Source organism: Paenibacillus ferrarius, from assembly GCF_002027705.1.
Taxonomy (GTDB): Bacteria; Bacillota; Bacilli; order Paenibacillales; family NBRC-103111; genus Paenibacillus_E; species Paenibacillus_E ferrarius.
In genome coordinates, this window is record NZ_MBTG01000039.1 from 1 (window position 1) to 51,061 (window position 51,061).

Sequence of the window (51,061 nt, forward strand, 5' to 3'; positions counted from 1 at the left end):
GTGGAGGCCGAGATGCTCTAGTAACGGGTCTGTGCCCTTTGGGAACTACTACTCGGTACTTCCGTGCTTTTCGTCATGCGTGATCCTACGAATGGGCCAACATACGCCCCTAGTTAAAAAGCGTTGCTTCCTTCAACTTTCTGACACTCCAGCGGAGCACAATAAACAATGACTAGGATAAACTAAGCAGCTTGTTGCTGCTCCATGTCCGATTTGAATTCTTCTTGCCGTTTTACCATACCGATGATTATACGTGCTAATTTACCGATTAATTTAAAAATAGAGCGGTGCTTTTTCATCTTCATGACCTGTACATTGTGGATATGCCACTGCTGAAAACTCGGATGATTGTTGACAAGTGTGAGTACCGCTAAATACAAATATTTTCGCAATTGGGGCCTTCCACGCTTTGAAAGGGTCACTTTACCTTGATGCTTGCCTGAACTCTGATTCACGAGGTTCATTCCGGCTTGCGAGAGGATTTGTTGACCGTGCGCATACTTGCTTAGGTCCCCGCACCCTGCCAACAATGCCGAGATCATCAACGTGCTCAAACCCTTCAAGCTCCGTAGTAAGGGGACCTCCGGTAGTGGTTCAAGCAGCCTTTCCAGCTCTTGTTCGAACTCTCGCAGTCGTTCAGCCAAGCGCTCATAGTCCTCAAGAAGCCTTTTCAGATCATTCCGCGCTTCCACGTACCCTACTTTACTGCCGACGGAATTGCGGGCTGCTGCGATGAGTCTGGCAGCGATCTCCATGCCTGTTCTGCCCCCAGCTCGCTTCATTCCGCCTTTTTCCCTCCATAAAGATACCATCTCCAGCGGCGTTAATAGTCCTACATCTGCAGGTAACGGAAAGATCTTGAGTGAGGCCAGGGAACGGACGGTTGTCCAATCCTCAAAAACACGGCAGTACTCGGGAAAGTGGATGTCAAGTAAGCGGAAGATGCGGTTTTTTAGACTTGTTTGCTGTTTCACCCAGTATTCGCGGTCATTCATGACCATACGTATACGCTGGTAAACGTCCCCATGCTGATGATAAGGAAAGTAAAATCCCCGGCTGACCGCATCTGCGATAACCAAAGCATCTTTGAAATCGTTTTTGGACTGACTGTTGTCTCGATTCTCTTTGTTTCTATATGTGGTTAAGGGATTGACCAGAACGACTTCATAGTTGTTTTGCGTTAGCCAGTCAGTAAGATTAAACCAGTAGTGCCCCGTTGGTTCGAGTCCAATGAGGAACGAAGTGAGATTTTTTTGGACTAGTAAGTTTTGAATCCAGCGAAATAATTTTTCGAAACCCTCCCTTCCGTTTTCAAACGAAATAGGTCGTCCGATTTCGATCCCACGGAAATTGACAGCCCGAGCAACGTGTTTTTCTTTGGCAATATCTACACCAACGATAAGATGATTCGTGGTAATTCGTTCGATCCGTTGATTTTCCGAATGTCTTTGTTTAAACTTCATAGTGAGCACTCTCCTGTTATTAGATCATGTTAGTCACTGGCCGGTGATATGATCTTAATGTACAGAGGGTGCTTGTTTTTTGCAAAACCAAAATATTAGCATCTACAGGAATGCTCACCCCCGCGATATGGGCACTTTTGGCTAGAATAGCGGACTGTAGTTCCCTTATCTCCGCGCGAGCAGCCCGGGCAACGGCAGCGTTCACTCCAGAACATATAAATTCTTATTTTTGAACAAAAAAAGGGCATTACTCGACATAACTTGTCAATTAATGCCCTTCCCTCAACTTTTATCTACGTTGCGCCCAGCTTCGTTGACTAAGTAAACGTTGTAAGATAATAAACATAAACAATAAAACGCCAATCACAATCTTCGTCCACCAGGAACTTAAAGTTCCTTCAAAGCTAATAATCGTTTGAATGACACCTTGAATCATAACACCGAAGAAAGTTCCTACAATGTATCCAACGCCTCCTGTGAGAAGTGTGCCACCAATGACAACCGCTGCGATCGCATCCAATTCCATCCCCATTGCGTGCAAGCCATAGCCGGAAAGCATATAAAAGGTAAAGACCACACCCGCTAGTGCTGAGCAGAAACCACTGAAAGCATAGATTAACATTTTGGTACGTCCGACGGGTAATCCCATCAATAAGGAAGATTGCTCACTTCCACCTAATGCATACGTATTTCTGCCAAAACGCGTATAATGTGCAATATAAAAGCCTAAAAACACAACCAATAAGGCGATAATGACACTAATGGAAGCAAAGTTACCACCAGGTAATCTTATCTTCGTTTGAGCCACACTTGTATAGAAGGCATTATCGATCGTAATTGTATTAATGCTAATGATGTAACACAATCCCCTAGCAAGGAACATTCCTGATAATGTCACGATGAAGGGTTCAATCTTGAAATAATGAATGATGGCCCCCATTCCCCAACCAAATAAAGCTCCAATTAACAATACCATTGGTATGACAAGGCCAGGCGGCCAACCGGCTTGGACTAAACTAGCTGAGATCATCGTGGTTAAAGCAATGACTGAGCCGACCGATAAATCAATGCCTCCAGATACGATAACAAATGTCATTCCAACGGCAGTTATTAATAAAAAAGCATTATCAATCAGTAGGTTCATCAGCACTTGTAAGGAAAAGAATCCTGTATAACGAAAAGAACCGATAGCGAACATGAGAATGAATAATCCAATGGTCACTAGAATGGGAATATGCTGTTTCTTAAGCATGCTGTTTGACCTCCCTCTCCGCAGGATAATGGCGCGTTTTCCAACGGAAGGCTATTGATTTCCGGAAAGACTCCGATTGAATTAAACAAACAATTAGAACTACGAAAGCTTTCACAACCAGTGTTATTTCTGGCGGTACACCAATCATATAAATCGTCGTAGTCAGCGTTTGAATGATCAACGCCCCAACCAATGTTCCTGCTAAGTAAAAGCGTCCGCCTGTTAGTGCTGTTCCGCCAATAACTACAGCTAGGATCGCATCTAATTCGTACCATAATCCAGCATTATTCCCATCCGCGCTTGATACATTCGAGCTTAGAATCAGACCCGCGATTGCGGCGCATATGCTGCAGAACATGTATACGAAGAACATAACTGTTTTCGATTTCACGCCAGCAAGCTTACTTGCCGTTGGTTTACACCCAACGGATTCAATGAATAAACCGAGTGCAGTTTTTCTAGTTAAGAGATATGCAATGAGGAATACGATAGCCACGATGAATATGGAGAAAGGAAGAGTCAGCAAGGAACCTGCGCCAATGAACTTATAGTGCGGGTTAGAAATGGTAATTATTTGTCCACTCGTAATTAATTGAGAAACACCACGCCCAGAAACCATTAAGATTAGCGTCGCGATAATCGGCTGCATGCCAATATTGGCAACAAGGAAACCATTCCACACACCTAGAACAAGGGAAATTAACAACGCTGTCCCTACTGAAATAATGACATTCACTAAGCTGCCATCCCCGTTGCTAATCATAAGGCACGCTATCGCTCCCGAAATAGCAACGACTGAACCTACGGAAAGATCCACCCCTTTCGTAGCAGCGATTACTAAGGTCATACCAATGGATACAATCATTAGCGGAGATCCAAAGTTTAAGATATCAATTAGACTGCCGTAAAGATGACCGTCCCTCATTTTTATCGCAAAGAAGTCAGGAGAGTAGATAAAGTTAAATACTAATAATGCGCCTAAAAAAATTAGTGGCCAAAACAAATGATGCTTCACCATGTCTATCAACCTCCCGCAATTGCCTTCATGACATTTTTCTGGCTAATCTCGTCGCCAACCATCTCTTTCACCTTGTGACGATCGCGCAGCACGACGATTTTATGACTGACACGTAAAACTTCCTCTAGTTCAGAAGAAATAAATAGAACTGACATCCCTTTTTGCGCTAGAGACAACACTAATTTCTGAATTTCAGCTTTGGCGCCAATATCAATTCCTCGAGTCGGTTCATCTAAAATCAATAAACTAGGATCCGTGAGCAACCAGCGAGCTAGCAAAACCTTTTGTTGATTCCCGCCGCTTAAGTTCTTAATTAGATGTTCTGGGTTAGGTGGATTAATGTTTAATGCGCGAATATATTCATCTGCCATTTCGTCTTGACGTTTTCTTGAGATGGTTTTAAACCACCCTTGCGACGCCTGAAGGGCTAAAATGATATTTTCCCGAACAGTTAAATCATCGATAATACCTTCCAATTTACGATTTTCGGAACAAAATGCGATGCCTTGATCAATCGCTTGTCTTGGTGAATGAATCGCATCACTTGAACCAGCAATTGTCATTTCACCAGAATCGGCCTTATCTGCAGCAAAAAATAATCTAGCTAATTCGGTTCTTCCAGAACCTAATAAACCCGCTAAACCCACAATTTCTCCTTTATGAATCGTGAGATCTACAGGCTCAATGGAACCTTTCTTCCCAAAATCAGTTGCTTGAATTAAAACTTCATTATGCACTTGAGCAGCTGCATCACCTTTAGGCAATTCTTCTAGCAGCTCAAGGTCTTTCCCAATCATCTTGGAAACCAGCTCTATACGAGGAAGCTCTGCAGCTAAATATTCCCCAATAAATTCTCCATTTCGGAGTATGGTTATTCGATCTGAAATGTCGTAAACCTGATCCAAGAAATGAGTGACAAAAAGGATCGCAAGCCCTTCATTTTTCAATCTGGTCATGACAGCAAATAGTTGTACAACCTCGCCCCTATCTAAACTGGAGGTTGGTTCGTCTAGAATTAACACTTTGGCCGAAATACTTAAAGCTCTGGCAATCGCTACAAGCTGTTGAACAGCTACAGAATACACATGCAAGGGTTGCGTAACGTCGATTTCAAGATTCATTCTCTTCTTCAGTAATTGCCCAGCATCTTCATTCATTTTTTTCCATAAAATGCGACCGAAACGACGTGGTTCACGTCCAATATAAATATTTTCAGCTACGGACAAGTTTGAACAGAGGTTAACCTCTTGGTAAACCGTACTAATACCTGCATTTTGCGCATCAAGCGGGCTAAGAATTCGAACTGGCTGTTTATCCATCTCAACGACACCTTGATCGATGGAGTGAACACCTGTAAGTACTTTAATTAGTGTAGATTTCCCCGCCCCATTTTCACCCATTAATGCATGAACTTCGCCAGGGAACAATCTGAAATTAACATTCGTTAACGCCTTAACACCCGGAAACTGCTTATGAATTCCAGTCATCTGCAATACTGGACCATCCTGTTTCATAGAGCCACTCCTCTCCTATATGAACGAGAGCTGCTCCATGCAAACAAGATGGAGCAGCTCTGCCCTTTTATTTATGCTAAATAGGTTGTAGACAATCTCTTAGTACTGACGGTTCGGCAATTCACGTTTCGCATCTTCGGAAGTAAATACGCCTTCTTTTGTAACGATTCGTTTCGGCAGTTCTTTACCGCTCAGTACATCTTTAGCTGCTTGCATCAATTGCCCACCAAGGAGTGGGTTACATTCTACGATGAAGTTAATTTTCCCTTCGCTTGCCGCTACGAAGCCGTCTTTCACACCATCAACTGAGATAATGATGATATCTTTACCTGGTTTAAGACCTGCTTCTTCAATCGCTTGAATTGCGCCAAGTGCCATATCATCGTTATGTGCGTAGAGAACATTAATGTTCTTATTGGCTTTCAAGAATGCCTGCATAACCTCTTTACCTTTGGCACGTGTAAAATCACCCGTTTGTGAAGCAATGATTTTAAGGTTTGGATTTGATTTAATAATTTCACCAAATCCAGCTTTACGATCATTTGCAGGAGCAGATCCTGTAGTTCCTTGAAGCTCTACGATATTAACTGTTTCTTTCGCATCTTTATATTTGTCAACCAGCCATTTTCCTGCGCTGCGGCCTTCTTCCACGAAATCCGAACCAATGAATGTTTTGTAAAGGGAAGTATCCTTCGAATCTACAGCTCTATCTGTTAAGATAACAGGAATGCCAGCATCTTTCGCTTCTTTCAATACTGTGTCCCAACCGGATTCAACAACCGGTGAGAACGCGATCACATCAACTTTTTGTTGAATATATGTTCGAATAGATTTAATTTGATTTTCTTGTTTTTGTTGTGCATCGGAGAATTTCAATTCAATTCCAGCTTCTTTAGCAGAATCTTGAACGGATTTCGTATTCGCTGAACGCCATCCACTCTCAGCACCTACTTGAGCAAAGCCCATTGTGATTTTCTTGTCAGCTTTAGCTGTAGCTGCTGCTGCTGCGCTTGGGCTTACAGTCGCTGCCGCACTAGTGCTGCTCGCTGTCTTACTATCTCCTGAATTACCACACGCTGCTGTGAACATCATCATTGCTGAAGTTACTAAAACTACCCCTAGAGACTTTTTCATTTATTTTTCCTCCCTTATTTCACCTGTTTGTTTCGGTGTAGCTAAATTATAGGATACGAATTGTGGGAGGGTATACGGAGTTTCATTGACACTTCTTATAAATTATTATTCATTTTTTGATCAACCCGATTTAAAACTTAAATTTTCTATGCCAAAAGTGTAGTTTTTTGTTTCATGATTGCGTTTTCAAAACGATTGATTCATAATTTATAATAAGAATTTGACAAATCGGAACCAATGAAAGGTTATTTTACTATGGGCTTATATCGGAAAATAACTTCTAGCCTTCGAGCCAAACTTTTAACGATGTTTGTTATATTCACATGTCTTCCATTAATTGTTGTTGGTCTCATTTCATATAATAAATCTTACAATACCGTATTTAATAACAGCAAAGCCGCGACGATGATGCTTGCTACACAACTCGCGACAGACATGGATAATGTATTCACAGATACAAAGAAACTCCTCGAACTCGAGAAAAACCCAAATGTTTTGCACTTTTTATTTTCACAAACAGATTCGAATTTAGATGCGCGAGAAATTTTACAAACCATGTCCTCTTATAGACAGACATATCAATATGATAGTGTGCTGAACATAACGATGATTAATCTGTATGGCCGGGGGATTAGTGAGAGGAAGGGTGTGTTTCAACTTAATAAAAACGCATTGCGTAATCCGCATTTTGAATATCTGATTCAGAATCCTGAGGCTGTTTTGAATATACCGCCAGATGATTCTGCTTCATTAGATCCATTGGACGGATTCCTATACAAAAATCATAATATTATCTCGATTGTTTCCACAGTCAAACAGCGGGTTACCCACGAAGTCATCGGATTCATTATTATCGATGTTGATGACAGTATCGTGAAACAGTTTTGTGACAACGTCATTATAGGAACAAGCGGCTTTTTCTATGTCGCAGACAACAAAGGAAATGCCATTTTCTTACCATCTAAAGCCGCTCACAATACGAAATGGACTCAGAATAAAACGATTTCGTCTATTATCGAAAACAAAAACAAAGAATATGTTGATTCTTCTGAAGGTAAACCTGAATTTATTGTGACATCCCCTTCCATGTCTACGGGTTGGAATATCGTTGGTGTGGTACCCCTGCAAGAAATCGTTGAGGAAGCCAATTCCATTCGTCAGCTCATCATCATTAGCGTTATGCTCAGCATCATTTTTGCTATAACCTTGCATTTCTTTGTCTCTAATCGCTTGACTCGACCGGTTCGAATACTCAAAAATAAAATGCAACTCGCTGCATCTGGCTTTCTTGAAGCTAAAGTCGTTCTGGCTGGTACGGATGAAATTTCAGATTTGGGAAACAGCTTCAATATTATGCTCGGGAAAATTCGGATGTTGCTTGACAAAAGTATTAATGAACAGCAAGAAATCAAAAAATCGGAGCTCAGAGCTTTACAGGCACAAATTAACCCGCATTTTTTATACAATACATTGGATTCCATTCTATGGCTGGCGCAATCTGAAAAAAAAGATCAAGTCGTCCAGATGGTCATGGCTTTATCCAAACTGTTTCGTATTAGCTTAAGCAAAGGAAAGGATTCGATCACATTTGAGAAAGAAATTGAGCATCTTCAGAGCTATTTAACCATTCAACAGATGCGATATCGCGATATTTTAGATTATGAAATTGCCATTGATTCAAGCCTATATTCCTTACTTATCCTCAAAATGACATTACAGCCGATTGTTGAAAATGCCCTTTATCATGGGCTTAAGAACAAGCGTGGCAAAGGATTAATTCGAATTACCGCAAGGATTGAGGATGAAGATAATTTTCTTATTGTGATAGAGGATAATGGTAAGGGCATTTCTGAAGATCGGCTTGGGCAGCTGCGCAAAGATTTAATGGAACCACATACGCCCAAGGAAACTGGGAATGAAGTATCCGGAGGGTTCGGATTGCATAATGTTCATCGACGGATTCGCTTATATTATGGGGAATCTTACGGCGTACAGATAGACAGCATTGAAAGTGAAGGAACCATTGTTAGCATTCGAATACCGTGTGATTGGGGATGATGTTGCGTGAAAAAAATACTGCTTGTCGATGATGAAATATTAATTAGGGAAATCATTCGTGATAGTATTGATTGGGAAAAGGAAGGGTTTATTTACAGTGGCGATGCTTCAGATGGAGAGGTCGCACTTCCTATTATTGAAAGAGTCCAGCCGGACATCTTAATTACGGATATTTTAATGCCTTTCATGAACGGTCTTGAGCTGAGCAGCATTATGAGCAAGCAGTTTCCGGATATGAAGATTATTATTATTAGCGGCCATGCCGAGTTTGAGTATGCAAGATCAGCTATGCAAATTGGTGTGCAAGAATACTGCTTAAAACCAATTAGTCCTGCTGAGCTCCTGAAGGTGCTCCATAAAGTCAGCGCTGAAATTGACAAAGAACGAGAAATAAAAATGCAACTCCAACTGCTTAAAGCGAAAGAACATGAAAGTAGTACAATTTCACAAGACAAGCTATTGAATGATCTATGCAGTGGTTTCATGACCACTTCAGAAGTGATGCATCATAGTGCCTCCATTCAATTGAACATTATAGCTCATTATTACATAGTTACCGTGCTAGATTTACGTGAAGCAGAAGCAGACAAGCATGAAGAGATGAATGTTATGCATGACAATGAGCGCTTACTTTTGGACAAATGCAAAATACTAAAGGAGAACTATAAACAGTTGATGTTTCAGCGCAGCCGCTCTGAAAGTGTTTGGATTATTAAAGGCGATACCTTAGAGAATTTAAAGCTCGAATTACAACTATTTCAGGATTTGCAAAAAGCAATCTCAGAAGAAGCCCATTCACTCCCTATCTCTATTGGCATTGGTAGTGTACAAGATCGTCTTCAAAAAGTACATATATCCTTTCTTGATGCCATGGAAGATGTTCATTGGAGAAGGTTATCCCGTCAAAATCGGAATGTGCTAAGTGAGATGAAGACAGCAACCTTAGATCCCACTCTTTTTTTAGATCGTGGTGCTTTTATGGATTTCTTGAAAATTGGGTCACACAACAAATTAAGTTCATTTGTCGCAGATTATGCCGCTGCGTTAGTCGATATCAATTGGCATACCTCTTCAATCGGTTTCTACATTTTAAATGATGTGACCATCGAAGCTTTTCGTTCGAATAAAGATATGTATCGCCACCTTACAGAGCCTGAAAAGGCGCTTCAACAATTCCAGCAAATGATAGGTAATATCCGTACTTGGGAGGAAACCTGTTCTTATTTAACCCATTTAATTGAACAGTTTTGGACATGGCGTTCTCGTATTTACGATAAATATAGCGATATGATTGCAAAAGTTAAAGAATACATCCAATTGAATTTTGAAAAAGATAACTTCTCTTTGCAAGATTCAGCCGAGTATGTAAATTTGAGTCCAAACTACTTGAGCCGAGTATTCAGTCAGGAAACAAGCCAAACCTTTATTGAATATTTAACACAAGTCCGTATTCGAAAAGCGATGGATCTGCTTAAGAGTACATCAGCAAAATCTTATGAAATCGCTTTTTTGGTGGGCTATAATGACCCCCATTATTTTTCAAATTTATTTAAACGATTAACAGGAATGACACCAAAAGAATTTAGAAAAAATGGGACTGCCGATGAAGCCCTCGATATCCTGAAGGGGGATTCTCTTCATGAGAATGATTAAATGGCTGACGATCGGCTGTATGATGTTGCTCATTTTATCTGGATGTAAGGGATCAACGCCGTCCACACCGGAATTATCTTTTTCTGCGTCAAGCACGCCAAAATCAACGATGTCCAACACAAAACATTCCGATCAACTCATTTTTGGTATCATTTATCCGATGACACACCCTTTCTATGAGATGATTACCGATTCCATAGAAAAAGCAAGCAAACCTTATTCCATTCAATTAATTGTCAAAGCCCCTGATGAAATTAATCTGGAACAGCAAATGAGAATGATGGAAACCCTGATTACACAGAAGGTAAATGGAATTGCCATTGATCCAATCGATCCGGTTGCTTTGGTACCTTTAATTAATAAAGCCGTACAATCTGGTATTCCCGTTATTTGTTTCGATTCCGATGTTCCTGACAGTAAACGATATACCTTCATAGGAAGTGATCCGCTGAAAGAAGGTACTCTCATGGGACAAATTATTGAAAGAAATCTGAAAGGTAGAGGAATGATCATGATTGAGGGGAGCTTATCCAAATCACCTCAAATCATCCACCGACTTGAGGGATTACTGCAATATCTAAAAAAAAATACGGAAATACAAGTTCTCGAAATGAGATATCATGATGGGGATAACGAAAAAGCAATTGCGGACCTAGAATCAATGATCAATGAGCATCCTCATTTTGACGCACTTGTCCCTTTGGATATTGTTTCCAGTTCGAATGCAATTCTCGTTTGGAAATCCCAAGGATTAAAGCGTTATGCCATAACATTCGGTATGACTCCTGATGTCAAAGAAGCCTTATTAAATGGTCAAATAAACTCCGTGATTTCTGAAAATGAACATCTATGGGGAGAGGAAATAATTAATCAATTACTCGCAGCTTCTAAACATGCACCTGCCTCTACATGGGTCGACACTGGTTTTCAAGAAATTAAACAAAGTGAAATGGTTGATGAATATTAACCTGTACAACTTAAAAAAACGAAGAACCCGCCTGTTTTGTTGAATCAACAGGCTGGTTCTTCGGTTACCGCGGCCACTGTACCGTTGGCGAACACCCTAAGACTTTTCTTAGGGCAACCAGCCGCCCATCCCGGAACCTGACAACCTGCTTCGCCTGCTCCGCAACCTGCCGATCAAGCGTAATCACAATAATCGTCCAGCGTTGCTGATTCAACCGCCCGAAAATATCCATAATCTCCACACCGGTCTTCGATATCCCACGCTCCCGTCGGCTCATCGCCTGGAATACGAACGGCTCTCGCTGCTTTCGTGACATTCTGCGATAAATAGCGACAGATTTGCCCTGTACAGCATCCACCACATCATCCGCCTCACTGCCGAGGATGTCGATCAACGTAATTTCATTCCCCTCTTTGTCCGTTCCAATGGGATCATGCAGAGACACATCTTTCCGCGTTTTCTTCAGCGAACACAGATGCATCAGGATCTCGTTCTCGTTACACCGAGCCGCGAAAGTGGCGAGCTTCGTTCCTTTGTTCGGCGAGAACGATTCGATCGCTTTGATCAATCCGATCGTTCCGATGGAGATCAAATCCTCCAAATCTTCCCCTGTGTTGTCGAATTTTTCCGACAAACTCAAGGGTCTGCCGGTTACAATAATTTTTAATTAAATTACCACATTAATTCGCCGGTTCAAGTACCCATTGGGCACTCCAATCCGTTTGTCCAATTGTACTTACCTCTGCATAGCCTAACTGATGCTGAACATTGATATATTGATTTGTTTGCCAGCGATTATTAATCTTTTTATATCCGCTGTCCGTATCGACGAGCTTCCACTGTGCGCTCCACCAATCCGGTTGTCCTAAAGAACCATATTGTAACCAACCTTTTAAATCCTGAATATGCAAATAAGCGCCGGTACTTCTATTCTTTATTCTCACATAGCCATTATCCGAATTTTCAAGTGCCCATAGCGCGCTTGTCCAACCCGGTTGTCCTAGAGGGCCTATTTCAACTTTACCGGTATTATTTTGGATATTTAAATAATTGCCAGTTAATCTGTTTTTAATCTTGTAATCCATAAGCGGAACCATTTCATTGACCACGTAATGACCCCATTGCAAATTAGCGTTATTGATTTTCAGTCGAATCCCCTTCATCCCTGTACCTGAACTAAAAGATACCGACTTTGATTCAAGTGTCGAATTGTTTGCAGTATAAGTCATGTTTCCAGATGAAGCAACTGTCGTCCAGTTCGTGTTTCCATCTGCTGATACTTGTACGTCAAAATTCGTGATCCCTTGACCTTTGCAATATTTACAATAGATTGTAACACCATAGAATTTTTGCGGAATTGCATAGTTCATCGTGAAGTACTGTGGGAAAACCGGATTGTCAACGCTTGCAAATGCAGTGTCCATGTTACCATCGATAGCATTATGTGGCAGCAGCTCTTCTTCTTGATCAACATTCGTTGAATAAGCAGACACACTTTGAATTGCGGAATTGTAATGAAGCTTGATGTACTGCATATCGCTAACAGGAATACTGAAGGTACCATCACCATTATTTGTAAAGCTTGCAGAACCGGTCGAAATCCAATTATGATCGGCATCATAGTAACCAATGTCGGCACTGTCAGGTAAGAGATAGGATATTTTAAATGTGCCTCCCCCATTTAAGCCCATGAGCATAAGATCATTTGTGTTTTTGATTGCAAATCCCATACCAGAATTAGAAGTATTAAAATTAATGTTTAGAGTGCCAATTGATTTGCTTTCATTGCTGCTTTGATTAGTATCGGCCGTATGGAAATAGGCAATGTTCACTCTGTTCTGATAAGTTGTCAGATAGGGTTCTTTAGCTAATTGCTTATTCATATTCGATATAGAAGCAGCGCTGGCGTTCCAACTGTGGTCCAAATTAACCATTGTGTCTCTATTGGCGGCATCACTGTCATTAGCCTCCCAAACAAGTTGATAAGTATCATAATGAATGGCGCCGGCTTGATAGGCGTTCATGGTTAAGGTTGGAGCATTGGAATAAGGGGTGTTCTCGGAAATTGATAGATACTTAAGATGCCTGTTAATTTTCCAATATATATCGCTAATATTGTTCGTATAAGGATCCATGCCCCAGAAATCAATATTTGGCGCATTGGCTAGTAAATAATTCGTGATACTATCGGTTACACACCAAAAATTCATACGTGTGTAGATCGAATAATTACTTTGCTTGATCACTTGAGCCAACTGGTCTTGTCGCTTGGCAAACTGATAGTCAGCAAATGCACTTCCGCTGGTAAAGCCAGATGCATTGTATGCTGCCGTGGTATCTGCATCATAAGAACGATCCCATTCGCCGCCTGTTATCGGTCTGCACGCGACGGTATTAACTTGAGCTTCATTGTTCACTTGCATGCCAATGGTTGTATGATGAGTGTCATAGGCTGCAAGATGGTCAACGATAGCTTGTATTGCAGCCTTTTCTCTATTCAGTGTATCGGGATCAGCCATGCTGTAAGCGGTACATCCGCCATCGTAAACGTGGTTATCGGTATAGGTTGAACCATTCGAGTTGATATGTTTGGAAGAAACGGTAGGATTATCTTTGATATAAGAAGGCATGAATTTTGTACATCCCCCGCCCGCTACATTAGTTCCAAACCAGAGAACTTCCAGCTTCAAACCATTGTTATAGCTGTTATTGATGAACGAATCCAGCCATGTCCAATCATAATTAGCTTGTGTAGGCTCCATCATGCTCCATGGAAGTGGCACACTGATCGTGTTAAAACCTTGCGACTTGGCGTCTGTATAATAACTTGCCGTATCGGCTAACGTCTTTCCGTTCAGCCAAAGCATACGGTCTACGCGCAGTTGAACCGCTAGCGGATTGAAAGGCTTACCGTCTACTTGAATGTATTCTTTACCATCTGCTGATGTTGTTAGCTGAGAAATGACAGCTGCAGCACGAGCTTTAGACGGAGCCACTAGAGAAATCGAAAAGAATATGGCCACTAATACCCAAACTAGTAATGGTTTAAAATGATAATGTCTGATCTTCCTCATGAAATTCCCTCCTAATTATTGTTGTTCTTGTTATTCGAATAGCTAATAGTTGATTAATTCATCGCATCGCATCGCATCCCTTCAAATCTTAGGTAGCGCTTACATTACGAATTATAAATCAATAATAGCGCTTGTAATGATCCATTATTATCGTATTTCTAGTCCAACATTACTGAGGTTCAACCAAGTCGGTAAAGCTCCGACTGTCACCGTTCGGAGCTTTACCGGATTCATCATTATCGTTAACTAGTGAGATACGAATTGAACTCAAGTTTAAACCTGAACTTGGCGTCGCCTTCATACCACATCGGAAAGTTGGTTCCCCAAATATTATTGTGAAGGTTAAAATGCATACCTTGACTCAGCGGAGCAAACGTGTTGTTAAATTGTAATAGCCGTCTTTCACCAGGGGAAACGATCGCGGTATCCAGCGATTCGATTGCAATGGAACCATCCAATCCCTGATAGGAAACACCTTTTTCAATGCCGTGAAGGTTGCGGTTTCCGTCCTTAACAATATGAAGCGGGGAAATTCGCTGCCCCATTTTATCCATGACCCAACGCGTTGGATCATCTACCACCGGTGTGATGGAAAACCAGCTTGCCTCAGGCAATCTGCAAGCTTCTTTGCCTGACCAAAATAAATCGATCCCGATTGTATGGCTATCCTTAAAAAACTTATAGAGGATTTCCAGATTAGCGGGAGCTCCGTAAATTTCCTCGGCCTGCTGCGGCAGCTTCAATGCCGCCACAACGAGATCCGCTTCTTGCGTTTCGTACCATCGAAGACCAACCAAGGTTGGTTGATAAAGTCTATGCTTCGGCATTGGACTGGCATACTCGAAGCCTGGTTTGCCAAAATCGGCGTCCGCCCACGGATGTGTCTCTTTCAGATTCTCCATATAATGCGTAAACCAGTGAAGGTAGTTTTCTTGCCCAAAGGTTTCATAGCCAAAAACTCCGATTCGATGAGCCTCATCAGCCCAAACTTTCCCTTTTGTGTCCGCCAAATGGGCGATGGAACCATCATCACCAAATGCAACTTCAAATCTGCTCACTGAATAGCGCATCGCACTCTTCCATTCTACAGCTTCGCAGAGTTCCTCATCCTTTGAGCGAAGCTGCAGCTGCTCTAAAGCCGCACGCGCCTCCTGTTGCATATCTGTTCGTAAGCCCTGAATGGCTTGATCGATATATTCGCGTTGTTCCTGCCAGGACTGTTCAAGTACAGAATACTTCTTCTCCTTCTTCTCAGCCGCAAACAACCCCTTGGATAGCTGATCGGATTCATTCATGGCAAAGGAACTGATATACTTAAACTTATCGGGAATGTCATCCAAATTAATAACATCTTTCATACGAGCGGAATGAAACTCCGCCTTGGCATAATGACGGAAATCTGGCAAAAACTTTTTCACATCCATACCCCAAGTATGCTCCGCTACAAGAAGGAGCGCTTCGCTCATGCTCTCGAAATCTTCGCTTCCTTCCGTCAGCTTCCCTTCATCCAGCCATTTATGCCTTAACCGCACCAATTCGCGGAATTTTGCAAGTTTGAGTGGATCCGTCGCTGCACCATGGATCCAGGTATCGCCGATTTCATCTTGAATGACGGGAAGCTGATCACGCACGCCTATTAACTTAGCGGCAAATGCATCCATGGTAGAAGCTTTAATGTCCGCCCCAGGATACCTGCGGGCAAGTTCTTCAAATTGCTGCTGGATATCATCTGCGCTTGGCGGGCCGCAATTATCACCCGTATGGGCAAATACCAGTACATCCTGTAACCCATCAATAGCAAGCGCCTCGCCATAATTTCCCGCATAATTCACGATCACTTCCGATCCGTCCTGCGCTTGCCAGCGAAAAACATCCGGAACAGACGGCTTCTTGGATGCCGGATTGACACCCAGATGCAAATAATGAATCCCTGCCTTCTGCATATGAGGCACCATTGCAATCGTATGCCCCGGCACGTCTGTCATTTTAGCAGCGATGGTCTTTTTTCCATATGTTTGATCCAGTTGAGTCGCAATCGACAATCCGTATTCAAATAAGGATTCGTCCAATAATTCCGTATGCGTGGTAAAAGGAAGCCCATGCCATGCGATATAGCCTTTCGATATGGCTTCCTCCATCATAGCTCTCTGGCTTTTGTTTGCTTGCCGCAAGTAATGATGGATCAACCATGAGCCCGTTGTCCAAATAAATCTTGCTTGGCCATTCCTGCTCTCCAACTGTTCTGCCAAACGGATCGCTTTCGGTATAAATTCTTCCGTGTATCGCTGGATGACATTTGCAGCCAAGTCTGTAAACCCGATGTCCAAATGTGTTTTAAAAATCACATGTACGGTTGAAACTGATGCCATTCCTGCACATCCTTCCGACTTTCTCTATTAATCTCTCTTTAGCCCTTTACTGCACCAGTCACAATACCGCTGATAATGTAGCGCTGCATAAATAAATAGAAAAGCAATAATGGAGCAATTCCGAGCACCAACATGGGGAAAAACGACGTCCAATCCGTAGAGAATTGGCCGATATTCCGAAAAACCTCAAGAAGAATGACTCCCTTTTCCCTGGATTGCAGGAATAGCAAGGGAGTGTAGAAATCGTTCCAGGCCGTCAACGAATCCAGAATACCTACGGTAGCAATGACGGGCAATAAAAGTGGAAACGTGATTCTCCGGAACGTTCCGAACACGCCGCAGCCGTCTATAGATGCAGACTCCTCCAGCTCAATTGGTACGGTTGCGATGAAGTTTTTAATTAGAAAAACGTTGAATGAGATCATGGTGAAGATATTGACCAGGATGACAGCGCTGAACGTATCAACAAGGCCGAATGATTTCATTAGTTTAAACAAAGGGATCGTGGCGACCTGAAAGGGAATGGTAACACCGATCAGAATAAAGTAAAACAAAATTTGATTGATGCGGTTTGGGCGACGAGCAAACGTATATGCGGCGAGTGAAGCTAAAAGAATAACGCCAACTACGGAAGTAACGGTGATCAAGACATTGTTCATAAAAACGCGCGGGTAATTCATCGTCTGCCAGGCTTTGATATAACCAGAGATCATAAAATGGTTAGGCAGCGCTAAAGGATGGAGCGCGGCCTCTGCCGACGTCTTTAATGTGGTTACAAGCAAGTAATAAATAGGAACTACCATGACGGCTGCCAGAAGGAGCATGATGACTTCCAGAGCTATGTTAATTCGCCTTGCAGATAGGGTGTTCATGATACTCCGTCCTCCCATCTTTTGAGAACTTTGATTTGTAAGGCCGCCACAATAATGACGATGATTGAGAATACGACGGCAAATGCGGAGCCGTAACCAAACTGAGATTCGGAAATACCTTTGTTCATTAATGTAATGACAATGGTCTCTGTCGAATGCCCCGGTCCTCCGCCAGTCATTGCAAATACAACATCAAATACTTTTAGCCCACCGATCATGCTCATTACTGTATTAAAAGTAATGGACGGCGCCAGAAGCGGCAGCGTAATTTTCCAAAAAGTCACCCACCCGCCGGCTCCGTCAAGTTCTGCAGCCTCGTAATAGTCTTTCGATATGCCCTGCAAATTGGCCAAATAGATGACCATCGCATAGCCGGTCCACTGCCATACTTGCGTAATGATGACCGAATACAGCGCAAGTTTCGGATTTCCCAGCCAATTGATTTTGCTTAATCCCACACCTTGAAGAAGTTGATTGAGCAATCCGTAATCTGTTGTAGACATAATATACGACCATAGAAAACCGACGACTAACGGACTTAAGACTGCGGGTGCAAAAAATACAAGTCTTAATAGATTTTTTGTCTTTAAATGACGATTTAATACAACGGCAAGCGGAATAGCTAGGCCGTTTTGCAAAACGGTCATGGCCAAAGCATAGATGATCGAGTTTTTGATCCCCGTTGAAACAGTTTCATCTTGAAACAAGCGAATATAATTTTGCAAACCAATAAAATGCATGCTCGGCTTGTACAACGATAAATCCGTAAAGCTGTATATAAACGTATTGATAATCGGGTACATATAGAAAATGGAGTAACCGATTAGCGCAGGCAGTAAAAAGGATATAAAAATGAACTCCTTCTTCCAGTGAAGCCTAAACACTCTCATTGAGAAATCACCTCTAAAAGAGGGATGTGGAAATCATGATTACCACATCCGCCCTTATTGTTATTATTTTATCGCATTTCGGAGCTCGTCCGCCTTCTTATCAACATTCTTTAAAACGTCATCGATAGATTTAGCGCCTGACAAGTGATCTTGTAATAGCTTCCCGATTTCCGTGATCACGCCATCTCCAGACAGGACTCCCCAGTTCCCCCACGGTACATAGACATGCCCTTCTTTGAATGCATCTGCCGAGTCGGCGTATTGTTTCGGCAAGCCGCTATTATCTGCACCTTTCAAGAATGAGGTTCCGAAATTATCTTTAATAAGAGCCGTCTGCGCTTCATTCGTTGAAGTTAAGTCCAAAATCTTCATGACTTCCGCTTTATGCTTGCTGTTCTTGTTGACAGACCAAGCGCTGCCCGGACCGCCGATCAGCCAGCCGGATCCTTGTGCAGAGCCCGGAATCGGGAACATGCCCAAATTCAAATTCGGATTCTTTTTCATTAAACCATCATATGCCCATGGACCTGACTCCCACATCGCCGCTTTGCCTGTAGCGAATTCATCCTGCGCTTGATCGTAATCTATGCCCAGCATATCCGGTGTAAGGTTTTTCTTTTGAACCGTCTGATCCCATTTCGTAAATGCGTCTTTCCAGTTATCAAAAAGCTTTTTACTGCCTTTACCGAATTCCTCATCAAAGTTTTTGTTTTCTGGTTTGGAGTAAAAATCGTTCAGTGCAACGCCGATCGATTGTTTCATCATCGGTTCCCATGATTTAGCGCCCATGGCTTGTGGTTTAATACCGGCAGCACGCAAAGCATCATGAGCTTTCATCCAATCGTCAAATGTTTTCGGTGGCTGAATCCCTGCTTTGACAAAGAGATCTTTGTTATACCAAATGCCCTCGAACCATGACTGCAGCGGTATCGAGTAAACCTTGCCACCTACCGTGAAAGGCTTCAATCCGGTTTCGTAATATTTAGAGACAAATGGCTGAGAGGTCAGGTCCTCCAGATATCCCGCTGCAGCCCATTTCGCATCTCCGCCTTCAAGGATATCCGGTCCCTCACCGCTGGCTAGATACGTAGTCACCACATTACTATATTGTTTGTTGTCAATAAACTGGTACTGAATGTCATAATTAGGAAATTTCTCTTTGAGCATTTCCAAGTATGTTTTCCGGCCTTCTTCTTTATTAAACCCTGCGATCTTAATCGTAACCTTTTGCGATTTTTTTGCCCCGCTTTCTGTACTTGCTGCTGTTGATGAGGACGTAGGCGATGCTTGATTCGAGCTGCCTGTACTGCATCCCGTCAGGGTGACGGATACTAATAAAACCGATAAAGCCATCCATGATACCGTTTTCTTCATGCTATAAACCCCTCTCTTGTATTTATGTAACGCAATCTTGCCTATCTAGTCTTCGATAGCGTTTACATGTTTATTGTAACCTGTCTGATCATCACGTAATGATCCGTTATATTGGAATTCCTAACTCAATATTACTGACTTTGAAACGCTTACAATGAATACAGAAAAAGCTGCACATAGATGCACAGCCGATCTCTTGATCTACATATTTCCTCTTTGAGTCCTGTATTCTTGCGGCCCAATGCCGTTTAGCTTTTTAAACATCTTCGTAAAATAACTTGGATTCTCATAGCCGATTTCAAGTGCGATCTCGTAATTTTTGAGTTTCGTTTCCAATAGTAGCGCTTTCGCTCTCTCAATTCGATATTCCGTTAGATAATCCCATATGCTGAGGCCCGTTTCTTTCTTAAACAAGTAACTGAAGTAGCTTTTGCTGACGGCGACAGCCTCGCAGATTTGTTCCAAAGAGAGATTGGTATGATACCGCTCCTTGATATATTGCTTAGCTTTGGAAATGAGCGGGTTATGTTCGGTTCCTTCATTTCTAAGTATACCGCTTAGCTCCTGTAATATCTGGAACATGAACTCCTGCAGCTCTTTGAGCGAGCGATGCTCTTTGCCCTCAGAAAGACGAACTCCGTCCAACATTTGGAAAGCCGCATGTTCATTACGATTCCATAGTTTCATTTTCAACACAAATATCAAATCATGACACCTGCGGTACACATCGTCAATTTTCATATTCAGTTTAATGTCCAGTACGCTTTCGAGTTGATCGGACAAACGATTGGCAGCAGGAAAGTCCAGCCATTGGTCCACTATGCCGAATAGCGACTGGATGAAAGCTTCGTTATTGTCTTTGTTAGAGAGCTTTCGTTCTTGCACAGATAGAACATATACTAAGGATTGCCCGTCTTCATAGAAGAACCTGATCTTGAGCGCATCAAGTGATTCTCTATAAGCTTCATGCAAGCCGCTAATTGCTGTTTTCACATGGCTAATGCCTATGATAACTTGTACACCAAGTAATTCCGCTACGGACTGCAACAACTCCTTCACTTTAGCCAGATTAAAATCTTTATTAAGAGCAAATATCCATTCGCCCGGAACATTTTCGAATACAATGTCATGGAACTCAATTGTACCTTGCTTGGTGCTTCTTTCATGGTGAATCTGAAAAAGGCATCTTTCAAGCGTTGTTCTTATCTCGCTTGGTACAGCCTCAGTAAATCTAGCCATGTTTTCTTCCAGGCGCAGCTGTTCGCTATATGTCATGCTCTCTGTTTTCATAACGGCAAGGTGATAAGGTGTACCGAAGTTATATTCTCCAAAGGCTTCTTGTAACAGTGATGGTGTGTAAAGAAGCTTTCGCCAGTATTGCTCAGCCTGCATCAGCTTCATTTCTCTTTCCCGCTCATGCTGCTCCGCGGTCGATCGCCATTCTTTCTGAATTTCTTGCAATACACCCACAAGCTCATGTTCATCGAGCGGTTTAAGCAAATACCCTTTTGCACCATTCTTTATCGCTTCACGGGCGTATTCGAATTCCGCATAAGCGCTAATGATCACGATATACAAATCCGGTTTGAACTCGAGGGCCTGCTTGATCAATTGCATACCGTCAACGTTTGGCATCCGAATGTCGGTAATCAGCAAGTCGGGAGACGTTTGCTTCATAAGCTCCAAAGCCATTGATCCATCCATTGCCGTTCCGACAATTTCTATGCCTAAAGCTTCCCAATCGATAATATGCTCCATAAGCTGTAAGGTTAAAATTTCATCGTCCGCAAGCAGCATTTTCATGATGATTCCTCCTTAAATGGGATTACTATTTGAACACTGGTACCTTGCTCCAAGACTGACTCTATCGTAAGTCCATACGCTTCGCCGTACTTCATCTGAATTCGATGATGGACGTTAATCAGGCCAACCCCTCCTTGGGTCGTCTCCTCGCCCGGCTTCCCCTCAAGCTTGCTGCATAATCTGTCAGTGTCTTCAGGAGTCATGCCGACTCCATCATCGTGAACAGATATAATCAAGTGGTTCATTCTTTGAACTATAATTCGAATATTTCCCTGATTTCGATTGTGAAAGGCATGCAAAATTGCATTTTCCACAATAGGTTGCAAGGTAAGCTTTGGCATCAAATTTGTTTTCAAAACATCATCGCATACAATCTGATAATGAAAACGATCCGGATATCTAAAGTTCTGGATTTGCATATAAACTTCGATATGCTGAAGCTCATTAGCGACTGTCACTACATCCTGAACATTGTTGATTGCATACCGCAGCATACTGCCAATCAAAGTAACCATCGTGCTAATGTCCTTATTTCGGCCGGTGACGGATAATGCTTTAATCGACTGGAGCGTATTATACAGAAAATGAGGATTGATCTGGCTCTGTAATGCCCGCAGTTCCATGACTTTGCCATGAATTTGATACGTATACACATCCCGTGTCAAAGAGGTGACATTCTCGATCAGGGAATCAATTCGATAAGTCAGCTTCTCTATTTCCTCCGTACTCGTATCGTACAACTTAATCGAAGTATCTCCTCTTTCAATTTGCTGCATTTTCTGGATTAAACGAACGATGGGTCGAGTTAGCTTGGATGAAATGAAGAAAGAAGCAGCAATAACCAATAGGATACATATGCCTATCGCCAACCCAAAGTAGATACCAATCCGATGGGTATGCTCGCTGATCTCATTCGCGGGAATTAAGGTCACGATTTTCCACCTGGTTATCTTGGATGTATCATATACCACTGCGAATCGCTTATCGCCATCATTAAGAAAAAAATCCCCGGAATCAGCATCCATATATTTTCTGACAGTTGAAGCAATACCGTCGATATGAAGATTAGCAGCTGGCTTATACAAGGGCTGTCCCTTTTCGTCGATGACCATTAAAAATCCTGTCTTTTCGAACCTTGTCTCTTTGGCCAGTGACTGAATCTCACTTACGTTGAGGTTGCATAACAGCATCGGATATGATGTTCCCAGTGGACGGGAAAAGTTATAAACCGGCGCTAGAGCCGAAACAATCATTTCGTCCGAACTTGCGCTTGAATAATAGTCTTGTGGGTGTACCCCGATAAAGTTTACCCGAAAATAGGAAAAGTTTTGCTTGGCAAACCACGGCTGCTTATGAAAGTTATACTCTTTAATAACCGCAGAGCCGGTTTGGTCTATAGCAGTGCCATTCACATCAAGCACAATAAAATCTTTGATGATTGGATTGAACTTTTGCAAATTTTGCATATAATCTTCAAGCCGACGTTGATTATTTAATAAGGCTGGATAATCGCCTGGGTTTATCGGTTGAACGGATTCATTGAGTATGGAGCTGCTTGCTGTTTGCTGCATCAACGTAACAACTTGAGAAAAAAGCGAATCGATATTGCTTTTCTTCTCTTCCACAACCTGCCGGGTATATTTCAATATCTCATTAAACATGGTATTTGAGATATAATAGTAAGTTAGACCACCAAATAAAGAGATCACAATTGTAAAAATGAGACAAGTATACAAGACAATATAACTACGTATCGTTCTAATCTTGAAGCGAAGCTGTTTCATGGTCATAGCTCCCATTCAGAGAAATATCTATATTCGGTAAGCGCTATCAACTTATGTTGATTATAGGGCATTTCCACATTGTTTGCTAAGTCAATATTTCTGTTTTCTAATTCAATAATACTATTTTAAGGAATCGCAAATTATTCCAAGCAAAAAAATAGCGATATGCCAGCTCTGGTTGTGGTGCAAGAATCTAAAATGGATAGCAATTACCCAGAAATTTTGATTTAACTATGCCACTATACCAAATATTATATTGAGCCATTCAACAGCAGATAGGACAGACGAATTATTTTCCGCCTGTCCTTTCCTAATCATATGCATGGCCTCGATTCCCTTCAACGTCTGTTCTGCAGTGTGAAACGTTTTGAAACCGAGATTTGGTTTCGTAATTTTCTTTATGAATCGATGATCTTGTTCCACAATGTTGTTTAAATACTTTGTCTGTCTAACCAAAGTTTCTTTTGGCATAGCTTTTTCATTTATGGTGAATGCTTTTGTAAAGAAACGCTTAGCTGCTGGCATATCTCGATTTTCAGATAACATAAAATCAATCGTTTTCCCCATAGAATCAACCGCTCTATATAAATACTTCCATTGACCTTTGACTTTGATGTAAGTTTCGTCCGTTCTGGACGAATCATTTGTAGGTCTTAAATAGGGGCGGATTCGTTTGTCTATTTCGGGCCCAAACTCATGGACCCATCTCATGATTGTCGTATGGGAAAGATCCAATCCCCGCTCGCTCATTATTTCTACGATGTCTCGATAACTTGAACTATATTTTAAATACCATCGAACTGTTAGTAAGATGATTGACGATTCATACTGCTTCCATTTAAATAAATCCAATTTTGTTTCCATACTAAGTTGCTCCAATCCCATGACTTCATTATCATGAATTAGACATTTGATGAATGGGTCTAGCGCCTGAAGATGAGAATGGCAATCACTAGAAGCAGTGCGCTGCAAACGGCCTGCTCGACTTTCATCCATATCGGTAAAGACAGGAAGAAAAGTACGGCGGTGAATGCGACGAGCAATAAGGTCACGACGATACGCAACCGCATCAATGCACGCGGTTTACCTGTGGCGGCCCGATTTGCAAAGACTAAAGTCAAGACCGATGTAGCCGCGATGATGATGCCGCGTACCCAAGCCTCCGGGTTTACGAGGTTTGGTGCAGTGTACGATAAAATAATGATCGCCGCGACGGTCAGCCAGCTTATCAAGAGATAGAAAGAGACAAGCCATCTGACGAGATGGAGAGCTGGTTTTGCCTTTTGTTGATTCGCATGGTTGGCAGCCAAATTTTTGTCCATCATTAAATTTCCTTTCTGCGCTATGAGAGAGCCGTGGCTTTCTCGAAAAGCTGAATGGCTTGATTGATGTAGTGTTCGAAGTCCAGGTTTGGGTGCGTTGTGAAGTGGAAGGATGCTCCATCAACCACGGCACGGATGACAAGCGCCATCACCACGGGATCGAAGGAACCGAACTCACCGGCTTTCTGGCCGGATGACAGCAGCGTCGTGAGCGGCGTAACTGCGTCGGAACCGTCGCTCTTGAGCCCGCCATTTTCTTGAATCCAATGAACGGCGTTGACATGAGCGGCATGTTCAGCGATGAAGTGCAGATTCGAGGACAGGTACGCACGGAGTTTGTCACGACAGGTCTCGACCGCCATGATTCGTTCGGTCATGTATGAGGCACCATTCTGATAGAGCGTGATGACCAGCTCCTCATAGATCGCTTCCTTCGTCTTGAAGTGATATAGAATGGTGCTCTTGCTAGTCTCTGCTTCCTTGGCGATCCTTTCGACGGATGCAGCAGCGTAGCCCTCGCGATTGATGACGACGATCGCGGCACTGACAATATCTTCACGTCGGGCTCGTTGAGTGCGTGTAATCGACTTTTGCATAAATAATTAAACCTCCTGATTTAATTTTAGACCACGCGGTCAATTTTTGTCAATGTTGAATCCGTCTATAATCTTTACTAGTATCGGCCCCGTAACCTACCCTTTCTTACCGTTCTTCGCAAGAAAATTGTGCCATACTAATCTGCGCGAGGAGATAAGCTCCTTCACTATCGTTCTGTTTCGGACATTCAATCCTGTAATATGCCAGTTAGCATAACAGGCCAACGAGTTTATCACTGGAAGCCTGTTAATATAGGCAGAATATAGTTCAATTTTGCTGGGCAAGCTGATAAAAAATGGAGGGGGAAATTATTAACTACAGTGACTTTCAATTGTATGCAATTCGGTGGAAAGACTTTTTAACCCCTAAGGATAAGCCTCTGGATCAACTTGTTAAGATGGATCACGAAAGGATCTACACATCCGCATTATTTTTTTCGCTTACAAGCCAGGAATTGTTTCAAGTAGTGATTGATTTGTCCAAACGGGATAAAGCTGTTAAAAATAAACTTGTTGACCTTTACCATGCTCTAACTTCGAAGGATTTACCCGAGAACGTGAGCCCATTAGCCCAAAATATAAAAAACTTATTTTTTCTTCCGATTGTTATGGATTTATTAAAGAATCTTTCCCCATCCAAAACCAGTAAATACATGGAGAAATATATAAGTAATCTAGTTTTTGAGTACAAGTTGGAACATAAAGATGATAACTAGGATGCAGGAGTGTTAACAGATTTAAAGCAGGTGCCGCGGCTACCTGCTCTTAATGTTGTATTCAACTATACTTCGCCGTTAGCTTAAGCTTTCTTGACTAATGATCTGGTGATATACCTCTATTAAATAACTTCACGACTGCTGATAATTTACGGCAGCAATCAAACAAGCCTCACATAGAAATGCGTAGTATATCCCCTCACTGGCAGCCAGTTGTTCCATGTCCAATTGTCCGATAAACATCATTGTATCTGAGCAGCAGGGGCATGTAGGATATTCCGCATCCTGAATCCAGGCCGGGTGACCGCCGATCTGTGAGATGGGTGCCTCAAGCGTCCATTCGGCCCCTTCGTAGGTTCCCATCAGTCTTTCCGATAGTTGCAGCGCACGCAATGTGAATTCTTCATCCGACTCCTTGTCTGGCAAGAAATCAGGAACGGTATTATATTCACTCCACGAATAACCACCATCCAGCTCCACTTTCATAAACACGGTGCCATAACAGTTACAGTGCATGCAGGCCGCAATCCTTAACTGCTGGCCGGAAAGCTTCATAAACTCAACTAAAGGATCCTGCAAATTATAATCAAACAAAACCATCAGTTTACCACCACACCAAGGACACACTTGGTCATGCGTCTTAAGGGCCATTACCGCCGACTGAGCCGGCTCCGCTCTCCCTATTCCTTCCCCGCATATAATAAATTGATAGCTCTCGGGGTGGAAAAGCAGCCGCTTCCGACCGTCGCGATCCAATTCCCAACCTGCTTCAAGAGTATAGTTCTCCGGTGGCACATTTAACTCAGATGCCCATCGAGGCGGATTTTGCCTCCATTTCGCAAACAGCCGAATGACCTCTTCATCGCCAATCCAGGCCAATGCAAGCAAAAGATGATTGCGGTTAGCCGAATCGTTATCTACCCGATGAATCAGCTCATCACGGATAGCCGGCCCCGCATCCTTGTAGAGGATGCCGGGATAATACTTTCCATTCTGGAGGAAGGCTTCTAATCCCTGCCCGAATCGGGCATTTGTAAAACATACAAGTGACAGTAGAATGGTTTCGGCCTGGTCTAGATCTTCTCGATCAATCAACGTGATCGCGTAGATCTCCATTCGCTCAAGTTCAGCTTCAGTCAGTTGATGATACAGCTCCTGTGCGCTTTTATGATATGGTAGATCATTCTCAAGCGGGTTGTATTTCCTCGGTGCATGCATGATTTTAAGAATCTCGACCGGATCCATTATACCTGCATACCGATCAACATCTTTCCGATTTTGTAAAATATATGCCTTCTTCTCCAACGCGAGTTTCTTCTGATGGCATGGCATACAGATCCCACCCGTCTTTAAAGCAGTTGTTGGAAGAATGGTTGCCGCGCAGCCGGGGGTCTTACAAGGCAGGCGCTCGCTCATCGTATCCCTCCTATTGTGAATAAAGTTCCTTCAATATCGAGTCTACATACTATTTCGGTCTCTGATTCGCACTATCCTGCCCGTTAAGTGAGTAAAAGGCTGCCGACTTTGCCGGCAGCCTCGTTCTGGTGGTTATTAGGCCGTACACTTACTTTGCTTCGCTCATAAATAATCTAACGTTTTCAGCGATTTCTTTGAATTTGGTATGGTGTAAATAATGTGATCCATCCAGGGTGATTACTTTTCCATGTACCGAGTCTTTGATCTGCCCTTCATGCAAAGGTATCCATCCTGCTACCCCTTCATTATTCGCTTGTACAAAGAGAAGAAGTAGAAGGTCTTTAGGGAATGTTAAATCGTGAGCCCCTTTAAAATTAGAAGAAATATGGCCCATCTCATTCAAGGCAGTGTCATTATTCATGTTTTTATACGAAATCATTTTCATTTGCTCTACGGTTTTATCGTCAAATGCTAATGAAGCATAAGGGTCAGCACCTAGTTTCATCATCATTCTTAAGAGACCCGATTTTTTGAGAAATTCTAACTTTTTGATTGGTAATTTGACATCCATACCTGGTTGTGTTGGAACACTGCTGTCGATTCCGACAAATGCAGTCACCTCGTTTGGATATTTGCTCACATAATCAATTCCGTAAATGCCTGCAATGGAGTGGCCCATGAGCATGTATCGGTTAATATTAAGTTGCTGCAGCGCTTCATGAACTTCACCTACGATATTTTCCGTAGTTCGTTCTTTTTCAGTTCCATCACTTAATCCATAACCGAAAGGCTCAACTGCTACAACTTTGTAGATTGGAGATAATTGATCGATAAGCAGCTTAAAATCAAGCGCTGGCGTAGCCGTTCCAAAACCAGGCAGGAGCACGATCGTTTCCTCGCCTTCGCCTTGAATTAACACATTCATATTTTTCCCGTCTACAGATACGTGCTGACCGTAGGGCTCTATTTTTCCTTGCTCCGATTTCGTGGCGAACACATTCACGATAAATACAATAGCTAGAAACAGCACGATGGCTATGGCTATAGCTCCTAAGGTTTTGAGTAAAATGCGCAGCGGCTTACGCATTCTATTTTTCATTACCTCTTCTTTTGGTTTCATGTTCATCTTCTCCTGTCCCTCATCTCTTTATTGGGCTGCCTTGAATAAAGGAGCCGTTAAGAGAAGCTTATACGATGAAGATGTACTCCCTATGACGATAATATGAACGGAATATGAACTGGCAAAAAAAATAGGCTTCACACGTAAGGAAGCTTGCGCATGAAGCCGTAGCAATCAATTTAATCTGTTGGCGTAGTGATTGGCAAGGTGACAATGAAGGTCGTTCCTTGACCAGGTTCACTTTCCACTCGGATGTCACCTTGATGCAGCGATACGATTTGTTTAACAATGGCAAGGCCCATACCGCTCCCCTCATATTTGCGACTGTGGGAACGATCGGCCTTGAAAAAACGCTCGAATATACGTTTCTGATCTTCGATGGGAATCCCGATGCCCGAGTCGGAAATTCGGACGGTCACGTTTTTGATATCTTGGAGGATACTGACGTTAATCACGCCGCCATCCTTGGAAAATTTGATGCTATTGGCGAGGATGTTCGTCCATACCTGATTTAACTGGTCATGATCAGCCGTTACTTTAACGGTCTGTAAATCAAGCTCAAAATGAATGTTGCGGGCAGACCATTGCGGCTGGAGCGCCACGATGACCCGTCGGATCTGTTCATCAAGGCTGAGTGTGGCTAGACGGAGTTGCTGTGACTGCGATTCAAGCAAACTCAGCTTGAGCAGGCTATCACTCATTTTGGACATCCGCTTCGCTTCCGCAATGATAATATCCAGATAACGGCTTCGTTCGTGATCTGCGAGGTTTACTTGCTTAAGTGCTTGAGCATAACCGGATATCGAGGTGAGCGGTGATTGTACTTCGTGCGACACGTTCGATACGAAGTCCCTGCGCATCTGCTCAAGTTGCTGCAGATCGTGCATCATTTCTTCGAAGCTGCGAGCCAACGTACCCAGCTCACTCGTTTGCTTGATATTCAGCTTGACGTTGAAATCTCCAGCTGCAATACGCTTGGTCGCTTTTGTCAGCTTTTTGATTGGTCTGACCAGGAATACAGAGGCAACGAGAATCAATAAGCTTCCTGCAATCAACGAACAGATTGCAAAGATCAATCCCCACTTGGCGACAAAAGAGGCAGAAGGAGGGGCGAGCGTTTCCAAGAACATCGCTTTCGTTCCCATTTCCGTTTTCAACGGCAACCCTAAGAGGACTGTAGCAATACCGTTCGGCGTTTCTTGAACAACGCCTCCATCAATGACTTTCTTTAGCTGCTCCATCGTCACCATAACAGGTTTGTGTCCGTTAAGTTTACCGTAAGATTGGAACTGACCCGTTGCCTCGTAAATGCGAATATAATAGGAATCGAGCTGCTTCATTTCACTTACGAACGCGTCCGCTTCGCGTAACGGAAGCGTCTTGTAAATCCGGACGACGTCTTGACCAAAGTTACGTGAGTTAATTTGCGCGTTCACGTTCAATTTTTCTTCGAATATCCAAGTTGACACATAAAAAGCAATGACCGTGCCCGCGATGACGGAGACTAGAAATGTCAGGACAACTCGAATATATAAGGATTTAATCATTCGTAAACCTCAAGCCGGTACCCAAGCCCACGCACCGTTTCAATCCGAAAATCGGCTGTAGTTGCGAACCGTTCACGCAGGCGTTTAATATGTACATCCACGGTTCGATCATCCCCCGCGTAGTCAATACCCCAAATTTGATCGATCAACTGCTCGCGCGTATAGACTTGTCCGGGTGTACCAGCCAGCTTATACAGTAACTCGAACTCCTTGAGCGGCAGCGTGATCGACTCCGTCCCTCTCATCACCTTATACTTCTGTCGATCAAGCGTGACGTTGCCGAACTGAATCATCTGCGTGGAGCCAATCTTGTATCGTTTCAGCAATGCCCGAACACGAACCGTAAGCTCCAACGGGTCGAATGGCTTCGTCAAGTAATCATCCGTCCCAAGATCGAACCCTTTCACTTTCTCCCATGTCTCGCCTCTCGCAGTCAGCATAAGTAACGGAAGATCAGGATTCGCTCTCCGGAGTTCCTTACATAACGTCCAACCATCCATGATCGGCATCATAATATCGAGCACGACAAGATCGACATGCGTTGAGGCGTAGACGGCCAGCGCTTCTTTGCCGTCCGCGGCTTCGGCTGTTGCGAATCCGTCATTGCGTAGAAATAAACAGACGAGTTCGCGAATGTTCGCATCGTCGTCAGCAACTAGTATCGTAGGCATCTATTCCCTCTTTTCGCTGTATTCCATCCCATATTGAAGTAATCATTATACTATAGATGGATTTGATTTACCCCTATTCTTCCTATCATCACCTTCACATTGGCACTTACCTTTTTGTAAGTACCTGTACTAAAAGTGCATACTTATTGCACTCAAGCACTATCACTAAACTGCCAGTTAACGTAATGAAGCTGCCAATTGTGCCGGCAGCTTCGTTTATTAATGTTTATTCAACTATCGTTCCTCGTTAGCGTATTGGCTCCTCGCGAATCTTTCCCTATTTGATCGTCCCGTTTTTCAGCTTAAAGCAAAGGAATTTTATCGCTCACTTTGCCTCCTCGCCCTTCTGCATGCGGAAAACATGGGCGATCGGAGCCTGCCCGTTCAATTCGCAATCCGGAAGCGTGATTGAGATTCCTTCCGGCGTACGCTCAACCTGCAGCAACGCGTCGCTTCCGACAAGCTCGATGCCGGAAACGGGCTCCTGATAAGGAATAAGAACGACCTTGGGGACGGCTTCATCTGCGCTTTCATACAAGTACGTACAGTACACGGTATCTCCTTTCGAGGTGAATGCGCAGGAACCGACAAAATACGGCCCGCACACGCGTGTGCCGTATACCGCTTCACCGTAAACCTTCATCCATGCGCCCAATTCATTGATGCTCTTGACCGCCCCGGCCGGCAATCGTCCGTCGGGCTGAGGACCTACGTTCAGCGCCAAATTGCCGCCTTTTGATACGACTTCCAACAGAATGCGAACGAGCTCCCTCCCCGATTTATACTGGTCATCGTATTTGAAGGCCCACTGTGTGCCGATCGTAATGCAGCTTTCCCACGGCACGTTCAGCGGACGCTGCGGAATCGTTTGCTCCGGCGTCACATAATTTTCGTAAGGCCCTCCGACTGTACGGTCCGCGGACAGCAGCCACGGCTGCCTTTGACGGGCGCGCTCGACGACCTCGCCCAACCGAATGTCCTGCTTAACCTGGTCACTATCTTTTACCCAGCCCGCATCCAGCCACAAAATATCGATCCGACCATAACGGGTCATCAGCTCCATGATTTGCTCATGGGTGAAGTCGACGAATTGCTCCCACAGCCACGGATATTCCTCAGGGGAGTACGAAGGCCCTCTCCACGTATCGCGGCCCCGCTCCATTCCTGGCGCCCAGTAATACGGCGATTTCCAATCCGCCTTCGAGAAATAAGCGGCGATCGCAAGCCCCTTGCTGCGGAAAGCGTCAAACACATGCTTGCAAACGTCGGCATAGCGGTGTGCATGAAACGGCGTTTCGGAGCCGGTAATCCGGTAATTCGTCGTATGCGTGTCCCACATGCAAAATCCGTCGTGATGCTTTGTCGTAAAAATCAAATATTTAAACCCGCCTTCGGCAGCGATTTCCGCCCATAGCTCCGGCTGGAAGCGGAATGGATTGAACGTGCGGTTCAGGCCGAAATATTCACGCTTCATCTCTTCGTAGTCGTTCGTCCAGTCGACATCTTTACGCGCCCAATCACCGTCTTCGTCGCTGAGAATCCAGGACTCGACCTCGATCTGCGAATAAGGTCCCCAATGCATCATTAGGGCCAATTTCTGATCCTTGAACCATTCCAATCTTTTCAGCGTAATAGGATTTTCCGGCTTCACCCAATTCGTCTCGTTGCTGTAACCGTGGACGCCTTCTTTCACTTCCTGTGCTTCGGCTTGCTGAAGTTCCTTGATTTCCATATCATTCATCGGGTTGCCTCCTTCGGTTCTCCGCGTCACATCGAAGTGAAATTATTACGATCGTCGCAGACTTTCCTCAAATTCTTTTAACTCAATCACTCTATGTTCCTCTCGCGATTTCTCTGCAGCAAATGCCATCAAGTGACTTTGAACTGAAGTCCAAGCTGTCGTAAGTCCTTTGGCTGAGCTGCCCTCTCAAACCAGACGAAATCCTTCATGAGGCCTATGTCTCCTCATCCATGACCGGCAAGCCCATCAACGTCATCCGTGGAGAGAAATACGACTCCCACCGGGATGCCGAGCGCGAGTTCCGTTCGAATCAATCTGAGTATATTGCGGTTCTTGCCTTCCACACGGAGCTGCTTCTCGCTTTTCCAATCCATCTCACAGCCAAGCTACGTGTGGACTTATGCCGGTTTTTTAGGTGCGAAAGTTGAGTTAGTTAAGTTTGAAGAAACGCCCTAATCCATATGAAATACTTCCTCCATGGTCGCCCACCATTCTCCTTCCGAAGCGGAATCAACTGGTTCCTGACACGGATCTGTTAGTTTCCACCACGCTTGCGTGTTGGGGTCAGCAGCCATGTTAGCCATATCTTTCTCGAAGTCTTGTCCCGTGTACTCCAAGTAACTAAAAAGATACCCATCTCGGTAGTATATAGAGTAATTTTGGATGTTACATTCTTTTAACCGATTTAATACTTCAGGCCATACTGCCGCGTGTAAAGCTTTGTATTCGGCTAACCTATCCATTTTCACCTTAATGCTCCATCCGTATCTTTTCATTGTCATCCCTCTTGACGCAAATTAAAAAAGCGACAAACTTATTTTTCTATTTCAACTTACATAGTTGAAATTGCTACCAGTTGGTTTGCCCATCTTCTTTTCTATACTATCAATTATCGGATACGATACTTATCAAAATACTGCGGAATCACCTCTGTTGAAGCACCCAGCATTTCTGGGAGGACATAGAATCCATTATTCACCGTTGCGGGTTCAACGACTATATCGCGAATCCAAGGAATGTATTCTAACATAATCGCATTTTGCGTCACACCAACAAGATGTTGGTGAATTTGCCCCATATATCTTTAACCCTATCTACTGTCAACTATAAAAATTGAACTGTTTTCAATATCCTAATGACGCCCCGCCATCAACCGGAAGTGCGACTCCCGTAATAAAAATGGACGAATAGCTCGCCAGGTACAAGACTGCTCTTGCAACCTCTTCCGTTGTTGAATTGGGGGTTAACACGATTACTGTAAAACTCTATTGAGCAAGGCTGCTGCTTCTGCACGGGAAGTGATACCGCTCGGAACGAATTTGTTTGCATCGCGTCCATTAATCAGATGAAGTGCCGCCGCCGCTCTTACTGAATCAAGCGCCCAGGCTGCCACAGCTGGTTCGTCAGTAAAGGAAGAAGCCGTATTTTCGTTTAACTTGACGTCTTTCAAGATAACATACGCCCGCATCATCATGGTGACCATTTCTTCACGTTTGATTCTCGCTTCGGGATCGAAAGTCGTTGTGCTTGTTCCATTAATAATGCCTGCTTTTACCGCTATGGAAACAGCTTCCTCGTACCAAGCACCCTTCGACACATCCGAAAATTTCGATTCGCCCGCTGATTTCAGGTTCAACGCTTTGACAAGCATTGCTGTAAATTCGGCCCGTGTTATGGAACGCTCTGGCTCGAACATTGACGCACTAGTGCCGACAATAAAGTTCTTCGCCGCTAACTGTTCGATCGCATCGGCCGCCCAGTGAGTGGACTTAACATCGGTAAATAATTTCTTGAATTCGAGCACCGCATATTTGCTAAAATGGTTAATCTTAGCGACCCATTCTCCGTTGACAAACGTGCCTCGTACATATTCCAGCGTACCATTGTCTGCCAAATAGTAAATGCCAGTCAGTTTCGGATTTAAGGAAGGATCCACTTTGAATCGAATCGTCATCGGTTTATCGAAGCTGCTCAAGCTTGTCACTTTACCATCTTTCCCGACAATCGATAAGCTAAAATTGATCACATTGCCGGAAAACTTAATTTGTGCATGTGTGGAAGATTGCCTTATCGCTTGAAGGTTGTTGGCATCTGATTCGGATAAGGGAGTCATGTTCAACTCTATCGTACTGTTTTGTTTATCTTCTGCGGACAATTTATCTGTCAACTGTTTAAGCAATTCAGCGGGTACTTCCAACGTGAACGGACCCGTTTGAATTACTAATTGATTATGTCCGAGCAGTTCGGCTGTATTAGCAGGAAGTACAATTTTCTCTTTATCTTTGGCTATGATCGTCACAACTCCGTTGGAAGCTGGTATGGTAAGGTCTTCCGTTTTCACTACAAGTGTATGAGCATCGGTATTTCCATTGGCTGTATCACTGCCACTACCAGTAGAAGGGTTACTGCCCCCGCCACCTGTGACCTTTTGCTTAAACGTAACATTGATCATATGGTCCGCAGTTATGTTGGCAACTGTATAAACGTTGGCGGTCACCGTCACGGCGGTACCGTCTAACCTCACCTTGTCGATTTCGTATCCATTGTTCGGATTGAATGTAAAGGTTTGATCAGCACCATCATTGACTACAACGACACCGTTCGGGCTGATCGTTCCGTTTTCCCCTGCGCCCGTTGTGATCGTATGTGTATGACCTGTGACCTTTTGCTTAAACGTAACATTGATCGTATGGTCCGCAGTTATGTTGGCAACAGTATAAACGTTGGCAGTCACCGTCACGGCGGTACCGTCTAACCTCACCTTGTCGATTTCGTATCCATTGTTCGGATTGAATGTAAAGGTTTGATCAGCACCATCATTGANGATCAGCACCATCATTGACTACAACGGCGCCGTTCGGGCTGATCGTTCCGTTTTCCCCTGCGCCCGTTGTGATCGTATGTGTATGACCTGTGACCTTTTGCTTAAACGTAACATTGATCGTATGGTCCGCAGTTATGTTGGCAACAGTATAAACGTTGGCAGTCACCGTCACGGCGGTACCGTCTAACCTCACCTTGTCGATTTCATATCCATTGTTCGGATTGAATGTAAAGGTTTGATCAGCACCATCATTGACTACAACAGCGCCGTTCGGGCTGATCGTTCCGTTTTCCCCTGCGCTCGTTGTGATCGTATGTGTATGAATAGCGCCAATCTCTCCGTTTTCCGGAAGGTTATAGAGCTCAAGCTCATACAAAGCGTACATGTCCCACGTCGAATAGTTCGCATCATTGATCTGTATTCTCAGTTTCAAAGCATCCTTTATCGTAGGAATATTGGCAAAGGTGTACTCCATTACATTGTCATCTATGCTGCTTTTCCATTGGAGCGGTACCCCCTTCGCTATAGTTTCAAAGTTTACTCCGTCTGTAGAAGCCTGGACATCAATATTGGAAATACCCTGGATTAATCCAGATGTTGTGGCCATGACGATTGTGTTAAAGGTTTGCTTTTGTTCCCAAGTAAGATTAATTTGATGTGGAAACGGATGACTGGTGTTGTAGCCTCGTAAACTCGCGAACATAGAACCATAACTGCCGTCAACCATTTTCCTGGCACTGTAGTCTTCGCCTTCGCGTGCTGCTGTTGCTGTAATATCTGAATAGCTTCTGGCAATATTGATGCCTGGCTCATTCACATTGCCTTTCAGAATGTTCAACGTATAGAGCATTGTAGTCTTCCCGTCGCTTGCGGTGGACTTGATATGAACCTCACTTTTACCGATTGGAATGTCAATCGTCTGTGCTGTGTTATTGGCGACAGTCTTTCCGTTGATCTGCAAGGTACCCGCTTCGTCCGAAAGCGTTGGCGTAATAGCTATGGTGTTTAATTCATTAGGAATCATAACTGGATAGGTCGTCGTGATGTTATTAAACGTAAAAGAAGGAACATTAGGAATTGTTAAATTTCTCAGCGTTCCGTCTGCTATAGGGTTAATCTCTCCGTTGTCTGGAAGGTTATAAAGCTCAAGCTCATATAAAGCGTAAATGCCCCAATAAGTATAGTTAGCGTCATTGACCAGTATCCTCAGCTTCTGCGCATCGTTAACTGTAGGGATATTGGCATACGTGTATTCCATTATGTTGTCGTCTGTGCTGCTGTTCCATTGAATCGGTACCCTCTTCGCAATTGTTTTCCAACTCGTTCCATCTGAAGTAGCCTGAACATCAATATCCGAAATACCCTGTAATAACCCAGATGGCGTGGCCATGACAATCGTATTAAAAGTTTGCTTTTGTTCCCAAGTAAGATTGATCTCATGTGGGAACGGATGGGTGGCAGTATAGCCGCTTTTACTGGCAAACATGGTACCATAACTACCGTCAACCATTTTCGAAGCACCATAGTAAATGCCCGCCTCGCCTTCCCTTGCAGCTGTTGCTGTAATATCTGAATAGCCTCTGGCAATATTGGTGCCTGGCTCATTCACATTGCCTTTCAGAATGTTTAACGTATAAAGACTCGTGGTTTCCCCATCGCTTGCGGTAGATCGAATATGAATCTTACTTTTACCTATAGGGATGTTGAATGTAAGCCTCTTACCGCTGCCGATACTCTGTCCGTTGACGTCCAGGGTTCCATTTGCATCCGAAAGCGTTGGCGTAATGGAGATCACGTTAACATCTTTGGGAATGATAACTTGGTAATTAATAATGCTTTTGTTAAAATGAAACGAAGGCGCGTTAGTCAGCTCCAAACTTTGCAGCGTTCCGTCATAGATCTTCTGTCCTTCATACATGCTTACTCGAAAGCCGTCAACGTACAGGTTTTTGTTCTCAAGGTTCACTACCTTGATCGTATGCTTGCCTGCTGACAGATTATGATTGCTGTATACCGATATCGAATCGAGTTGAACCTTCTCATATAGATCTATAATCACCGGATCGGAATTGTCGACGTATACGGCAACTTTACCGGAGCCTTCATTTTTCTCCGCAATAAGATCGATTCCGGACCCTTTAAATGTATAAGTCAAATTGTCTTCCGCGTTCAATGTGGCTTGAACACCGCCCATATAAGCGTATTTCCGACTTTTTGCAAACCATCCACCGTTGTAGGTGATCTCGCTGCTCGCGTTATCCGTCATGTATGTCATGGGTACATCCTGCCCATCGTAGGGACTACTCGGCATGGGAATTGCACCCACAGGTTCTCTGGCAGCCGCTTTAACCAGATAATTATGAAGCATTCTGATATATTCAGGGTCAAGGGTATATTTCCTCGGATCAGACGGGCTAACAGCGCTGTCAGCTATACGTTTGGCAAGCTCGGGATTAGTTAGCTTCAGTTGGTACATCAGTTCGTAATCCTCAAGTCCGTCCCTTTGGGCCTCGTAGCGCAGCGAGCTCTTAACCGTCATATGATCCTTATCCGGATATACGATCGTGGAATCGCCATAATGAGGGACGTACCATACGTTCCATCCCCAATGCAAGTGCCCTTGAACACCGTCTTGACTCAGATTCCAGAATAACAGTCTGCCGGTCAATATGGGCTGCGTCCAGAATCTGTTCAACCACGGAGCCGGATTGGCATCGCAAGTATACACCCACAAGTCTTTGCCTGCCGCTTGCTCTGCTTTATATAAATTCTTCTTGTCCTGAAAAACCGGCGTTAACGGGACCCAAACATCCACATAGGGTTTGATGGCTTCGTTCATTAGCGTACCGGCCGCATCAGCGTCCAATGTTTTGAAATCCGGAACGATGTTTTTTAATTGTCTAGCGATATACGTCATATAGCTTGTCATGCTAGCACCGTTAGGTTCGTCCTTCGTATGCTGATACCAAGTGATGCCATTATCGTTAAGCCAACCTTTATCCTTTAGATGATCGTGCAATGCTGTCAAGTAGTTGGTGAGATAGGCGTCCGTTACAGGTAGCGAATCGGGGGCGGGTATTGCCGTATTCCACGGATCTGCGGGATTATCTTTGTTTGGCCTTTCACTTTGTGGCATTTGTTCTAATGCATGGATCAAGTGAATGTTCGCAAAATGAGTAATCCCTCTATTCATAAAGGTTTGAACATATCGATCGAACAAAGACCAGTCGATATGTTCCGGGATCCCGTCCTTAAAAGACACCATCTTGGTACCCTTTGCGTTTAATAATAAGTCTGTACGAACCCAAATCATGTTCTGGCGATAGTCGCTCATGGTTTTGGCGAAATTATCCATAAGCTCAAACCATTTGTCGCTATACGTCTCCACTCCGTAATAGTTCTGACCAACGTCATAACTAGACTGAGTTAAAGGATCATCAGCAATCTCAGGTGGAGAACCTCCAATCATAAAACCATTCGTCATTGCCCACTGATAATTAACGAAATTTGCTTTGGAGGTTTGAGGGATTTCAACGTTAGCTACTTCAACGTTAATAGGTACTTGATAATTGCCCGAAGTCGATTTCACTGTAACCATACCGTGATAGAGCCCAGGAGCAGCATCAGCAGGGACATAATTCGTTATTAAGATGGGCTGAGTTGAATTTGCCGCCACATGTATAGATGGATCGTTGGAAAGCGGATCAGGTATTTCCGATAAGGGGTAGATTTGCGTGCCTACCAAATCCGGTCGATATTGATTGGGCTGCACGGTATCCTCAAGCACGTATTCTTCAAAATGATAGCTTAAGTTGCTGTTTGAGATCGTTTTTCCAGAAGATGCAAGATCGGAAAATTCAATTCCAGTAATCTCAAAATCACTATTGCTTCTTACCGCAATTTGCTTGCTTTCATATTCGTTTTTGGCTGAAACAAGATCAATGCTGATTCCAGGATTTGCGGGGATCGTGCTGGTCCTATATACGGCTTTCATTGCATTTACCACCCACACGTCCAGCTGGCCGCTATCAGCATAGATACGAGGAGCATTGTTCTGAAGAAAGAAGCTTGCTAGAATCATAAAACAGATCATTTTACACATTGTTCGTTTGAACATAGATCAACAATCCTCTCGTTCTTTATTTAATGTCAGACACAATCCTTTAAAGCGCTTTCAATGGTGGTTGGCGATGCCATCTGTTCATATTTACATTGTATTATCATTTGAACCCCTGCAAAATAATAGTATTTTTTGAAATCTAACAGATTTCGATTGGAAACAAAAAACGAACATGGCTTTACCGCCGCAACCCGGACATGACAGCAATATAGTTATTATCTAGAAATCCAATTTTCACAGAAAAGGGCCATGCTCTTATGAGCATTGGCCCTTATGTGATCATGAGTCTTCTTCTCTAATGTGACGATACTGCGGTATGCGTACGATAACTGAAGTGCCAATCCCAGGTTGACTCTGAATAAAGATCCCGTATTTGGATCCAAATAAGAGTTGCAATCTCTCTTGCACATTTTTAATGCCATAACCAGCGCTTTCATATTCAAGCATACGATCAATCATATACGGTTCCATACCGACCCCATTATCCTCCACGACAAAAATAATATCTTCACCGTCAAGACTTGCCCGTAGGATTAGTTTACCTCGCTCCCCGCGCTTCTGATCGATACCATGCATAATCGCATTCTCAACAATCGGCTGCAAGATCAAATGGATCATTTCAAATTGAAATACCTTGTCATCTGCATCGAATTCGATGTCAAAGCTTGTATTGTGCATAGCTAATTGAATAAGTATGTACGCTTGGACGTTTGTCCATTCATCTTCAATCGAAATAATCTGCTTTCCTTTATTCAAAGTCGTTCTGTAATATCTGGAAAGTTGATTCACCAAATCACTGATTTCTTGGGCATCTATACGCAGCGCTTTTGAATTAATTAAAGATAAAGAATTGTATAGAAAATGGGGATTAATCTGAGCTTGCAGCGCTTTGAGCTCGGCCGCCTTTTGCGTGATTTTTGTTTGATATACCTCCGAAATAAGTTGATTAATTTGTTTAAGCATAGAACCGAATCGATCGGTAAGCTGCCCGATTTCATCTTTGGAATTCGTTGATACAACAACAGTAAGATCCCCGTCTTCCACCATCTTCATTTTGGTGTTTAATTTCTCGATTCCTTTTAACATCGTTTCTGAGAACAAGTAGATAATGATACTGAGGAAAACCATGCAGATCAGTACAATGATGCCCGTTGCGCTTAAAATATTGCCAATACTCGTTTTGTACTGATTATCGGGGACCAAATAATGCAGTATCCAATCGGTTTGAGGTATATCTTTGTTTACAACTATATAGGATTCGCCACTTATTACTGCTTTTGACGTACCCTTCCTTGAAAGTGATTGAAGTTGAACATCTTCCATCTGCCCAACATGCTCTGTTAAAATGGGCCGATTCTCTCTATCGGTAATGATGATGCCCTTCCCTTCATTCACCTTGCCAATGAAATCACCGAAAATTTTATTGTAATCAAACCTGACATACAGTTCACCGCTCACGGTCCGAAACTCGATATTGTAAATTACTCGTGTGGCAAACAATTCTCCATCTTCGAACCACCACTTGGTTGTATCACTACCTTTTGTTTCTAGAAACCAATCCTTATTCTTAACTGCTGAAGAAGGAGTAACGAAGTTTCCTAATTCAGATTGCAGACTCTCAGAATACAACATAATCTCATTCATATCTCCAACCATATACATCAAGTTGAAAAAAATAGGTTCGATTTTATCATTCAGCGCCTTAAATTGGATGTACAAATCCTGATTCGGGTTACTCATCAACTCAATGACCGCTGGATGGAAAACAATCGATTTCATTGATACTTCCTGCCTCTGAAGTCGGTAACTGATCTCTTGTGTGACTTTCTTCGCCTCGTTATCTGCGCTTTGTAAAAACTGGCTTTCCAATGAAGACTTGGAATTTTGGTAGGCATACAAGCCCAGTACAATGGTTGGCAGGAAGATGACTGTCACATAAGAAAGCAATAATTTCTGGCGTAGGCGGAGATTACGGATAAATCTGAACGCAGTCACCTCCTTCCACCACCACCCTCCCGATATTGAACAGGAGTCAAGCCGTTATATTGCTTAAACATTAAATTAAAATAGGACGTGTTCGCGAATCCAACTGTACTGGCAATATCAACAACTTTAATCGTTGAATCACGCAGCAGTTCTTTCGCTCGCTCCATTCGAACGGCTGTAATATATTTGACTAGGCTTTGGCCAGTACTTTTTTTAAACAGAAAACTTAAATAACTTGGCGATAAAAAGACGCGCTTTGCTAAATAGTCGACCCCAATATCACTTCCGTATTCGATCTGGATAAGCGTCTGTACATCTTCAATCACTTTGCGGCATTGATCATCTGTCGCCGTTTTTTCGATTCGCAGCAAATGCTCCTGAAAAACGGATAATATGACTTGCCTCAACTCAGCAACCGAATTGCAAAGTGCGATTCGCTCCAAGCCATCCTTTAGTAAATTGACGTATTTTTTGCCTTGAAACTCTACTATTTTTTTCAATATTTCTGTAAATATGAGTTTGGCATACATAGAACTAAATCGCTTACTACTGCGCATACTCGCAATGAGGAATTCTATTCGATACTCAAGTGTGCGATAATCATTTTGTGCAATGGAAGTATAAATATCCTTCAGCATAAGCTCTAACGATTCATCATCTACATGGACCTGAAGGCTTTGATCATCTTTGGAGCAAACGACACTGCTATCCATAAAAAACCGAAAATTCATTAACTCTTCCATTTGGTTGAATTCGTCATGAAGCCCTTCTAGCTTATCGATCGGACAACCAACAATAATGAAACTTCGCCGATCGAAGCGAGTCTCCAGCCATTCTTTAATCCAATCCCCATAAGCCATAAGCTCTTGCTGGTTATCGCTGATCGTTGAAGCTGGATCAACAGCAACTAGCATAATGCTTTGATACTCATTCATATTTAAATAAATCATTTCATGTTGACAAGTCGACTGAAGGAATTCGAATACTTCTGTATGATGCAGGTCAAAAAAATGATGTAGCATTCCGATCATAATCATATATAACCGCTTATTTGACAGATGACTTAGACCAGCAAAAGCTACCCGTTCCTCGTAATGGACGTCACTCTCGCGGCCTTGAAGGAGATCAAACAGGAGCTTTTCTTTCTCATACGCCACTCCTTTATGAAAGCCTTTGATTAACAACTCATCTTTCTCCCTTTGAAGGTGTTCGTCCTCTAGTTGAGCGATTATGGTATGGAACACTTTGAGGAATTCCTTCACATCGATCGGCTTTAACATATAATTAACCGTTCCAAGCTGAATCGCTTTTTGCGCATATTCAAATTCCCCATAAGCACTGTAAATAAGTACCTTAAGATCCGGAAGTACTCCTTTTGCCTGCTTAATTAACTCTAAACCGTCCATGAATGGCATGCGAATATCCGTAAATAACAGATCTACATGATGACCCCTTATATAGGCCAACGCTACTTCCCCATCATTGGCTTGAGCAACAGAAAATGGTAGATCATGCTTATGAATAAGCCATTCAATGGCATCGATTTCTGCTTGTTGATCATCGACTACTAGTATATGATACATAATTCTCCTCCTATCCGTTCATACGATGGCTATTTATTCACTTCAAGAAGATACCACTATAATCCAAAGCATAGCACACTAGGTATTCCAATTCATACCACTTTGCATGAATCACATGATCTCTTGCCAATTTCCAGATGAATTCTGTTAGGTTTCGAAAAAATCTGTTATTTCGATAGAAATGATATTTATACTACACTATACTATGAAACAGACTAGCGACACTTGGGAGGTCTTTGTATGAAGAAAACATGGTTAGTCTCCACCACTGCTATACTCGCTTTATCAATCCTATTTACAGGCTGCAGTACAAACAACAGCACAAAGGAAAATGTAACACCAAAAGATACAACGCAAACGAAAGAAACCAAGAATCCAGAACCGGTAAAGAAAGTAAAAGTCAGATTATCGTATTGGAACAAAGAAGACAGTGTAAAGACACTTCTGCAATTATTTAAAGATAAACTTCCCGATGTCAATGTGGAGTATCAATTCATCGATAACAAGACTTACGCAGATGTTATCAAAACACAACTTGCAGCAGGCGAAGGTCCTGACATTATCGGTGGAATCATAGACGCTAATACCGTAAAGGCAGGTTATTTCGAAAATTTAACAGAACGCTACGCTAGCAAATATTATGAAACCGGCACATCCACCGTAACATTTGATAATAAACTGTACGGGTTGCCGCAAGCTAGTTGGTTTAACGGGGTTTACTATAACGTTGATTTATTCGCCAAATATAACCTGAAAATACCAAAGACGCTTGATGAGTACTTCCAAGTCGCGGACGTGCTGAAGAAGAATGGCATCAAACCTCAAGCGATCGGTCTAAAGAATGCTAACGTAGCGGGCCAGTCCTTCCTCGGTTTGGCATTAAATGATTATATCGGCACAACAGAAGGAAAAAAATGGAATGAAAATTTCGGCAAGGGAACGGCGAAAATGGTCGATGCACTGGAGCCTGCTTTGACGACATGGACCGAATACTTGAAACACGGTGTCTTTACCAAAGATATGCTTGGACTTGAAGAAGAACAAGCCATTGACGAATTTACAAGCGGCAAGGCAGCTATGTTTCAGGCAGGACCTTGGTACATGGAAACCTTTAAGCAAAAAGCGCCTAACATGAAGATTGATATGTTTCCGAACCTAGGTACAAAAGGCGGTCTGGGTTGGATGGTCGGCGGGCCAGGGGTATCGTTTGGTTTGAATGCAAAGTCCAAAGTCAAAGATGCGGCGTACAAAGTGCTTGACCTGTTATCCACTCCAGAAGGTCAGAATGCTTACTGGGCCGATAATAAAGGTGGTTCATCTTTCTTGAAAGGCGTTACATTTGAAATGCCAGTAGAGTACAACGGCGCTCAAGAAGCTTTCAAAGCGGGCAATGTCATGTACCCTGTTAATAATTGGGGCGTTGCTGGTGCTGCTTTCGCAGATTTAGGAAAAGGTATTCAAGAAATAGTAGCCGGTACCAAAACACCTCATCAAGTGCTAGAAGCGGTAGACAAGAAAGCAACTGAATTGCTGGAGAAATCTAAATAGGCCGTATAAATTACAAGGGGCAAATCGCTTTGCCTCTTGTATATCCTATAAGGTAAAGGTTGTTGCACATGAACAAACTAAACATTTTCAAACGAGAGATCAATTATGTTCTGCTTCTGCTTCCTGCCTTACTTATTTATTGTACCTTTTTCATAATTCCGACGTTAAAGACCGCTTTATATAGCTTTACAAACTGGTCGGACGTGAATCCGGTTGTTGTCAAATTTGTTGGTCTAGACAATTATATAGCTCTATTCAAAGATTCACTCTATTTGACAGGTATTAGAAACACTTTAATCTATGCGGTACTCGCGATGTTTGGACAGAATGTACTAGCTATTCCATTAGCGGTGTTTCTCAATAAAAAATTAAAAACAAAAAATCTGCTGCGGGCTGCGTTTTTCCTTCCAGCGGTATTCAGCGTATTGGTTATCGGTTTTCTCTGGAATTTTATGTACTCACCCTCCGACTTTGGCTTGATTAATCAACTTGTAGTCGCTCTTGGCTTTGAACGCATCAATTTTCTTGGAGATCCTCATCTTGCACTCTACTCGGTCATCATCGCCTCCGTATGGCAGTGGGTTGGTTACACAATGGTTATATATTTGGCCAACTTGCAGAGCATCCCAACAGATTATTACGAAGCGGCGAAGATTGACAGAGCGAGTGGGCTGCAAATGTTCCGCTATATCACACTTCCTCTCCTGCTTCCGGCGATCACTTTCAATACGGTTATGGGGATGATAAACGGCATGAAAGTATTTGATATTGTCTATGCCTTGACTGGCGGTGGCCCGGGGTATGCTACGGAAACGATCGTATCACTCATGCTCAAGAAAGGGCTCAGTGAAGGTTTCTATAGCTACGGAGCCGCATTCGGTATCGTCTTCGTTATCCTCGTTGGCATCATCACCTTTATTCACATTTCACTAATCAAGATGTGGGAGCGGCGGTAATCATGAATCGATATACAAAAGAAACTGCCGTGACGGAAATTCTCATGCTCGTCTTAGCTGCGATTTTTATGATCCCTATTTACTATTTGATCATCACGACTTTTAAGACCCCAGCTGATGCGGTCTCTCATCCGCTGGGCCTTCCAGTTAACATCACGTTCGTCAATTACATTCGCGCCTTTAAGGCAATGAACTACATTCATGTGTTGGGAAACAACCTTATCATTACGATTTCCTCCGTTGCGGGTATTGTTATGTTTTCTGCGATGGCTGCTTACAGTTTGGTACGACGCACGAATCACTTCAATCGGATCGTGTTCCTTTTATTCATGGTTGGGATGATGGTACCGTACCAAATGGGGATCTTAGCACTTTATAAACAGGTAGCCCAGTTGGGGCTTATGAATACCTTCACGGGCATTGTTTTAATAGAAATTTGTTACAGCCTTCCGTTCTCTATCTTTTTAATTAAAAGCTTTATCAGCTCTACCGTTCCATTTGAATTGGAAGAAGCGGCAAAAGTAGATGGCTGTGGGATTTGGAGAACATTCTGGCAGATTGTGTTTCCGCTGCTTACGCCGGTAATTGCCACTGTAGCGATTTTGAATACACTAGGTGTGTGGAATGATTTCATGACGCCATTGTTGTTCTTGCAATCCCGTTCAAAGGGTGTGTTGCTCTTAGAAGTATTCCGCAATATTGGACAATTCTCGACCGACTGGACGAATTTTTTCCCGATGATGCTCATGGCGGTTGCACCACTCATTCTGTTCTACATTTTCATGCAAAAATATATCATTAACGGCATCACATCCGGATCGCTAAAGGGATAGGAGCTTAAAGGGTTGTGGTGCAAGCCTCAATTCCCTTTAACGTTTGATCCGCTGTAAGAAACGATTTGAAACCGAGATTTGGTTTTGTGATTTTTTTTATGAACCGGTGATCTTGCTCCACAATCATGAATTAGAGCTTTGCACCACAACCCATTATTTTGTAGTATCCATTACCTAAGAAACAAATTGCCACTGTTATTACTTGAAAGTGGAAATGATAAAAGCACCCTGATCGGGTGCTCCTTTATGTTTCTGACGAGGATTTCTTTGTGGTTACAATCACAAAAGCTGGTGTTTTGTGTACCTGTCTGCCCCTCACTTGTACTTGTATGGACGGACTTGTTCATCAGAAGTATTATTGTCAAGCGGTAGCCGTTTAATTGCCGGCCGCTGGCTACGATCACTTCATCCCGTTATAACTAAGTGCTTAAAACAGCAGCGGTAAGTCCGGCAAAGTTTATAGTGATTGTTTGCCCCCCGGATAAAGCATTGCCTGTAGCTTGTAGAGTGTAGGTATGAGTTCCAGTCAGTGGTGCTTCATCACAAGTGGTAAGAGCAGTCGTTATAGGGCTGTTTGCTGATACTGGAGTATCATTCGCAGTTCCGATTACAGTAGCATCATCACGAACGATTCTTAATGTAAATGTTGGATTTGCAGAACTCGGTGTCCATGTTGCGTAGGCGGTCAACCAAACTACGTTAGTAGTTGCAGCCACAGTTGCTGCTACAGTTAACACGGTGGCGGTTGGTGTGGTTGCGGTCAAAGTAATGGTTGGGGTGCCAGAAAACTTTTCACAATTAAATCCAGTTAAAAGCCCTGGGGCACCCGCTGGTCCCTGGGCTCCTGTGGCTCCTGCTGGACCCGCTGGTCCTTGGGCTCCTGTGGCTCCTGCTGGTCCCGCTGGTCCTTGGGCTCCTGTGGCTCCTGCTGGTCCCGCTGGTCCTTGGGCTCCTGTGGCTCCTGCTGGACCCGCTGGTCCTTGAGCTCCTGTGGCACCTGCTGGTCCCGCTGGTCCTTGGGCTCCTGTGGCTCCTGCTGGTCCCGCTGGTCCTTGGGCTCCTGGAGGGCCTGGAGGGCCTGGTAATCTACCCATATGCGCTCACACTCCTTTAAGGTTACGTTCTAAATTTAAATTATTCATAACCGCCTTCAATTGTTACAATTGTACTCTAATGACAAATGTACTCTATGGAAACACAACAAATTTTTATTATTGAATTACATTGTTGTCCATGCATTTTCCTTCTCGTGACATAACATACTTACATGTCCCTTAGTAATAAGTAAGGAGGAAAATAGTGAAAACGAAATTTAGTTCTATCGGAATTATGGTTAATAAAGGTAATGAAAGGAAGTATGTTCTTAAAAAGTATCTTGATTGCAATATGAAGAGTATTAAGATGTTCTGTTTTACCCCCTCTGATGTCGATTGGGAACGGAAGAGCATTATCGGATATCACCGTGTTAATCGAAGATGGATAATGAGTAGATTTCCCTTTCCCCAAGTTGTTTACAACCGTTGTTACACTTTGAATCCCAGTTTTATTGAACGGTTAGAGAAAGTAATTGGCATTAATAAGTGCTTCAATCACATAAACCAATTTAACAAATATGAAACTTATCAAAAATTAAACGAATGGTTTGTACATCATTTGCCGGAAACTGTCCCCTTTGATAAGGAGAACGCTGCCCGTCTACTAAAAATTCATAAAGTTTTATACTTAAAACCTTTTTACGGACATAGCGGGATAGGCGTATATCGTGTGGAGTTGAAGAATTCAGGGGAAATTCAATTTGGCCACAACCATTTTTTACCAGAGTATCTTGTAGGAGACATTCTGCAATTTCAAGTGAGAATTCAGGAACTTCTTGGATCCACTCCCTACATTATTCAAAAGGGAATCAATACCCCGAAAATAAATGATAAAAACTTCGATATCCGAGTGCTTGTGCAAAAAAATATGAAGGGCTTATGGTCTGTAACGAATGTCGTCAGTCGTATAGCTCATAGGGGTTACTTTAATACAAGCATCTGTGAAAAAGTTTGTTTATCAGAAGAAGTACTCAACTTTTTCTATCCTCCCGGTATGGTTAATGCTATTTTTCAATCAATTTATGACCTCAGTTTAAGAAGCGCAGAAATTATGGAATTACATGCTGGTTACCATCTTGGTGAGCTTAGCGTTGACTTTGCGTTGGACAACGTTGGTCATATTTGGATAATTGAAGTAAATGGCAAGCCGCAAAAAGATCTATATGATAAAATCCGAGAACAAAAAAATGTCTATAAGCGTCCACTACAATATGCTCACTTTTTAAGTAGACATGAATCTATTCGATGACCCAGTATATGGATTGTGGATTGGCTGGGATATTCCTTTTCTACTGATGCGCAGTCAGCAATAGGCGATTAATGATAAAACCGAACTTCCTAGATATTTCAAGAAATCCGGAGAAAACTGGAGAACGGCTCTTTCGCTTTCGATGCGATCAGAGCCTTTGTTTTGTCTTTGTTCCACGGAAGCAAAATCGGCTGCCACGGCGTAATTTGCGTGAATATGAGGCTTGAAAATGCGAGAAGTATTCAGCGGGCAGTTATGAGTTATGTACCTAATCTGGTTGTGGTGCAAAGCTTTAATTCATGATAACGTAATTGATAATGAAGTCATGGGATGGAGCAAAGTACTTTAGAAACGAAATTGGATTTTTTTAAAATGGAAGCAATATGAATCAGCAATCATTTTACTAACCGTGAGATGGTATCTAAAATATAGTTTAAGCTATTCGGGAAGAATTCGAGGCGCCTAGGAAAGAATATAAGCTTAAATCGGCTAAAGCTCTAGCGGGCGGCGGGTTATCCCTTCTGATACCTGGTTCAAAGCATGCCACTTATTCCGATCTTCCGTTATTCTCTCCAATGCTTTGGAAGGGCGGCGCGGACTCGCGGCGTGACCACCGGATCGTGAACGAGTTCAGCGTTGCCTTCTTCGACCGGTACTTGAAGGGGAAGGACGATTCCGCCATTAATGCTTTGGCAGCCAAATATCCGGAAGTGGGCTTTAAAGTGAACAAGTGTGAGACATGAGTCAGAAGTGCGCTATTTAATCGCATTAAAGAATCTTCTCCATCATAAGAAAAACCGTCAGGGAAAACATCCTGACGGTCCTTTTACGTGTAAACCCATACTTTTGTTCATGGGGAGGGATGGATGTGGGGTTCCAACCGCTGTTGAAATCGTGTTTTTTGAATTTATTACGCGGTATAAACACGATTTCAAAGGCGGCACGTAAACTTTCCACCCTCACACCCATCCCTCTTCTATTCTACTTTGAGCTGCCTTCCACTTCTTTGTTCTCTAACCGGTCTGAGACCCGGTATTCGTATCCATATATCCCTTTGTAATACTCTGGATACATAGCTCCTCCACAGCTTTCACATGTAAATTGTGGCGGTACTGCCCGGTCCCCTCGATCCATTCGATCAAAATCTTGCACGACATTAAGCGGTATGCTTTCCACTTCCGAACAAGTCAAACATATATACTTCACTGTCTGTTTCGACAGCACGTAGTTGCTTAGGGACAACTGGGGTTTCTTCTTTTTGCTTTTTGTTTTTTTGCTTCCCGGTGAGATCTCGAATCATCCTTTCTAAACAGCCTCGCGCTCTCTCGCAGACTGCATATTTAATCGTTAGTTTGCCTTCTTCTAGACAGACTTCCCCCTTGTATTCATAGTAACATTCGCACTTTGGACACACCAGCGGGTCTTTACCCGTTATTCTTTGTATTCGTTCTCTCCAATTTCTGCGCTTCAGACGTCTTTGAGCGCGTACGATCCACTTCCTTGCTTCTTTTTGCCAACTTGTCACCAGCATTTTACTTACCTTTTTCAGCCTGCGCGAATAGACCCCATAATACCGGATTGTTTTAAAGTTTTCATCCGGAATATGCCGTATGACCCTTGCAATAAATTCTTCGACCGTTACTTTTTCCGTCTTCTCTTCCCCACTTTTTTTATCGTGGTAGCTGAACACGACGTATTCCCCGTCATAGGACTGGATTCGCTTTAACGCAATAGCTGGTCGCTTTATGTAGCGTCCTATGTAGCCTAGCTGGTTCTTTACGTTCCCTTTTTGTTTCGGCGCATGCACATAAAAACCTTCCCCATTGGCCGAGTAGGCTTGCTGCAGTCTGGACTGTACTTGTTTCTTCTCTTCTTCGTTCAAGCTTCTTCGAATGAGCTTTAACACCACAGTTTGCCACTGTTTTCTAAGCATTTCGAACGGCACGTAATCATACGTTTTCCATTCTCCATTTGATTTCATTCCACCCATCGTCACCAGCATATGGACATGTGGATTAAAGTTCAGACGTGAGCCAAAGGTATGTATTCCCGCAATGATGCCAGGTGTAATCTTATGTTTCTTTTCAAAATGTTCTTTTATGATTCGCACGGCCTCGTCCATGAATTCTTTCAACATTTTCCGATGCTGCAAAAAGACGCGCCATAACCCTTCATCAATGGTAAATACCACATGTCGATGATTGACTTGGAAGACATCTTCCATCAACACGCGGCTCCATTCTTCCGTTTCGCCACAGGAGCATGTTGTGCAAAAACGGCCTTTACAGCGGTACGGCACTCTCCTTATGTCATGGCATCCTTCACAGACTAAAATTTTGAATCCATTTCTAGGATCACCACAGCCACGGAACTTTTGTACCTCTTTGATGACATTTGGCCTCATATGTTCTTTATGCTTTTCTACAAAGGCATCCCAATGCCGATGTTCATCAAAAAATATTCGCTTCATTACGTTCGGGTCCATACCTCTATTTTACCAAAAATTTTAAATAA

The 51,061-nt window shown here is 43.0% G+C and carries 37 protein-coding genes and 3 pseudogenes; 8 read left to right on the forward strand and 32 right to left on the reverse strand.

Annotated elements, in window-relative coordinates:
• Positions 1-182 precede the first annotated feature (182 nt).
• The 5 genes from BC351_RS31155 to BC351_RS31175 form a co-directional block, all read right to left on the reverse strand.
• Positions 183-1,463 (reverse strand): IS110 family RNA-guided transposase, encoded by a 1,281-nt coding sequence (locus tag BC351_RS31155; protein ID WP_079414877.1) that lies wholly within the window; start codon positions 1,461-1,463, stop codon positions 183-185.
• 289 nt (positions 1,464-1,752) lie between these two features.
• Positions 1,753-2,715: a galactofuranose ABC transporter, permease protein YjfF gene (gene yjfF, locus BC351_RS31160; RefSeq protein ID WP_079418394.1), complete on the reverse strand. Its 963-nt coding sequence runs from the start codon at positions 2,713-2,715 to the stop codon at positions 1,753-1,755.
• On the reverse strand, positions 2,708-3,733 hold the full coding sequence (locus BC351_RS31165; RefSeq protein ID WP_079418396.1) for an ABC transporter permease: 1,026 nt from the start codon (positions 3,731-3,733) through the stop codon (positions 2,708-2,710). The genes yjfF and BC351_RS31165 overlap by 8 nt, the downstream gene beginning before the upstream one ends.
• 5 nt (positions 3,734-3,738) lie before the next feature.
• Complete coding sequence (locus BC351_RS31170) at positions 3,739-5,247, reverse strand: sugar ABC transporter ATP-binding protein (RefSeq protein ID WP_079418398.1); 1,509 nt, start codon at positions 5,245-5,247, stop codon at positions 3,739-3,741.
• 99 nt (positions 5,248-5,346) lie between these two features.
• Positions 5,347-6,381, reverse strand: a complete 1,035-nt coding sequence (locus BC351_RS31175; RefSeq protein ID WP_079418400.1) for an ABC transporter substrate-binding protein — start codon at positions 6,379-6,381, stop codon at positions 5,347-5,349.
• A gap of 306 nt (positions 6,382-6,687) precedes the next feature.
• Here BC351_RS31175 and BC351_RS31180 point away from each other — a divergent pair, with 306 nt between their 5' ends.
• From BC351_RS31180 to BC351_RS31190, 3 genes are read left to right on the forward strand one after another with little or no spacing between them, the layout of a single operon-like run.
• Positions 6,688-8,439 (forward strand): cache domain-containing sensor histidine kinase, encoded by a 1,752-nt coding sequence (locus BC351_RS31180; RefSeq protein ID WP_244209234.1) that lies wholly within the window; start codon positions 6,688-6,690, stop codon positions 8,437-8,439.
• Between the two features lie 6 nt (positions 8,440-8,445).
• On the forward strand, positions 8,446-10,092 hold the full coding sequence (locus BC351_RS31185; RefSeq protein ID WP_079418404.1) for a response regulator transcription factor: 1,647 nt from the start codon (positions 8,446-8,448) through the stop codon (positions 10,090-10,092).
• Positions 10,079-11,059: a sugar ABC transporter substrate-binding protein gene (locus tag BC351_RS31190; protein ID WP_079418406.1), complete on the forward strand. Its 981-nt coding sequence runs from the start codon at positions 10,079-10,081 to the stop codon at positions 11,057-11,059. Before BC351_RS31185 ends, BC351_RS31190 begins: the two co-directional genes overlap by 14 nt.
• Before the next feature lie 337 nt (positions 11,060-11,396).
• Here the strand turns inward: BC351_RS31190 and BC351_RS44460 are convergent.
• The 24 genes and pseudogenes from BC351_RS44460 to BC351_RS31310 form a co-directional block, all read right to left on the reverse strand.
• Positions 11,397-11,687: pseudogene (locus tag BC351_RS44460) on the reverse strand (sigma factor); the annotation flags it as partial.
• A gap of 52 nt (positions 11,688-11,739) precedes the next feature.
• Positions 11,740-14,133 (reverse strand): galactose-binding domain-containing protein, encoded by a 2,394-nt coding sequence (locus tag BC351_RS31200; protein WP_079418409.1) that lies wholly within the window; start codon positions 14,131-14,133, stop codon positions 11,740-11,742.
• A 242-nt stretch (positions 14,134-14,375) separates the two neighbouring features.
• Positions 14,376-16,502 carry a DUF5054 domain-containing protein gene (locus BC351_RS31205; RefSeq protein WP_079418411.1) on the reverse strand — a complete coding sequence of 709 codons (2,127 nt, stop codon included), beginning with the start codon at positions 16,500-16,502 and terminating at the stop codon, positions 14,376-14,378.
• A 38-nt stretch (positions 16,503-16,540) separates the two neighbouring features.
• A complete protein-coding gene (locus BC351_RS31210) occupies positions 16,541-17,374 on the reverse strand; it encodes a carbohydrate ABC transporter permease (protein WP_079418413.1) in 834 nt (277 codons plus the stop codon).
• Positions 17,371-18,264, reverse strand: coding sequence for a carbohydrate ABC transporter permease (locus tag BC351_RS31215; protein ID WP_079418415.1), 894 nt, complete (start codon positions 18,262-18,264; stop codon positions 17,371-17,373). The genes BC351_RS31210 and BC351_RS31215 overlap by 4 nt, the downstream gene beginning before the upstream one ends.
• Positions 18,265-18,327: 63 nt before the next feature.
• Positions 18,328-19,638 (reverse strand): ABC transporter substrate-binding protein, encoded by a 1,311-nt coding sequence (locus tag BC351_RS31220; protein ID WP_079418417.1) that lies wholly within the window; start codon positions 19,636-19,638, stop codon positions 18,328-18,330.
• Between the two features lie 201 nt (positions 19,639-19,839).
• Positions 19,840-21,441, reverse strand: a complete 1,602-nt coding sequence (locus BC351_RS31225) for a response regulator (protein WP_079418419.1) — start codon at positions 21,439-21,441, stop codon at positions 19,840-19,842.
• Positions 21,438-23,225 carry a sensor histidine kinase gene (locus BC351_RS31230; RefSeq protein WP_158082291.1) on the reverse strand — a complete coding sequence of 596 codons (1,788 nt, stop codon included), beginning with the start codon at positions 23,223-23,225 and terminating at the stop codon, positions 21,438-21,440. The genes BC351_RS31225 and BC351_RS31230 overlap by 4 nt, the downstream gene beginning before the upstream one ends.
• A gap of 231 nt (positions 23,226-23,456) precedes the next feature.
• Positions 23,457-24,089 carry an IS6 family transposase gene (locus BC351_RS31235; protein WP_079418424.1) on the reverse strand — a complete coding sequence of 211 codons (633 nt, stop codon included), beginning with the start codon at positions 24,087-24,089 and terminating at the stop codon, positions 23,457-23,459.
• Between the two features lie 59 nt (positions 24,090-24,148).
• Complete coding sequence (locus BC351_RS31240; RefSeq protein WP_244209236.1) at positions 24,149-24,550, reverse strand: hypothetical protein; 402 nt, start codon at positions 24,548-24,550, stop codon at positions 24,149-24,151.
• A 17-nt stretch (positions 24,551-24,567) separates the two neighbouring features.
• Positions 24,568-25,143: a TetR/AcrR family transcriptional regulator gene (locus tag BC351_RS31245; protein ID WP_079418428.1), complete on the reverse strand. Its 576-nt coding sequence runs from the start codon at positions 25,141-25,143 to the stop codon at positions 24,568-24,570.
• 848 nt (positions 25,144-25,991) lie between these two features.
• Positions 25,992-27,275 carry a DUF1963 domain-containing protein gene (locus BC351_RS31255; RefSeq protein WP_079418432.1) on the reverse strand — a complete coding sequence of 428 codons (1,284 nt, stop codon included), beginning with the start codon at positions 27,273-27,275 and terminating at the stop codon, positions 25,992-25,994.
• Between the two features lie 148 nt (positions 27,276-27,423).
• Entirely contained in the window at positions 27,424-28,395 is a 972-nt protein-coding gene (locus BC351_RS31260; RefSeq protein ID WP_425270952.1) for an alpha/beta fold hydrolase, read from the reverse strand.
• 179 nt (positions 28,396-28,574) lie between these two features.
• Positions 28,575-29,942 (reverse strand): sensor histidine kinase, encoded by a 1,368-nt coding sequence (locus BC351_RS31265; protein ID WP_079418436.1) that lies wholly within the window; start codon positions 29,940-29,942, stop codon positions 28,575-28,577.
• Entirely contained in the window at positions 29,939-30,613 is a 675-nt protein-coding gene (locus tag BC351_RS31270; RefSeq protein WP_079418438.1) for a response regulator transcription factor, read from the reverse strand. The genes BC351_RS31265 and BC351_RS31270 overlap by 4 nt, the downstream gene beginning before the upstream one ends.
• Positions 30,614-30,938: 325 nt before the next feature.
• On the reverse strand, positions 30,939-32,345 hold the full coding sequence (locus BC351_RS31275) for an alpha-L-fucosidase (protein WP_079418464.1): 1,407 nt from the start codon (positions 32,343-32,345) through the stop codon (positions 30,939-30,941).
• Between the two features lie 233 nt (positions 32,346-32,578).
• On the reverse strand, positions 32,579-32,728 hold the full coding sequence (locus tag BC351_RS42505) for a hypothetical protein (protein ID WP_158082292.1): 150 nt from the start codon (positions 32,726-32,728) through the stop codon (positions 32,579-32,581).
• A 78-nt stretch (positions 32,729-32,806) separates the two neighbouring features.
• On the reverse strand, positions 32,807-33,130 hold the full coding sequence (locus tag BC351_RS31280) for an L-rhamnose mutarotase (protein ID WP_079418440.1): 324 nt from the start codon (positions 33,128-33,130) through the stop codon (positions 32,807-32,809).
• Between the two features lie 113 nt (positions 33,131-33,243).
• Complete coding sequence (locus BC351_RS31285; protein ID WP_244209237.1) at positions 33,244-33,432, reverse strand: hypothetical protein; 189 nt, start codon at positions 33,430-33,432, stop codon at positions 33,244-33,246.
• A gap of 46 nt (positions 33,433-33,478) precedes the next feature.
• Entirely contained in the window at positions 33,479-33,604 is a 126-nt protein-coding gene (locus tag BC351_RS31290) for an SDR family oxidoreductase (RefSeq protein ID WP_244209238.1), read from the reverse strand.
• 2 nt (positions 33,605-33,606) lie between these two features.
• Positions 33,607-34,806 carry an S-layer homology domain-containing protein gene (locus tag BC351_RS44465; protein WP_425270953.1) on the reverse strand — a complete coding sequence of 400 codons (1,200 nt, stop codon included), beginning with the start codon at positions 34,804-34,806 and terminating at the stop codon, positions 33,607-33,609.
• Between the two features lie 372 nt (positions 34,807-35,178).
• A pseudogene (locus BC351_RS44470) lies at positions 35,179-39,295 on the reverse strand (glycoside hydrolase domain-containing protein); the annotation flags it as partial.
• Between the two features lie 282 nt (positions 39,296-39,577).
• A complete protein-coding gene (locus BC351_RS31305; RefSeq protein ID WP_079418449.1) occupies positions 39,578-41,293 on the reverse strand; it encodes a cache domain-containing sensor histidine kinase in 1,716 nt (571 codons plus the stop codon).
• A complete protein-coding gene (locus BC351_RS31310; protein WP_079418451.1) occupies positions 41,290-42,867 on the reverse strand; it encodes a response regulator transcription factor in 1,578 nt (525 codons plus the stop codon). The genes BC351_RS31305 and BC351_RS31310 overlap by 4 nt, the downstream gene beginning before the upstream one ends.
• A gap of 240 nt (positions 42,868-43,107) precedes the next feature.
• Here BC351_RS31310 and BC351_RS31315 point away from each other — a divergent pair, with 240 nt between their 5' ends.
• The 3 genes from BC351_RS31315 to BC351_RS31325 all read left to right on the forward strand — a co-directional run bounded on the left by BC351_RS31315 (position 43,108) and on the right by BC351_RS31325 (position 46,204).
• A complete protein-coding gene (locus BC351_RS31315) occupies positions 43,108-44,415 on the forward strand; it encodes an ABC transporter substrate-binding protein (protein ID WP_079418453.1) in 1,308 nt (435 codons plus the stop codon).
• 68 nt (positions 44,416-44,483) lie between these two features.
• Complete coding sequence (locus BC351_RS31320; protein WP_079418455.1) at positions 44,484-45,371, forward strand: carbohydrate ABC transporter permease; 888 nt, start codon at positions 44,484-44,486, stop codon at positions 45,369-45,371.
• Between the two features lie 2 nt (positions 45,372-45,373).
• Complete coding sequence (locus tag BC351_RS31325; RefSeq protein WP_079418457.1) at positions 45,374-46,204, forward strand: carbohydrate ABC transporter permease; 831 nt, start codon at positions 45,374-45,376, stop codon at positions 46,202-46,204.
• A gap of 419 nt (positions 46,205-46,623) precedes the next feature.
• Here the strand turns inward: BC351_RS31325 and BC351_RS31330 are convergent, their stop codons facing one another.
• Positions 46,624-47,298, reverse strand: a complete 675-nt coding sequence (locus tag BC351_RS31330) for a collagen-like protein (protein ID WP_079418459.1) — start codon at positions 47,296-47,298, stop codon at positions 46,624-46,626.
• 205 nt (positions 47,299-47,503) lie between these two features.
• Here BC351_RS31330 and BC351_RS31335 point away from each other — a divergent pair, with 205 nt between their 5' ends.
• Positions 47,504-48,547 carry a YheC/YheD family endospore coat-associated protein gene (locus BC351_RS31335; RefSeq protein WP_244209239.1) on the forward strand — a complete coding sequence of 348 codons (1,044 nt, stop codon included), beginning with the start codon at positions 47,504-47,506 and terminating at the stop codon, positions 48,545-48,547.
• 361 nt (positions 48,548-48,908) lie between these two features.
• Positions 48,909-48,989, forward strand: a pseudogene (locus BC351_RS43625) (IS6 family transposase); the annotation flags it as partial.
• Between the two features lie 105 nt (positions 48,990-49,094).
• On the opposite strand, the gene BC351_RS42510 reads toward BC351_RS43625, so the two are convergent.
• Positions 49,095-49,316, reverse strand: coding sequence for a hypothetical protein (locus tag BC351_RS42510; protein ID WP_158082294.1), 222 nt, complete (start codon positions 49,314-49,316; stop codon positions 49,095-49,097).
• A gap of 387 nt (positions 49,317-49,703) precedes the next feature.
• Entirely contained in the window at positions 49,704-51,032 is a 1,329-nt protein-coding gene (locus BC351_RS31355; RefSeq protein ID WP_167388014.1) for an IS91 family transposase, read from the reverse strand.
• Positions 51,033-51,061 lie beyond the last annotated feature (29 nt).

Coding starts and splice junctions, on each gene's coding strand:
- BC351_RS31155 (WP_079414877.1), bottom strand. CDS start 1,463: ATGAAGTTTAAACAAAGACATTCGGAAAATCAACGGATCGAACGAATT.
- yjfF (WP_079418394.1), bottom strand. CDS start 2,715: ATGCTTAAGAAACAGCATATTCCCATTCTAGTGACCATTGGATTATTC.
- BC351_RS31165 (WP_079418396.1), bottom strand. CDS start 3,733: ATGGTGAAGCATCATTTGTTTTGGCCACTAATTTTTTTAGGCGCATTA.
- BC351_RS31170 (WP_079418398.1), bottom strand. CDS start 5,247: ATGAAACAGGATGGTCCAGTATTGCAGATGACTGGAATTCATAAGCAG.
- BC351_RS31175 (WP_079418400.1), bottom strand. CDS start 6,381: ATGAAAAAGTCTCTAGGGGTAGTTTTAGTAACTTCAGCAATGATGATG.
- BC351_RS31180 (WP_244209234.1), top strand. CDS start 6,688: ATGTTTGTTATATTCACATGTCTTCCATTAATTGTTGTTGGTCTCATT.
- BC351_RS31190 (WP_079418406.1), top strand. CDS start 10,079: ATGAGAATGATTAAATGGCTGACGATCGGCTGTATGATGTTGCTCATT.
- BC351_RS31200 (WP_079418409.1), bottom strand. CDS start 14,133: ATGAGGAAGATCAGACATTATCATTTTAAACCATTACTAGTTTGGGTA.
- BC351_RS31205 (WP_079418411.1), bottom strand. CDS start 16,502: ATGGCATCAGTTTCAACCGTACATGTGATTTTTAAAACACATTTGGAC.
- BC351_RS31210 (WP_079418413.1), bottom strand. CDS start 17,374: ATGAACACCCTATCTGCAAGGCGAATTAACATAGCTCTGGAAGTCATC.
- BC351_RS31215 (WP_079418415.1), bottom strand. CDS start 18,264: ATGAGAGTGTTTAGGCTTCACTGGAAGAAGGAGTTCATTTTTATATCC.
- BC351_RS31220 (WP_079418417.1), bottom strand. CDS start 19,638: ATGAAGAAAACGGTATCATGGATGGCTTTATCGGTTTTATTAGTATCC.
- BC351_RS31225 (WP_079418419.1), bottom strand. CDS start 21,441: ATGAAAATGCTGCTTGCGGACGATGAAATTTTAACCTTACAGCTTATG.
- BC351_RS31230 (WP_158082291.1), bottom strand. CDS start 23,225: ATGAAACAGCTTCGCTTCAAGATTAGAACGATACGTAGTTATATTGTC.
- BC351_RS31235 (WP_079418424.1), bottom strand. CDS start 24,089: ATGGAAACAAAATTGGATTTATTTAAATGGAAGCAGTATGAATCGTCA.
- BC351_RS31240 (WP_244209236.1), bottom strand. CDS start 24,550: ATGATGGACAAAAATTTGGCTGCCAACCATGCGAATCAACAAAAGGCA.
- BC351_RS31245 (WP_079418428.1), bottom strand. CDS start 25,143: ATGCAAAAGTCGATTACACGCACTCAACGAGCCCGACGTGAAGATATT.
- BC351_RS31255 (WP_079418432.1), bottom strand. CDS start 27,275: ATGAGCGAGCGCCTGCCTTGTAAGACCCCCGGCTGCGCGGCAACCATT.
- BC351_RS31260 (WP_425270952.1), bottom strand. CDS start 28,395: ATGAAACCAAAAGAAGAGGTAATGAAAAATAGAATGCGTAAGCCGCTG.
- BC351_RS31265 (WP_079418436.1), bottom strand. CDS start 29,942: ATGATTAAATCCTTATATATTCGAGTTGTCCTGACATTTCTAGTCTCC.
- BC351_RS31270 (WP_079418438.1), bottom strand. CDS start 30,613: ATGCCTACGATACTAGTTGCTGACGACGATGCGAACATTCGCGAACTC.
- BC351_RS31275 (WP_079418464.1), bottom strand. CDS start 32,345: ATGGAAATCAAGGAACTTCAGCAAGCCGAAGCACAGGAAGTGAAAGAA.
- BC351_RS42505 (WP_158082292.1), bottom strand. CDS start 32,728: ATGGATTGGAAAAGCGAGAAGCAGCTCCGTGTGGAAGGCAAGAACCGC.
- BC351_RS31280 (WP_079418440.1), bottom strand. CDS start 33,130: ATGAAAAGATACGGATGGAGCATTAAGGTGAAAATGGATAGGTTAGCC.
- BC351_RS31285 (WP_244209237.1), bottom strand. CDS start 33,432: ATGGGGCAAATTCACCAACATCTTGTTGGTGTGACGCAAAATGCGATT.
- BC351_RS44465 (WP_425270953.1), bottom strand. CDS start 34,806: ATGATCAATGTTACGTTTAAGCAAAAGGTCACAGGTGGCGGGGGCAGT.
- BC351_RS31310 (WP_079418451.1), bottom strand. CDS start 42,867: ATGTATCATATACTAGTAGTCGATGATCAACAAGCAGAAATCGATGCC.
- BC351_RS31315 (WP_079418453.1), top strand. CDS start 43,108: ATGAAGAAAACATGGTTAGTCTCCACCACTGCTATACTCGCTTTATCA.
- BC351_RS31320 (WP_079418455.1), top strand. CDS start 44,484: ATGAACAAACTAAACATTTTCAAACGAGAGATCAATTATGTTCTGCTT.
- BC351_RS31325 (WP_079418457.1), top strand. CDS start 45,374: ATGAATCGATATACAAAAGAAACTGCCGTGACGGAAATTCTCATGCTC.
- BC351_RS31330 (WP_079418459.1), bottom strand. CDS start 47,298: ATGGGTAGATTACCAGGCCCTCCAGGCCCTCCAGGAGCCCAAGGACCA.
- BC351_RS42510 (WP_158082294.1), bottom strand. CDS start 49,316: ATGCGATTAAATAGCGCACTTCTGACTCATGTCTCACACTTGTTCACT.
- BC351_RS31355 (WP_167388014.1), bottom strand. CDS start 51,032: ATGGACCCGAACGTAATGAAGCGAATATTTTTTGATGAACATCGGCAT.